54 protein-coding genes, 4 tRNA genes and 1 pseudogene (1 of these 59 cut by a window edge) are annotated in these 56,938 nt (G+C 60.4%); 35 read left to right on the top strand and 24 right to left on the bottom strand.

From position 1 onward, the window contains the following. Positions 1-1,066 carry the 3' portion of a TlpA family protein disulfide reductase gene (locus WB650_RS02995; RefSeq protein WP_422304614.1) on the top strand. 542 nt of this gene lie to the left of the window's left edge, so only the last 1,066 of its 1,608 coding nucleotides appear in the window; the start codon falls outside the window, past its left edge; it ends in the stop codon at positions 1,064-1,066. Continuing rightward, a complete protein-coding gene (locus WB650_RS02990; protein WP_422304612.1) occupies positions 1,063-1,584 on the top strand; it encodes a UGSC family (seleno)protein in 522 nt (173 codons plus the stop codon). Before WB650_RS02995 ends, WB650_RS02990 begins: the two co-directional genes overlap by 4 nt. A gap of 3 nt (positions 1,585-1,587) precedes the next feature. Here the strand turns inward: WB650_RS02990 and WB650_RS02985 are convergent, their stop codons facing one another. Next, positions 1,588-3,246 carry a kelch repeat-containing protein gene (locus tag WB650_RS02985; protein ID WP_422304610.1) on the bottom strand — a complete coding sequence of 553 codons (1,659 nt, stop codon included), beginning with the start codon at positions 3,244-3,246 and terminating at the stop codon, positions 1,588-1,590. Between the two features lie 297 nt (positions 3,247-3,543). Here WB650_RS02985 and WB650_RS02980 point away from each other — a divergent pair, with 297 nt between their 5' ends. The 11 genes and pseudogenes from WB650_RS02980 to WB650_RS02930 all read left to right on the top strand — a co-directional run. Next, entirely contained in the window at positions 3,544-4,857 is a 1,314-nt protein-coding gene (locus WB650_RS02980; RefSeq protein ID WP_422304608.1) for a NosD domain-containing protein, read from the top strand. Positions 4,858-5,019: 162 nt separating this feature from the next. Continuing rightward, positions 5,020-6,132 carry a lipopolysaccharide heptosyltransferase II gene (gene waaF, locus WB650_RS02975; RefSeq protein ID WP_422304606.1) on the top strand — a complete coding sequence of 371 codons (1,113 nt, stop codon included), beginning with the start codon at positions 5,020-5,022 and terminating at the stop codon, positions 6,130-6,132. Positions 6,133-6,178: 46 nt separating this feature from the next. Beyond that, on the top strand, positions 6,179-7,198 hold the full coding sequence (lpxD, locus tag WB650_RS02970) for a UDP-3-O-(3-hydroxymyristoyl)glucosamine N-acyltransferase (RefSeq protein WP_422304604.1): 1,020 nt from the start codon (positions 6,179-6,181) through the stop codon (positions 7,196-7,198). 20 nt (positions 7,199-7,218) lie between these two features. Next, positions 7,219-7,467, top strand: coding sequence for a hypothetical protein (locus WB650_RS02965; RefSeq protein ID WP_422304602.1), 249 nt, complete (start codon positions 7,219-7,221; stop codon positions 7,465-7,467). An 18-nt stretch (positions 7,468-7,485) separates the two neighbouring features. Beyond that, positions 7,486-8,409: a DNA-3-methyladenine glycosylase family protein gene (locus WB650_RS02960; protein ID WP_422304600.1), complete on the top strand. Its 924-nt coding sequence runs from the start codon at positions 7,486-7,488 to the stop codon at positions 8,407-8,409. 64 nt (positions 8,410-8,473) lie between these two features. Then, positions 8,474-8,821, top strand: coding sequence for a fluoride efflux transporter CrcB (crcB, locus tag WB650_RS02955; protein WP_422304641.1), 348 nt, complete (start codon positions 8,474-8,476; stop codon positions 8,819-8,821). A gap of 4 nt (positions 8,822-8,825) precedes the next feature. Then, positions 8,826-9,170, top strand: a complete 345-nt coding sequence (locus tag WB650_RS02950) for a DUF190 domain-containing protein (RefSeq protein ID WP_422304598.1) — start codon at positions 8,826-8,828, stop codon at positions 9,168-9,170. Positions 9,171-9,183: 13 nt separating this feature from the next. Beyond that, complete coding sequence (locus WB650_RS02945; RefSeq protein ID WP_422295727.1) at positions 9,184-9,585, top strand: RidA family protein; 402 nt, start codon at positions 9,184-9,186, stop codon at positions 9,583-9,585. Between the two features lie 176 nt (positions 9,586-9,761). Further along, on the top strand, positions 9,762-11,072 hold the full coding sequence (locus WB650_RS02940; protein ID WP_423959359.1) for an aspartate aminotransferase family protein: 1,311 nt from the start codon (positions 9,762-9,764) through the stop codon (positions 11,070-11,072). 237 nt (positions 11,073-11,309) lie between these two features. Beyond that, positions 11,310-12,968, top strand: a complete 1,659-nt coding sequence (locus tag WB650_RS02935) for a phospholipase C (RefSeq protein WP_422304594.1) — start codon at positions 11,310-11,312, stop codon at positions 12,966-12,968. Between the two features lie 252 nt (positions 12,969-13,220). Next, positions 13,221-13,478, top strand: a pseudogene (locus WB650_RS02930) (universal stress protein); the annotation flags it as partial. A gap of 76 nt (positions 13,479-13,554) precedes the next feature. Here WB650_RS02930 and mscL read toward each other — a convergent pair. Further along, entirely contained in the window at positions 13,555-13,992 is a 438-nt protein-coding gene (mscL, locus tag WB650_RS02925) for a large conductance mechanosensitive channel protein MscL (RefSeq protein WP_422304639.1), read from the bottom strand. A gap of 271 nt (positions 13,993-14,263) precedes the next feature. On the opposite strand from mscL, the gene WB650_RS02920 reads away from it, so the two are divergent. The 4 genes from WB650_RS02920 to WB650_RS02905 all read left to right on the top strand — a co-directional run bounded on the left by WB650_RS02920 (position 14,264) and on the right by WB650_RS02905 (position 17,210). Beyond that, complete coding sequence (locus WB650_RS02920) at positions 14,264-14,563, top strand: hypothetical protein (protein ID WP_422304592.1); 300 nt, start codon at positions 14,264-14,266, stop codon at positions 14,561-14,563. Between the two features lie 69 nt (positions 14,564-14,632). Further along, the gene (locus tag WB650_RS02915) at positions 14,633-15,754 is read left to right on the top strand and encodes a ferritin-like domain-containing protein (RefSeq protein WP_422304590.1); all 1,122 of its coding nucleotides are present in this window, start codon (positions 14,633-14,635) and stop codon (positions 15,752-15,754) included. Continuing rightward, positions 15,754-16,194 carry a hypothetical protein gene (locus WB650_RS02910; protein WP_422304589.1) on the top strand — a complete coding sequence of 147 codons (441 nt, stop codon included), beginning with the start codon at positions 15,754-15,756 and terminating at the stop codon, positions 16,192-16,194. The genes WB650_RS02915 and WB650_RS02910 overlap by 1 nt, the downstream gene beginning before the upstream one ends. Positions 16,195-16,256: 62 nt before the next feature. Beyond that, on the top strand, positions 16,257-17,210 hold the full coding sequence (locus tag WB650_RS02905) for a TIGR03560 family F420-dependent LLM class oxidoreductase (protein ID WP_423959357.1): 954 nt from the start codon (positions 16,257-16,259) through the stop codon (positions 17,208-17,210). A gap of 22 nt (positions 17,211-17,232) precedes the next feature. Here WB650_RS02905 and WB650_RS02900 read toward each other — a convergent pair whose 3' ends face one another. The 3 genes from WB650_RS02900 to chrA all read right to left on the bottom strand — a co-directional run bounded on the left by WB650_RS02900 (position 17,233) and on the right by chrA (position 19,853). Further along, complete coding sequence (locus tag WB650_RS02900) at positions 17,233-17,355, bottom strand: hypothetical protein (RefSeq protein WP_422304585.1); 123 nt, start codon at positions 17,353-17,355, stop codon at positions 17,233-17,235. Between the two features lie 87 nt (positions 17,356-17,442). After that, a complete protein-coding gene (locus tag WB650_RS02895; protein ID WP_422304583.1) occupies positions 17,443-18,360 on the bottom strand; it encodes a fatty acid desaturase in 918 nt (305 codons plus the stop codon). A gap of 296 nt (positions 18,361-18,656) precedes the next feature. Next, positions 18,657-19,853, bottom strand: coding sequence for a chromate efflux transporter (chrA, locus tag WB650_RS02890; RefSeq protein WP_422304637.1), 1,197 nt, complete (start codon positions 19,851-19,853; stop codon positions 18,657-18,659). 92 nt (positions 19,854-19,945) lie between these two features. Between chrA and WB650_RS02885 the strand changes: the two genes are divergently transcribed. Together WB650_RS02885 and WB650_RS02880 are read left to right on the top strand one after the other, a co-directional pair. Further along, positions 19,946-20,833 (top strand): alpha/beta fold hydrolase, encoded by an 888-nt coding sequence (locus WB650_RS02885; protein WP_423959355.1) that lies wholly within the window; start codon positions 19,946-19,948, stop codon positions 20,831-20,833. A 45-nt stretch (positions 20,834-20,878) separates the two neighbouring features. After that, positions 20,879-21,946, top strand: a complete 1,068-nt coding sequence (locus WB650_RS02880) for a DUF2157 domain-containing protein (protein ID WP_422304083.1) — start codon at positions 20,879-20,881, stop codon at positions 21,944-21,946. Positions 21,947-21,960: 14 nt separating this feature from the next. On the opposite strand, the gene WB650_RS02875 is transcribed toward WB650_RS02880, so the two are convergent. The 3 genes from WB650_RS02875 to WB650_RS02865 form a co-directional block, all read right to left on the bottom strand. Next, entirely contained in the window at positions 21,961-22,320 is a 360-nt protein-coding gene (locus tag WB650_RS02875; RefSeq protein ID WP_422304084.1) for a cupin domain-containing protein, read from the bottom strand. Between the two features lie 164 nt (positions 22,321-22,484). Then, positions 22,485-23,168 carry a helix-turn-helix transcriptional regulator gene (locus WB650_RS02870; protein WP_422304085.1) on the bottom strand — a complete coding sequence of 228 codons (684 nt, stop codon included), beginning with the start codon at positions 23,166-23,168 and terminating at the stop codon, positions 22,485-22,487. A gap of 281 nt (positions 23,169-23,449) precedes the next feature. After that, a complete protein-coding gene (locus WB650_RS02865) occupies positions 23,450-25,399 on the bottom strand; it encodes a hypothetical protein (RefSeq protein ID WP_422304086.1) in 1,950 nt (649 codons plus the stop codon). Between the two features lie 149 nt (positions 25,400-25,548). Here WB650_RS02865 and WB650_RS02860 point away from each other — a divergent pair, with 149 nt between their 5' ends. The 3 genes from WB650_RS02860 (at position 25,549) to WB650_RS02850 (ending at position 27,927) form a co-directional block, all read left to right on the top strand. Then, positions 25,549-25,950, top strand: a complete 402-nt coding sequence (locus WB650_RS02860) for a hypothetical protein (protein ID WP_422304087.1) — start codon at positions 25,549-25,551, stop codon at positions 25,948-25,950. Between the two features lie 199 nt (positions 25,951-26,149). Further along, entirely contained in the window at positions 26,150-26,377 is a 228-nt protein-coding gene (locus WB650_RS02855) for a hypothetical protein (protein ID WP_422304088.1), read from the top strand. A 311-nt stretch (positions 26,378-26,688) separates the two neighbouring features. Next, positions 26,689-27,927, top strand: coding sequence for an aldo/keto reductase (locus WB650_RS02850; protein WP_422304089.1), 1,239 nt, complete (start codon positions 26,689-26,691; stop codon positions 27,925-27,927). Here the strand turns inward: WB650_RS02850 and WB650_RS02845 are convergent, their stop codons facing one another. The 6 genes from WB650_RS02845 to WB650_RS02820 all read right to left on the bottom strand — a co-directional run bounded on the left by WB650_RS02845 (position 27,928) and on the right by WB650_RS02820 (position 29,297). Continuing rightward, a complete protein-coding gene (locus WB650_RS02845) occupies positions 27,928-28,440 on the bottom strand; it encodes a molybdopterin-dependent oxidoreductase (protein WP_422304090.1) in 513 nt (170 codons plus the stop codon). Positions 28,441-28,449: 9 nt separating this feature from the next. Beyond that, positions 28,450-28,656, bottom strand: a complete 207-nt coding sequence (locus WB650_RS02840; protein WP_422304091.1) for a TOBE domain-containing protein — start codon at positions 28,654-28,656, stop codon at positions 28,450-28,452. A 244-nt stretch (positions 28,657-28,900) separates the two neighbouring features. Continuing rightward, positions 28,901-28,976 (bottom strand) — tRNA-Lys (locus WB650_RS02835). Between the two features lie 32 nt (positions 28,977-29,008). Further along, positions 29,009-29,084: transfer RNA gene (locus WB650_RS02830), tRNA-His, on the bottom strand. A gap of 59 nt (positions 29,085-29,143) precedes the next feature. Beyond that, positions 29,144-29,220, bottom strand: a tRNA-Arg gene (locus tag WB650_RS02825). A gap of 3 nt (positions 29,221-29,223) precedes the next feature. Continuing rightward, positions 29,224-29,297 (bottom strand) — tRNA-Pro (locus WB650_RS02820). Between the two features lie 53 nt (positions 29,298-29,350). Between WB650_RS02820 and WB650_RS02815 the strand changes: the two genes are divergently transcribed. Next, the gene (locus WB650_RS02815; protein WP_423959351.1) at positions 29,351-29,689 is read left to right on the top strand and encodes a hypothetical protein; all 339 of its coding nucleotides are present in this window, start codon (positions 29,351-29,353) and stop codon (positions 29,687-29,689) included. Between the two features lie 431 nt (positions 29,690-30,120). Further along, positions 30,121-30,708 (top strand): hypothetical protein, encoded by a 588-nt coding sequence (locus WB650_RS02810; RefSeq protein ID WP_422305036.1) that lies wholly within the window; start codon positions 30,121-30,123, stop codon positions 30,706-30,708. A gap of 17 nt (positions 30,709-30,725) precedes the next feature. Here the strand turns inward: WB650_RS02810 and WB650_RS02805 are convergent, their stop codons facing one another. Continuing rightward, the gene (locus WB650_RS02805) at positions 30,726-32,543 is read right to left on the bottom strand and encodes an AI-2E family transporter (RefSeq protein ID WP_423959349.1); all 1,818 of its coding nucleotides are present in this window, start codon (positions 32,541-32,543) and stop codon (positions 30,726-30,728) included. A 604-nt stretch (positions 32,544-33,147) separates the two neighbouring features. Between WB650_RS02805 and WB650_RS02800 the strand changes: the two genes are divergently transcribed. Both WB650_RS02800 and ligD read left to right on the top strand, forming a co-directional pair. Further along, positions 33,148-34,029: a Ku protein gene (locus WB650_RS02800; protein ID WP_422303180.1), complete on the top strand. Its 882-nt coding sequence runs from the start codon at positions 33,148-33,150 to the stop codon at positions 34,027-34,029. Between the two features lie 309 nt (positions 34,030-34,338). Then, the gene (gene ligD / locus WB650_RS02795) at positions 34,339-36,999 is read left to right on the top strand and encodes a DNA ligase D (RefSeq protein ID WP_423959346.1); all 2,661 of its coding nucleotides are present in this window, start codon (positions 34,339-34,341) and stop codon (positions 36,997-36,999) included. Here ligD and WB650_RS02790 read toward each other — a convergent pair. Then, entirely contained in the window at positions 36,989-37,372 is a 384-nt protein-coding gene (locus tag WB650_RS02790) for a carboxymuconolactone decarboxylase family protein (protein ID WP_423959344.1), read from the bottom strand. The two genes, ligD and WB650_RS02790, sit on opposite strands and share 11 nt — an antisense overlap. Positions 37,373-37,402: 30 nt before the next feature. Continuing rightward, entirely contained in the window at positions 37,403-38,182 is a 780-nt protein-coding gene (locus WB650_RS02785) for an SDR family NAD(P)-dependent oxidoreductase (protein ID WP_423959343.1), read from the bottom strand. Positions 38,183-38,288: 106 nt separating this feature from the next. Here WB650_RS02785 and WB650_RS02780 point away from each other — a divergent pair, with 106 nt between their 5' ends. From WB650_RS02780 to WB650_RS02770, 3 genes are all read left to right on the top strand, one after another. After that, positions 38,289-39,080 (top strand): enoyl-CoA hydratase/isomerase, encoded by a 792-nt coding sequence (locus WB650_RS02780; protein ID WP_422303861.1) that lies wholly within the window; start codon positions 38,289-38,291, stop codon positions 39,078-39,080. Position 39,081: 1 nt separating this feature from the next. Continuing rightward, positions 39,082-40,110, top strand: a complete 1,029-nt coding sequence (locus WB650_RS02775) for an amidohydrolase family protein (RefSeq protein WP_422303860.1) — start codon at positions 39,082-39,084, stop codon at positions 40,108-40,110. Between the two features lie 114 nt (positions 40,111-40,224). Next, positions 40,225-40,416, top strand: a complete 192-nt coding sequence (locus WB650_RS02770) for a hypothetical protein (protein WP_422303859.1) — start codon at positions 40,225-40,227, stop codon at positions 40,414-40,416. Between the two features lie 22 nt (positions 40,417-40,438). Here the strand turns inward: WB650_RS02770 and WB650_RS02765 are convergent, their stop codons facing one another. Both WB650_RS02765 and WB650_RS02760 read right to left on the bottom strand, forming a co-directional pair. Next, a complete protein-coding gene (locus WB650_RS02765; protein WP_422303858.1) occupies positions 40,439-40,912 on the bottom strand; it encodes a FecR family protein in 474 nt (157 codons plus the stop codon). Positions 40,913-41,100: 188 nt separating this feature from the next. Beyond that, positions 41,101-42,072, bottom strand: coding sequence for an aldo/keto reductase (locus WB650_RS02760; protein WP_422303857.1), 972 nt, complete (start codon positions 42,070-42,072; stop codon positions 41,101-41,103). Between the two features lie 178 nt (positions 42,073-42,250). Between WB650_RS02760 and WB650_RS02755 the strand changes: the two genes are divergently transcribed. After that, complete coding sequence (locus WB650_RS02755; protein ID WP_422303856.1) at positions 42,251-44,314, top strand: pyrrolo-quinoline quinone; 2,064 nt, start codon at positions 42,251-42,253, stop codon at positions 44,312-44,314. Here WB650_RS02755 and WB650_RS02750 read toward each other — a convergent pair. Beyond that, positions 44,303-45,040 carry an alpha/beta hydrolase gene (locus WB650_RS02750; RefSeq protein WP_422303855.1) on the bottom strand — a complete coding sequence of 246 codons (738 nt, stop codon included), beginning with the start codon at positions 45,038-45,040 and terminating at the stop codon, positions 44,303-44,305. The two genes, WB650_RS02755 and WB650_RS02750, sit on opposite strands and share 12 nt — an antisense overlap. Positions 45,041-45,061: 21 nt before the next feature. On the opposite strand from WB650_RS02750, the gene WB650_RS02745 reads away from it, so the two are divergent. From WB650_RS02745 to WB650_RS02730, 4 genes are all read left to right on the top strand, one after another. Beyond that, positions 45,062-45,256, top strand: a complete 195-nt coding sequence (locus tag WB650_RS02745) for a hypothetical protein (protein WP_423959340.1) — start codon at positions 45,062-45,064, stop codon at positions 45,254-45,256. Between the two features lie 16 nt (positions 45,257-45,272). Further along, positions 45,273-49,859 (top strand): hypothetical protein, encoded by a 4,587-nt coding sequence (locus tag WB650_RS02740; protein WP_423959338.1) that lies wholly within the window; start codon positions 45,273-45,275, stop codon positions 49,857-49,859. A 160-nt stretch (positions 49,860-50,019) separates the two neighbouring features. Beyond that, positions 50,020-50,625 (top strand): glutathione S-transferase family protein, encoded by a 606-nt coding sequence (locus WB650_RS02735; RefSeq protein WP_422303853.1) that lies wholly within the window; start codon positions 50,020-50,022, stop codon positions 50,623-50,625. A 17-nt stretch (positions 50,626-50,642) separates the two neighbouring features. After that, a complete protein-coding gene (locus tag WB650_RS02730; protein ID WP_422303852.1) occupies positions 50,643-51,794 on the top strand; it encodes a CaiB/BaiF CoA transferase family protein in 1,152 nt (383 codons plus the stop codon). Positions 51,795-51,800: 6 nt separating this feature from the next. Here WB650_RS02730 and WB650_RS02725 read toward each other — a convergent pair whose 3' ends face one another. Beyond that, the gene (locus tag WB650_RS02725; protein ID WP_422303851.1) at positions 51,801-53,204 is read right to left on the bottom strand and encodes an LLM class flavin-dependent oxidoreductase; all 1,404 of its coding nucleotides are present in this window, start codon (positions 53,202-53,204) and stop codon (positions 51,801-51,803) included. 123 nt (positions 53,205-53,327) lie between these two features. Between WB650_RS02725 and WB650_RS02720 the strand changes: the two genes are divergently transcribed. Continuing rightward, a complete protein-coding gene (locus tag WB650_RS02720) occupies positions 53,328-54,257 on the top strand; it encodes an extracellular catalytic domain type 1 short-chain-length polyhydroxyalkanoate depolymerase (RefSeq protein WP_422303850.1) in 930 nt (309 codons plus the stop codon). 12 nt (positions 54,258-54,269) lie between these two features. Here WB650_RS02720 and WB650_RS02715 read toward each other — a convergent pair whose 3' ends face one another. From WB650_RS02715 to WB650_RS02705, 3 genes are read right to left on the bottom strand one after another with little or no spacing between them, the layout of a single operon-like run. Continuing rightward, on the bottom strand, positions 54,270-55,178 hold the full coding sequence (locus WB650_RS02715; protein WP_422303849.1) for an HpcH/HpaI aldolase/citrate lyase family protein: 909 nt from the start codon (positions 55,176-55,178) through the stop codon (positions 54,270-54,272). After that, a complete protein-coding gene (locus WB650_RS02710) occupies positions 55,175-56,371 on the bottom strand; it encodes a CaiB/BaiF CoA transferase family protein (protein ID WP_423959335.1) in 1,197 nt (398 codons plus the stop codon). Before WB650_RS02710 ends, WB650_RS02715 begins: the two co-directional genes overlap by 4 nt. Next, complete coding sequence (locus WB650_RS02705) at positions 56,368-56,853, bottom strand: MaoC family dehydratase (RefSeq protein WP_423959333.1); 486 nt, start codon at positions 56,851-56,853, stop codon at positions 56,368-56,370. Before WB650_RS02705 ends, WB650_RS02710 begins: the two co-directional genes overlap by 4 nt. Positions 56,854-56,938 lie beyond the last annotated feature (85 nt).

The raw sequence follows: 56,938 nt of genomic DNA, 5'->3' as shown, positions 1-56,938 counted from the left end.
TCGAATCGAGCTGGGCGACGCCGAAGACGTATTTGAATTCATGTTCGAGCGCGGGCTGACCGACGGTTTGCCGGTGGTGCCGCCGACGCCCGAGCGCGTGATGTGGATGCTGACGGGGACGGGTCGCGATCCGCGCGACGTGATCGCAGTCGTGCCGCCGAACCTCGCGCCGGTGACGGTCGAGAAGATTGCGGTCAACGCCGTGATGGCGGGATGCAAGCCCGAGTATCTGCCGGTCGTGATCGCGGCGCTCGAAGCGGTGTGCACCGACACGTTCAACATCCACGGCATCATGTCGACGACGTGGGGCGCGACGCCGGTGATCGTGGTCAACGGTCCGATTCGGCATCGGCTCGACATGAACATGGGCATGATGGCGCTTGGCTACGGCACCCGCTCCAACGCGACTATCGGGCGCGCGCTGAAACTCGTGCTGCGCAACGTCGGCGGAGCGAAACCCGGTGATATCGAGCGCTCGACGCTTGGCGCGATCGGCAAATTCACCACTTGCTTCGCCGAGTGGGAGGAGCGCAGTCCGTGGGAGCCGCTGCACGTCGAGCGCGGCTTCAATAAGGAAGAAAACGTCGTGACGGTGTTCGGGCTCGAAGCGGGATCGCGCCAGATTGCCGATCAGACTTCGCGAACGGCGCGCGCGTTGGCCGGCAGTCTCGGCATGGGGCTCGAAGCATGCTGGCATCCAAAGCAGCACAATGCCGGCGAGATTCTGCTGGTCGTTTCGCCGGAACATGCCGATACGCTTGCGCGCGAGAAATGGACCAAGGCGCAGGTGCGCGCGCGAATCCAGGAAGTGACCTCGCGGCCGACGCGCGAGCTGATCCGCGACGACGAGAGCGGCGAAGGAATTCCGTTGAGCGCGATCGGCACACCGCCGACAGAAGAGCAGCTTGCGAAGGCGATTGCGAAGTTTCGCCGGCTGGAGGATATCAATATTATCGTGGCTGGCGGGAATGCCGGGAAATTTTCTGCGGTGTTCGCCGGATGGGTCTCGGGTCCGATGGGATCGTCCAGCGTCAGCCGGCGGATCGAGGAGGCAACGAAAAAATGAAACAGGTCATTATCGATCCGACCGACGAGCGGGTTCCGATTCGAACCACGCTCGCTGCGCGCGCTGACTCGATTGTCGGGCGCATCGCGCTGCTCGATATCGCCAAGCCGCGCGGCAATGTGCTGATCGACCGGCTCGCCGAACATTTGCAGGACCGGCTGCCAGGTATCGAGATCAAGCGCTTTCGCAAACCGACTTTCACCAAGCCGGCGCCCGAGGACTTGCGCCGCCGGATCGCGCAGGAGAGCGACTTCGTTATCGAAGCGCTCGCCGATTGAGGGTCATGCACAACGTGCAGTGTGCACGACTCCGTATGGTTCGAGATCAATCAGAAGCCCGCGGTTGTGATCGCGTCGAACGAGTTCGTCGACGCAGCGCAGAAGCAGGCCGACGCGTTGGGGCTGCCGGAACTGCGCCGGGTTTTCGTGGCGCATCCGATTCAGGACGCGACCGACGAGCAGATGCGCGCGAAGGCCGATGCGATCGTCAACGACGTGATCGCGGCGCTGAAGAAATAGCTACTATCTGATTAGTGTCGAAGTCGATTCGGCGACGTCGGTGAGCAGCTTGCCGGTCGCGGAGAAGGTTCCGGCCGTCGTGTCGTAGAGGTCGGCGAAATTCGAGCGGCCTCCGGCGATCAGCGCGTCACCGTTATCGAGCACGGTCGCGGTCGCGCCGGCGTGGAGGTTCTGCATCGAGCCGGTGGCGGCAAAAGTAGCGTGGGTGGGATCGAAAAGCTCGGCGCTCTGCAAAAATTCCGTGTCGCTGCTCTGACCGCCTGCGATCAGCACTTTGCCGTTGGCCAGCAGGACTGCGGCCTGCAGCGTGCGGGCGGTGGTCATCGCGCCCACCGGCGAAAATGCCGCCGTCTCAGGATTGAAGGCTTCGGCGCTGTCATTCGCCGCGCTCGCGTCATCACCGCCCGCCACCAGCACGTTGCCGGCGAAAGACCCGGAAACAACACTCGGCGAAAGCCATGTGGCGCTGTGATTCTCGCGCGGAGTACTCATCCCTCCGGTCGGCGTGAATTGGCCCGTCGCAGGATCGTAGAGTTCCGCAGTGGCGACGTCACCGCCACTCTCGTCGCTGGTGCCGCCAGCGATCAGAACGTTTCCCGCCAGCGGACCGCTGGCAATCAGCGTGGCGGAATGTCGCGCGCGCGTCGCTTTCATCGCGCCGGTCGGGGTGAACTTGCCGGTGGAAGGATCGAACAGTTCCGCGTTCCGCAGAGTGGAACCGAGCGAGGCCGTCGCTGAGCTGCCTCCCGCGATCAATATTTTTCCATCGCCCGCGCAATTGCATCCTGAAATCAGCGTCGCGGTATGCTCGGCGCGTGCGGTATCCATCTTCGAATCGACCGCTGAAAATGTTCCACTGATTGGATCGTACAACTCAGCCGACGATAGCGCTCGGCCCGATGCGCCCACGCCGCCCGCGATCAGAATCTTGCCGCCGGGCAACACTGTTGCGGTATGATCTTCTCGCGCATCTTTCATCGATGACGCGGCTGCGAACGCGTTCTTCGAGGGATCGAAAAGCTCCGCGCTGGCGAGCGCAAACTGTCCGTTGCCCTGGCCGCCCGCCAGCAGCACGAAACCGGAATGCGGCGCAGCGTCAGGATGGGCTGGCGCGCCGCCGCCGGACGGGCTTGATGCGGGCGGAGAATTGATACCGCCGCTCGACGCGGCAGGAGAAGTCGGCAAGGACGATCCGGCCGGCGAAGTAAGCGGCGCCGAGATACCGCCGACTGCGCTCATCGCGATCGGCCCCGCTGGCTGCAAATTATTATCGGTGACAGGACCGGCGCTACCCTGATCGTTCCAGCCTCCTGACGACGGCGGCGGCTCAGGATTTTCGCGAGGCAAATCCGGAACCATCACGACTACGGTCGTGTCGCCGGGTTTTTCTTTCGACTTCGGCGGCCCGAACCCGATCTGCCGAGGCAGCGCAGGAGCTGCGGGAGGCGCATGGCGCTCGTGAGTTGGCGCGCTGGACTTTGCAAATCCTGATGAAGAGCCGGCGCCTTCGGAGTGCGCGGTTGCCGGCGCGACGAAACCGAAATGAGGACGGGGAGCAGGACCTCGGTCGAGTGCGATCAATGCGGCAACCGCGCTCGCGGCGATTATTCCGCCAGCAAGCAGTGCGTCGCGAATCAGCGGTCGGTCACTCAAACCAGCCATCGCAGCAATCCCCTCGCGCGCAATTCCCGGACGGGAATGGGCGGATAGTAGTACAAATCGCAGCGCCCGGACCAGTCCGAGACGGTTGAAAGCACAATATGAAGAGGTGACAGAAAACGTGTCGTAATGATCCAGAGAATTAATCTTCACGCCATGCGAAATATTTTTTTGCGAGGTCGAAGTACTATAAGACGTAAATCCATTCAATTTGACTTAGGCATCGACGAAATGGTACCAGCAGGAGACCACAGCCTGAACGACAAGTCGCAATCAGTATCACGCAAGCGAGGAAGTCCCGTGAAAAGCAAAATTGGCGGCGCGACAGTTCTCGGGTTGGCGTTGGCTTTTGCGATCTGCGTGGCGGTATCGGCAAACGCGGCCGGGACGGTTTTCGTGGGAGGCTGCGGCACGCCGTCTTTTTCCACGATTCAAGGCGGCGTAAACGGCGCGCCTGCCGGCTCGACGGTGGATGTTTGCCCAGGCACTTATCCGGAGCAGGTCTTTATCAATAAACGTCTGAGGCTCCAGGGAATTGCAGTTGGCTCTTCCAATCAAGCTATCGTCACGGCGCCTGCCGGTGGGGTCGTAGCAAACACTGTCAGCCTCACAACGGGCGAACTGATAGCGGCGCAAATCTGGGTGCACGATACTACAGGCGTTACGATCTCGAATCTCACTGTGGACGGCGCAAGTAACGGCATCAGCACATGCTCGCCGGATCTTGTCGGCGTCTACTACCAGGACGCCTCGGGAGTGGTGGATCATATCGTCGCGCGAAATCAGACTGCCGGCCTGACCAGTCCCCTCAATGGATGCCAGTGGGGGCTAGGCATCTTCGTGCAGAGCGGCGTCAGCACTATCACTGGCAAGGCGGGTACTTCGACGGTGACAGTTCGGGACAGCAGCGTGCACGACTTCCAGAAGAACGGCATCACTGGAAATGAAGTCGGCACGAGGATGAATTCGGTTCGCAACCAGGTGCGGGGTCAGGGCCCGACCACTGGAGCCGCCGAAAATGGCATCCAGATTGCCGATGGCGCCGATGGGGAAGCCGTGAACAATACGGTAATCGATACGATCTATTCGCCCTGCGTGTCGATTTCCGATTGTGCGACCATCGCGAACGGAATTCTTATCTTTGATTCAGAAGGCATCAGCATAACCAACAATCACATCGGCAACACGCAGGGTGGCGTCGCGATCATGGGCGACGGAGTCTCGTCCGCCGACGACCAGACCATCTCGGGCAACGTTCTGGATGGGACGCTGGTCTTTGACGGAATCGATGTGTGCGGCTCGAATGGCGGGACGATCAACAACAACACCGTCGCTGGCAGTGGGCAGTCGGCGATACATCTGGACAGCACCTGCACAACGATAGGCGGACCGGCCGGCGGCGGAGCGTCTCTAAGCAACAACACCCTCAACGAAGCGTGCGCCGGGATTCTCAACGGCACGGCCGGCAACACCATCGCGGCAAGCAACACGTTCTTCAACACAACCAACACCACACTGAGCGGAGACTCCTGCACCGTGTCCCAGGGAGACATAGCACGGCTCGCAGACGGAGCCGATCGCGCGAGCATCCGGCCAAGTCCCGCGCGGCCCTAGCGAGCGACCGCTACGATTTGATCAGCGATACACCTGCCGGCCTGCTTTCGATAGCGGCCGGCAGGTTTTCATTTGACGCCCCTCAGCGCATGAGTGTGCGGGTTTATTTGGCCGCGCTCGCATGATGAAATCTCTTGGCGGTATCTAAGACCTGCGGGAATCTTGATCCTGGAATCGGAAAATATTCGGCGTCCTGAGGCGCTCGAGCCGCTCGCATCGCCGGCTGTCGTCAAGCTCGATCCTCCACCCAGCCACATCCTGGTCAAAGAGGTTAACTGGCTGGGCGACGTTGTGATGAGTTTGCCGGCGCTGCGGGCGATTCGGCGAGCGTGGCCTCGCGCGCATCTCGCGGTTCTCATCAAGAAAGAGCTTGCGAGCTCTTTTGATGGCGCTCGATGGATAGACGAGGTGATTCCGTACTCGGTTGGGCGTGGTTTCTCGGGATTTTTCGATCGGCGCAGAATTGTCGGCGAGATCCGATCGCGACGATTTGATCTTGGCGTACTGTTTCCGAACAGCTTCGAGTCGGCGTTGTGGATCACGATGGCTGGAATACGGCGGCGCGCCGGATTCGTCGCCGATGCGCGCGGATCGATGCTTACTTTGAAGGCCGCGCCGCCGCCGGAAGCTGTGACTGGACATCAGGTGAACTATTGGCTCGCGATGGTGCGTGCGACGGGCGTCGCCGACGGTCGCGCGGATGATTTTGCGATCGACGTGCATGAACCGCATCGCGCGCGGATGCGTGAATGGACCGCGGCGAATCGCAACCGTCCTGGGCGTCCGATCTTTGCGATCGCTCCCGCTGCCGCATATGGGCCCGCCAAGGAATGGCCTGCGGAAAGCTATGGCGCGCTGATCGATTTGCTCGCGCGGCGCGAAGATGCCGAGGTCGTGCTGGTTGGCGCGCCGTCGGAACGCGCGAAGTGCGAGGAAGTCGCGGCGGCCAGCAAAGCGGGCGCGATCATCGCGGCCGGACATACCAATATCGGAGAGCTGATCGCGCTGCTGTCATTGTGCGACGGGTTCATCGGCAATGATTCGGGATGCATGCATATTGCGGGAGCGCTCGGAATTCCGACCGTGGCGATTTTCGGATCGACTAATCCGAATCGCACCGGGCCGATGGGGCCGAAGACGCGCGTGATTTACCGTAAGCTCGAATGCAGCCCGTGCCTGGCGCGCACCTGCCGCTTCGGACACTACAAATGCCTGACGCAAATCGAACCGGCGGAACTCGTCGACGCAATCGTCGCGATGCGCTCGCCGCATTGATCCGTAGACTGAAGATTCTCGTCCACATCAAACTCGGGGCATCAAGATGAAACTCAAGGAACTCGCATCGAAGCTGGGACTCGAACTGCGCGGTGACGGCGGCGTGGAGATTTTTGCGCCCGCGCCGATCGAAGCCGCCAGTCCCGGCATGATCGTTTTCGTGGCGGGCGCGAAGTACGCCTCCGCGCTGCAATCCAACGTATCCGCCGCAATCACGACGGCGGAGCTGGCGGCGGGGGCGAAGTGCGCGACACTTATCAGCGCAAATCCATACGCGGACTTCGCGCGCGTGCTCGAAATTTTTTTCCCGCCTTATAGACCGGCGCCGGGAATCGATCCGCGCGCCTCGATCGCGCCCGACGCCACGATTGGCGCGAACGCTTCGATCGGCGCCTCGGCGGTGATAGGTACGGGCGTATCGATCGGACGCGACGCGGTGATTCATCCGAACGTCACGATTTACCCCAACGTGCGCATCGGCGATCGCTTCACCGCGCACAGCGGCGTATCGGTTCGCGAAGGCAGCGTGATCGGAAATCACGTGACGCTTTTGAACGGTGCGGTAGTCGGCGCGGATGGATTCGGGTTCGTCGAAGAGAAAGGCGACTTGACCAAAATTCCACAAGTTGGGATCGTTGTAATAGAGGACGACGTGGAGATTGGCGCGAATTCTACGGTCGACCGCGCGATGATGGGCGCAACGGTGCTGCATCGCGGCGTCAAACTCGACGACCAGGTTCATATCGGGCACAACTGCGAAATAGGCGAGTACTCGCGCTTCTCGGGCCACACCGGAATCTCCGGCTCGACGCGAATCGGCAAATGGTGCCTGTTCGGCGGACAAGTCGGATGCGCCGACCACGTGACGATCGGCGATCGCGTGATGGTGGTCGCGAAGGCCGGAATCCACAACGACTTGAAGGACGACGCTATCGTCTCCGGCATCCCCGCCGTGGATGTGCGCAAGTTCCGCCGCTACGCGGTCGTGCTCACTCGCCTGCCTGAAATAATTCGGCGAGTGCGCGCGCTGGAGCATCGCGCCGGCATCGACAACCACGAAACCTGACGTCAGACGAGCTTGGTGATATGCACAAGACGCGACAAATACTGCTAACGATCGTGTTGGCGACTGGCGCGGCGTTCCTTTGTTCGGGATGCCTCGCGATGGCGATTCCCGGGCTCGCGTACTCGGGCTACAAGTACGAGCATGACAAGAATCAGCCCGCGGCCAGCACTTCGCCTTCGAGCACGCAGAGCGCGAAGGCCGCGACCGCAAAGAGCAGCAAGACCACGACCGCGCAACAGCAGAAAATTCCTGACAGCGAAATCGAATAGCGGATTCGGGCACCGCTGGTGGCCGAGCTGACGTTCACGCTTCGGCCGCGTCCGCCGTTCCGTCTCGACTTGACGGTGTGGGCGATTCGCCGGCGAGCGCATAACGTCGTCGACCGATTCGACGACGGCATCTGGCGTCGCGTTTTAATTGTCGGCAAGTCGCCGGTGGCAATAGCTGTCAGGCAGACACGCGGCGGTGAGCGCCCGGAAATCGAAGTGCGGATTTCGGCGTCGAGGCCGCAAGCGGTGAAGACGGAAGTTGCCGCGATCGTCACGAGGATGCTCGGGCTCGATTTAGATCTGTCGGACTTCTACCGGCTCGCGCGCGATGACGCGCATCTACGTGAGCTCGCCGATCGGTTGCGAGGAATGAAACCGGTGCGTTATGCCACTGTGTTCGAGACGTTTGCAAACGCGGTCGCATGCCAGCTGGTTTCGCTGAGCGCTGGAATGCACGTACTGAACCGGCTCACGGAAGCATTCGGGATAGTCGGCGGGGTCGATGACGAGCTGCGATCGTTCCCGCTCGCGGCGAAGATTGCGCGATCGAATCCTGACGCGCTGCGAGCATTGGGACTCAGCCGGCAGAAGGGGGAATACCTAATCGGTCTCGCGAAGCTGGCGATTGATCCGAAGGATCCCGATTTCGCATCGATCGGGCAACTCGATGACGACGACGCGATCGCGCGCCTTTCGAAGATTCGCGGCGTGGGTCGCTGGACGGCTGAATATGTGATGCTGCGCGGCTTCGGGCGCATCAACATTTTTCCCGGCGACGACGTTGGCGGCCGCAACAAACTGTTCGAGTGGCTCGGGATGGGCGACGCGCCGACTTACGACAGCGTCGTCAGGATGCTCGAGCGGTGGCATCCGTACGGCGGACTCATCTATCTTCACCTGATTGTGAATGCAGTCGCGGACACCGGCCACGTCGCGACTTGAAAGTGCGGGAGGATTGCGGGTGCTCGCGTATGTTCTGATTGCTATAGGCAGCGCGCTCGGCGGGATGGGACGCTACTTTGTTTCCGGCCTCATCACCACGCTCACCGGCGGTACGTTTCCATACGGCACCATGCTCGTGAATATCACCGGATGCCTGGTGATCGGATTTTTCGCGACGCTGACCGGACCCGACGGCCGTTTGCTGGTCGGCACGCCGGCGCGCCAGTTCGTGATGATCGGAATCTGCGGCGGCTACACGACGTTCTCGAGTTTCTCGCTCGAGACGCTCTACCTGATGCAGGCGGGCGAGTGGATGCCGGCCGTATTGAATGCCGCGGGTTCGGTTATCCTGTGCCTCCTGTCAGTATCGGTTGGGTATGTCGCAGCGGCGGCGCTCAACCGGGGAGTGTAGCGCTATGCAAATCCCACGCGATGCAGTGTTGCTGAGAATTTTTATTGGCGAGAGCGAGCGCTCGAACCACAAGCCGCTCTACGAAGCGATCGTGCTGAAAGCGCGCGAGCTTCAGCTTGGCGGCGCGACGGTGCTGCGTGGCCCGATGGGCTTCGGCAGATCGAGCCATCTGCATTCGGCAAAAATTCTGCGGCTGTCGGAGGACCTGCCGATGGTCATCGAAATCGTCGACGGCCAGGCGAAGATCGACGCGTTCCTGCCGGTGCTCGACAAGATGATGGGCTCCGGCCTGATCACGGTCGAGAAGGTGCAGGTACTACAATACGGCGACGGGAAAAACAAAACTTGAGAGGAGCAGCGACATGGAAAAAAAGTATATCAATCCGGATACGCTGATGACGCCGCGCGGTTTTACGCAGGTCGTGACGATCGCCGGAGCGTCGAAGCTGGTGTTCATTTCGGGGCAGGTTGCGGTCGACAAGGAAGGCAAGCTGGTGGGACCCGGCGACCTGAAGGCGCAGATTCGCCAGGCGGCCAGCAATCTGAAAGCCGCGCTGACCGCTGCAGGAGCCACCGCTGCCGACATCGTGAAGACCAATACCTACATCGTCAACTACAAGCAGGCTGACTATTCAGCGATGCGCGAGGCGCGCGCCGAACTGTTTCCTGAAGGCGAGCCGCCGGCCTCGACCATGGTGGGAGTGACGTCGCTCGCAATCGACGGGCTGATGGTCGAGATGGAAGCTATTGCGGCAGTGAAGTGAGCGAGCAGCTGTCCGGAGGCGAGAAGCAACCCCGGACAGCCACCATGTTATAATTTCTTACAATTTGATTCGTCCGCGCGGTCATAGTACACAGTAAGGTTCGTCGGCAGAGTTGCCGGCGGCCGGGACGCTGATTGGCCGCGGCGAGATGGCCGCAAATGATGGAGGAAATTATAATGGAAGCAGAAGCGCAACCGCTCGAGGCATCTCGCCGGGGAATGGGGACGATGGCCAGTATCGAGGAACAGTATCGCGCCGCGACTGAAAAGTCGGCGCAACTCGCCAAGCGCGCCGAGCGCGTAATGCCGGGCGGCGACACGCGCACGACCACCAACTACAAACCCTACCCGCTCACCATCAAGCGCGGCGAAGGGCCGTTTTTGTGGGACGTCGACGGCAACAGGTACATCGACCTGCTCGGCAACTACACCAGCCTGGTTCATGGCAACGCCTATCCGCCGATCGTCGAAGCCGCCACCAAAGCTGTCCGCGACGGCAGCTCGTGGCCGGCGCGTTCGGAGGCGCAGCTCGAGCTGGCGACGCTTTTGTGCGAACGCGTCGAGTCTGTAGAACGCATACGATTTTGCAATTCAGGGACTGAGGCTGGCATGCTCGCGGCGCACGTCGCGCGACGCCTCACCGGCCGCAAGCTTATCCTGATGGCGCGTTACGGCTATCACGGATCATACGACGATTTGGAAGTCGGGCTGGCCGGGACCGACGGCGAGCGCACGATGCTCGCGGATTTCGGCGAGGCCACGGCATTCGAGGCATTGCTGTCGGAGCGTGGCGCGGAAATCGCGGCGGTGTTCCTCGAGCCGGTGCTCGGCTCAGCGGGGGTCGTGGAGCCGCCCGCGGGATTTCTCGAGCGCGTGGCCGAAGCGACGCGTCGGGCAGGCGCAATGTTCGTGGTCGATGAAGTGATCACGCTGAGACTGGCCGAAGGCGGCGGGCAGCAGATTTTCGAAGTCAGGCCCGACCTGACGATGTTCGGAAAGATCATCGGCGGCGGATTCCCGGTCGGCGCGATCGGCGGCAGCGAAGACGTGATGTCGGCGTTCGACCCGCGTAATCGCGGATCGATTTTTCATTCGGGCACTTTCAACGGCAATCCTGTCACCTGCGCGGCGGGCGCCGTGTCGATCCGCGAACTGACCCAGGCGCGAATCGACAAAATGGCCAAGCAAGGTGAGCGGCTGGCGGCCGAGCTGGCGCGAGCTGCGCGTCAGGTGGAGTTGCCATTTTCTGTGCGTCAGTGCGGATCGCTGATGAACGTCTTTTTTCTCAAGGAGCCGCCGCCCGCAACGATCGCTCGCGAGGACGCGCGCGCAATCGCCAACTTCCATCTGGCGGCGCTTAACCAGGGGTTGTTTCTCGCGCCGCGCGGGATGATTGCGCTCTCGACCGTGATCACCGACGAAGTCCTGAGCGAGATTTGTGAGCGCGCCGCGAAGGCGATGGCCGACGTCGCGCAGGCCGGCGAATAGTCTTCTTCTTCAGCAGATAGCTTTTCATAATTGACGGGAACCCGCGTTGTCATCTGACGCGGGTTCCCGTTTTTCGTTTCGGTTTATCGTCGCGACTCCGAATCGAATCGCGCACGTCACACGAAATTGGTCGCGCAGCAAAAATTTCGTCATCACCCCGTCACCTTCGCTGGTTAGTGTGCGCCCCTTACGGTTCGAGTTAGTACGCAAACGACATTCCAGGGAGGAATACAAACTATGCGAGGAACCAAGCTACTCGCGCACGGCATCTGTGCGCTCGCGATGACTTCGATGTGCACGACGCCGGTAATGGCTGGTCCGGACAAGTCGGATGGGGCTGGCCGGGCGACTCCGATCCAGCACGTCGTCGTGATCTTTCAGGAAAACGTGTCTTTCGATCATTACTTCGCCAGTTATCCGAACGCTTCCGGCTTCGTCGCGCAACCGGGAACCCCAACCGTCAACGGACTGACAGGCGCGCTGCTGACTAACAACCCGAATGCGGGCAATACGAAGAATGTCCCCGCGATCAATCCATTCCTTCTCGATCGGAGCCAGGCGTCCACCTGCGACCAGGATCACAGCTACGGCGACGAGCAGGCAGCCTTCGACATGGGCCTGATGGACCTGTTCCCATTCAGCGTCGGCGTGGGAGAAAGCGCGTTCTGCCTCGACCAGTACTCGTACGGAATGGGCAACGCCATCGTCGAGGGGTATTTCGACGGTAACACCGTAACCGCTTTGTGGAATTACGCCCAGAACTATTCGCTGAACGACAACTTCTATGGGACGACTTTCGGCCCATCGACTCCCGGCGCGTTGAACGTGATCGCCGGCAACACCTATCCTGCGATGCTCACCGGGTCATCGACCAAGGTCGTGAACAAGACAGGCAACGTCGGGACCATCGCCGGCGATCTCGATCCGACTGGCGACGTATGTTCGAATCAGTCGACCAACATCACGATGGGTGGTAAGAGCATCGGCGACCTGCTGAACGAGGCTGGCTTGAGCTGGGGATCATTCATGGGCGGTTTCGATTTGACCGTCACCAATGCCAATGGAACGACGGGATGCCTGCGGTCGAGTCCGGCCACGGCTGCAAACGACACCACGCATTTCCCCCCGCAGCCGGGTGATATGAATTTTACCGAGGACTACATTCCGCATCACGCGTGGTTCCAGTACTTCGCTTCGACTGCCAACCCGACTCACGCGCGTCCGAATGTACCGCCTAGCGAGTACGGCACTGCGGCGGACACTTCGGCCAACCATGAGTACGACACCCACGACTTCTTTGACGCGCTCAACGCGAACAATCTGCCCGCGGTAAGCTACCTCAAAGCACCGGCGAACATGGACGGCCATGCCGGCTACTCCGATCCTCTGCTTGAGCAGCAGTTCGTGGTCGACGTAATCAACGCGATCCAGAAATCCGGCTTCTGGAACAGCACTGCGATTGTGATCACTTGGGACGATTCCGACGGCTGGTACGATCATCAGATCGGGCCAATCATCAACTCGTCGGCAGTACTGCAGCCGACCGACGCCAAGGACAGCGACCAGCTCAACGGACCTGGCAAATGCGGCAATGGCACTCCGCTCGACAACATCGAGGGCCGATGCGGTTACGGACCGCGAATCCCAATGCTCGTGGTCTCGCCGTACTCGAAGTCGAACTTCGTCGATCACACGCTGACGGACCAGAGCTCGATCGTGCGCTTCATCGAAGACAACTGGGGCCTGCCCAGAATCGGCAACGGTTCGTCCGATGCGCAGTCGGGGTCGATCGAGAACATGTTCGATTTCTCGCATCGTTATTTCGTCGGCGATCGCACTCTCTTCCTCGACCCGATGACGGGAGAGCCGTTCTTTAATCATCATCACGGTTTCTAGCTTCCGCGCCCATCGACACCGGGCGCGCGTCCAATGCGACGCGCGCCTGGCCGAATCCTCTGTCTCCGACATTGCCCGATAAGCCAGATCACATTCCCACAACGCAACCCTGATGTGTCCGTAAGCTGCGCGGCGTATATCTGCCCTTTCGCAAAGCCATAAAGAATGTGAGAGGGAGAACGCCGTGGCAGCGACCATCGAACGCACAATTCCGGTTAGTGGTGCGATCAACGAGAAACTCGCGAGAAAGAGCGCCAGGAGAGTCTCGATCGCGACAAGCTGACCGCCATCGCGAAGCAACATCTGGCGGACGTGAAATATGAGATTCTCGACGAAATGGGCGAGCCCGGGAACGTTATCCCCGACATCGCAGCCAAGCTGCCCGCCGATTTGATCGTGATGGTCACGCACGGACGCCGCGGCCTCGCGCGCCTCATAGAAGGCAGCATCGCCGAGAAAGTATTACGCAACGCGCCGTGCCCGGTCCTCGCGGTTCGTCAAGACCAATAGGACGCTGGCCGGAGAGGAACTCCCAATAATCCGGTTCCCCTTCCCGAGCGGGAAGGGGGAACCGAAAAGATGGGGATTACGCGGCCTTCAATTCCGATGTGCAATGGGGGCATCGGATCGCCGCGACAGGAATCGCAGTCGCGCAGTATGGGCAGTCCTTCGTGCTGGGCGGTGCGGGCTTGTCCGCGCCCGTCAAGTGATTAATCCATTTGACTAGCAGAAAGACCGCAAACGCGATTATCACGAAATCGACGATTGTATTAAGGAACAATCCTATGTTCAGCGTCGGTGCACCCGCGGCCTTGGCCGCCGCGATAGTCGGGTAGTGCTTCGACGACAGATTGATGAACAGGTTCGAGAAATCGACGGCGCCGAGCGCGAGGCCTATCGGCGGCATCAGGATGTCGCTGGTGAACGACGTTACAATTTTCCCGAACGCGGCGCCGACTACGAAGCCGACCGCCAGATCAATCACGTTGCCCTTGATCGCGAACTGCTTGAACTCTGAAAGTATCGACACGATGCGTCCTCCGTTGTTTGAGTAGTTGGTGAGGAGCCTCGCATACAAAAGCATTCAGACGCCTCGATGTAAAACGGCCGACAGGCAGCGCCGTAGGCACGCAGATTGACCTTGCAGAAACCCTTCTGATAGGCCCTCTGACAATGAAGGCACGATGGGTGCTCGCGATCGCCCTGACCGCATCTATCGCTCAAGGTGCACAAGCCGGGGACTCCACTCCTGACTCTGCGGCTACCCCGTCACAAAGGGGTGAAGTTCCATACCCTTGGCCTACCGATCTCAGGCCGGATGGAACCGGGCGGAAGCGGCCATCGCTGCGAACGCATGGGTACTAAATGTTCCGCACGTGAAGGGGATGATGCCGAAATGGATCATGGATGAGAACGTACCGCGCGATGAGGCTATCCAGAAAGGAATTGGCGTGACAGGAGTCCGCGTGTGGGTCGACGAACCGGAGAACGTGCGCGAGGTCGAAGGCCAAGTGCCGTCGCAGTTGAGCGGTGTCCCGGTCGTCGTCGAAGCGAACCCCACAGATGGAAGATTGTTGCCGGCTACTGGCGAATGATGCTCGATTGACTTTGTAGAAACGCATCTGGTAGCCGATCTATTAAACGCACGTTCAGGAGGCCAGCCGATGGGATCAGTTCATATCAAGGATGAAGAGCGGGTCGGTTCGGAAGCCAAGTTCAAACTCGAACCTTCGGTCTATCTGCAGAAGCTGTACGAGTCCGGCACTCCTGACCTCGGCTGGATGAACCAGATGGGCGAATGGGGCGTGCGCGCCAAGCCCGGCAACCTCGGCCTGCGCCTCAAGGACATTGAGATCGGCAGCTACGGAATCATCCCCGAGCATGGCGGAGCGCATCGCTCGATGGCGCCGCGAGGTGCCGTGATTCCCGAAGACGTGCCGTCGCTCGGATTCACGATCAACGAGAAAGCCGAGTGCTGGGCCGACAACGTGAGCGAGCTGTACGAAGAAGCGGTCGCGCGCCAGTGGAGCTCCGCGCGCGATATCCCGTGGACCGAACTCAAGCCGCTGCCCGACGATCTCGAGCGCGCGATGTGCCAGCTATGCACGTTCCTGACCGAGGTGGAATTCATCGCGGCCGACGCCCCGACGCGATGGATGGGGCAGATGAATCACGACTTCTTCGAAGTGAAGATGTTCCTCGCGACTCAGGCGATGGACGAGGCGCGTCACATGGACGTGTTTCGAAAGCGCGCGCTCGCCAACGGCGGCGGCCTCGGCAAGGCCAGCCCGATCAGCGAGCTTTCATTGAAGCGAATCTTCGACTGCCCGAGCTTCTCCGCGCAGACCGGCCGCCTGCAATTGCTAGGCGAGGGCTTCGTGCTGACGATGTTCCGCCAGGGCGAGTTCCTCGCGCCGAGCCGCGTCGATCAGGAAATCTTCCGCCGATGCATGCAGGACGAATCGCGTCACGTCGGCTTCGGCACGATGCATCTGCGCGCGCAGCTCAAGGCGAATCCCGCGGTGGCGGAAGAACTGCACGAACAGCTCGACGACGCCGAACGGATTTTGCTCGAAACGTTCAGCGTGCCGGAAGCGGTCGAGCCGATGGCAATCCTGATGGGCGGCGGCGTCGATCATTTCGACAAAGGCATGGAGCTGCAGGGGCAGTTGTGGCGCCGAATCGTGCACGAGTACCTGCAGCGATGCGACTCGGCCGGACTCGACCGCCGTCCCCGATGCATCTTGCCGACGGATTTCAACAAGCTGTTCGAAGCGGCGGCCTGATGGCGTCGTTTCCCGATTCAGAGTGGTTTCTCACCATCGGCAAGCTCATGAATGCCGAGGGTGAGCTTTTCAGGCGGCTCGGCTATGCAGAGACACGCTTCGCGGTCCGCGTGGTGCCGAACAACACCGGCAATGGCGGCGATAGAATCGTTGGGCTGGTGATCGACGGCTACCAGTTGACCGAAGCCACCCCGGTCGCGGATCTGAATCAGTACGATCCTGATTTCGTCATCTGCGGCAAGCGCGAGATTTGGGATCGAATGCTGGGCGAGATCGCTGAGCACGGCCGTCCGCAGCTTCGGCATACATTGAGCTCGCTTGCGCTGGTGGGCGAGGAGCTATGGCTCGAATCGACCGACCAGTTGCGCGAGGATAAGTTCTACCGCTTCAATCAGACGCTGCAGGAACTGCTGAATCTCGCCTCGAAAGTACCTGCGTAAATAGTTCGAAATGTTTTCGCCGCCGCGCCGAAAAATCGGCGGCTCGAACGAAGGAAGATCGTATGGACAAGCATCCGATTCGGTTTGGAGTTCAGACCGGGCAGCAGAATATCGAGTGGGAGCAGTTGCGCAGCTTTTGGGGGAAGGTGGACGGATGGGGGTACGACTCGCTGTGGGTGTTCGACCATTTCTATCCGATCTTTGTGCCAGACCCGGCGGGGCCGTGCCTCGAAGGCTGGACGCTCTTGAGCGCACTCAGTCAGAACACCAAGCGCGCGCGAATCGGCGCGCTAGTCAACGGCAATACGTATCGGCATCCGTCGCTCACGGCGAAGATGGCGGCGACGCTCGACGTCATGAGCGGCGGGCGGCTGAATCTCGGACTCGGTGCGGGATGGTTCGAGGCAGAGCATCGCAGCCTCGGCTTCGACTTCAAGACGGTCGGCGGACGCCTGCAGGCGCTCGACGAGTCGTGCCAGATAATCAAGGGGATGTTGACGCAGGAGAAAACCACGCTGAAGGGCAAGCATTACAACGTGATCGACGCGGTCTGTAATCCGAAGCCGATCCAGAAAAGTCTGCCGCTGATGATCGGCGGCCATGGCGAGAAGGTGCTGCTCAAGATAGTCGCGAAGTATGCCGACATGTGGAATATGGGCAATGCGGACGCCGCGGAAATGAAACGGCTCATCGGAGTGATCGAGCGTCACGGCGATACGGTCGGCCGCAACACCGACGAGATCGAAAAAACCCTGATGCTCGCGCTTTGCTACAAGGCGCCGAAGCAGCGCGAGGAAACGCTTTCATCGATCGTCGGGATGATGACGCAGACTACGCCGCAGTTAGCGCGCGAGAGAATGATCATCGGGAGCAAGCAGGAATGCCTCGACAAGATCGAAGCCTACACTAATGCGGGCGTCACGCATTTCATTTTTATGTACAACCCCATGCTGACCGCCGAAGAGGACATCCAAGCCTTCGCCGAGGACATCCTCCCCCAGTTCAATTCGCGGTGAATAAGGGCGGACGCGCCAGAATCTAACGGGTCGTTACGTACGAGGTCGTGACGTGGGGCATGCCGGCGTTCGCTGCGGCAACTACAGTTCCAATCATTATTGCTGCTGACAGAATCGCGGCAAAGACAAAGCCGGCGGTTTTCATGTGCGTTCCTCTTATAAGAGTATACGCACGAAATCACCGACCGTTTCGCAAAAGAAAGCCTTGCAAACAGGCCTCTTCTGGTTACGCTCAGGCGGCTTTGACTATAATTTCGTCCGCGTCGGGCCGATTCCCGGTGCCGCGGCCGTGCGGCATGCCGTGGCGAACGTCGGTGGCGAGTCCGAGCTTCTCGAGCGCCAGGATCAGCATGTAGCCGGCGTCGGGCTGGCGCCAGCTCCATCCGAGACGCGCAGAACCGGGACGGGCGTGATGGTTGCGATGCCAGTTCTCGCCCTGGAACAGATGCATCACCGCGAGCCATTTCACGTTGCGGCTCGAATCCTGGCCAACTTTGATGCCGGGTTCGGTGTGGCAAACGCTGTTGACGAAACATTGCGCATGCAGTCCGAAGCACAGGCGAATCGCACCGAGCCAGAAAAATGCGGCCGGGCTGAAATACAATCCGCCGAGATATGAGAGCGTCAGAATCGGCGCCTGGAACCATCGCCATGCGCGATACGAGACGCCGTCGAGATCGGGGCAATAGCGATCGATGGGCGGCTCGCCCGCCTGCCACAGCCATCGCAGATGCGCCCACCAGAATCCGCCCCAAATTGGGCTCGAAATATCTTCCGGGGTATCAGCCTTGGCGTGATGCAGACGATGGCCGGCGGCCCATGTGGTCGGCGCGCCGGAGCCGTTGAACATCGCGAAGAAAATCAAAACTCCGCGCGCCCACGGATTAAGCGTGAGCGATCGATGCGCGATCGCGCGATGGTATCCGACAGTAGTGCCCAATCCGCCCAGGAACACGAGCGCGACAGCGCCGAAAAATATGTGCCATCCGGGGAGCGGATAAAGGACGAGGCCGATAGCGGCGGTAATATGAATGAGGCAGACCCAGAACAGTATCGAAATGTCGCGGCCCGCGGCGTGCCACCAAGGCTTGTTCCACGGTTCGGTCTTTAAGGTTTCTGTCGTGCTCACCGTCGTGAAAGCTGATGCCATTCTTTTCTCCAGCAGACGTATTTCGGTCACACCACCGCCCGCGCCTGTTTGGCTGCACGGATGATGATGCCTTGGCCGCCGGGCATGCGTGCGTGCAATTCCTGGCTGCCAACAGCATCAGCACATTTTCACTTTTCGCAGGGATGCCTTCGATTCTAAGGCGGGGAGCGGAATGTGCTTGCCGTCGCGAGCTATGACATTACAGGATACTGACAACGTGCGCTACATCCGATTGCATTCACACGTCTACGCGCGTGGTTGATAGCTTCACAAATGTTCTCCTCGGAACATCGAAATTAGCGCCACAGCGTCATCACGAGCCCGATCATACCGCCGCCAAGCACCAGCCACGCGGAATTGACGCGATATCGAATCAGGACGACCGCACTGGATATCGCGAGCAGCAATGTTGTGAAATCGATCACCGCGGCGCGCGCGAGGAACAACGTCACTGCCGCCATCAACGACCACGCGCCGACGTTGACGCCGTCGAGAAACGCGCCGGCAAGAGGTGATCGGCGCAGATGAGGAATCAGCGGCCCGCTGATCGACACGAAGAAAAACGACGGCAGAAAAATTCCGAGTGTCGCGACCACGGCGCCGCGAAATCCACCGAGGAGGTAGCCGATGAAAGTGGCGGTCGTGAACACGGGGCCCGGCGTGATTTGGCCGACGGCGACGGCGTCGAGCAGTTGCGCCTCGGTGAGCCATCGCAGTCGATCGACCAGGTCGGTGCGCAGGAACGCCAGCAATACATAGCCGCTGCCGAAGAGCACCGCGCCGACTTTCAGAAAAAATAAAAATAAGGTGGTGAGACTGAATGGGACCGCGACGGCGGCCGCAGCAAGTGCGACGCCTTTCGTGGCCGCTGCGCGCGCGGCGACGGGAATTGCGGCCAGCGTCGCGCGAGCGGCGGCGCGATCTTCGACGGCACGAATCGCAAGCATCACGATTCCGCCGCCGAGCAGCACGATCATGTCGTTGACGTCGAGGAGCGAGGCGATCAGCGTGACGATCGCGAGCACCGCGAGCAGTCGCGATTTGATTGCGGTGCGGCCGAGTCCCCACAGGGCCTGCAGCACGACTGCGATAATCACCGGCTTGATGCCGTAGAGCAGACCGACCGCCTGCGGCATAGTGCCGAACCGAACGTACGTCCACGCGATCGCGAGAACGATCGCGGCGGCAGGAAGGATGAAGCATGCGCCCGCGACGACCAGTCCCGCGAATCCCGCGCGCAATTGCCCGATGTGAATCGCCATCTCGGTCGAGTTGGGGCCGGGAATCAGGTTGCAGACGCCGAGCATGTCGAGAAAGCGATCGTGCGTCATCCATCGCCGGCGGCGAACGACCTCGTCCTCCATCATCGCGATATGCGCGGCCGGACCGCCCATCGCGAGCGTGCCGAGTCGAAGAAACAGCACGGCGAGTTCGCGGAGCGCCTCGCGTCGCGGGGGCGGACTCTCGGTGTTGTGAGAAATCGATTGGTCCATGCGACTGCGAATCAGATGATCATGAATCGCGAACGCATGCCAGCCGGTCCGCTTTGTCATTGAGCAAGGCGTGCGATAAGAATCCAACCACTATGCCATCACAACCAACGCATCGTGTCGTACGCGCGTCGAACATGAATTTCACCGTACTCGAGATGGGCGACTCAAAAAGTCCGCTGGTGCTGTGCCTGCACGGCTTTCCGGATACTGCGCATTCGTTCCGCCATCAGATGCCCGCGCTGGCGGCGGCGGGATACCATTGCGTCGCGCCGTTCATGCGCGGCTACTCGCCGACCGAGCCCGCACCCGACGGGCGCTACGAATCGGCGGCGTTGTCGGAGGACGCGCTCGCGCTGATCACGGCGCTCGGCTACAAGGACGCGATCGTGTTCGGCCACGATTGGGGCGCAGTCGCGGCATACGGCGCCGCGGCCGCATCGCCGGAGCGAGTCACCAAGCTGGTGACGGCGGCAGTCGGGTACGGCTCCGGTTTTTTCGAGGCGCTGGTCACCAACTACGCGCAGCAGCGGCGCTCCTGGTACATGTTCTTTTTCCAGACGAAGATTGCTGAAGCGGCTGTGAGTCTCAACGACTTCGCGTTCCTGGAAAAGATGTGGGCCGACTGGTCGCCGGGCTGGAAGTGGACTCCCGAAGATATGGAGGCGCTCAAGCGATCGTTCCGCGCCAAGGGCACACTCGAAGCTGCGCTCGGCTACTATCGCGCCACGCTCGGCCCGGTGCTCAGCATGCCAGTCGATCTGAAAATGCTGGCGCCCGCGATGAACGTCCCGATCAACGTGCCCGCGCTGATGTTCCACGGTCGCGACGACGGATGCATCGGCGCAGAAACGCTCGCGGGAATGGAGAAGCTGTTCACGAAGGGATTGAAGATCGAGCTGGTGCCGAACGCTGGCCATTTCGTGCATCAGGAGCGCCCTGAGTACGTCAATGAGCTGATGCTGAAGTTCCTGAAGTCGTAAGCACCGCGCCAATGAGGGTGTCTGAAAAAGGGGGAATGTGATGCCATGCCGAAGGGGACGAAAGCCGCCACTATTAGAGTTTCGCGAGAGGATTTGGAATCGGCAGTCGCGCACCGCCTGTTAAACGCCGAGCAAGCAGAATCTCTCTGGCAAGAACTGGCTATAAGCGACGCGCGGCGTCCTAAGTTTGATCTAACAAATCTCATCTACTACTTCGGTGCGATGGTCATCATCGTCGGGATGACCTTCATGGTTCCGAAGGCGTGGGAGAGGTTTGGTGGGGCCGGACTGTTTCTAATCGCACTGGTGTACGGCGCCGCTTTCTCCGTGGCGGGTAAAATTCTCTGGTTCGATAGAGACCTCAAAATCCCGGGCGGGCTCCTTGTCACGGCTGCAGTCTGCATGGCGCCGCTTGCGATTTACGGAATCGAGCGCCAGACCGGAATCTGGCCGCAAGGCGATCCTGGCGCATACGCCGACTTTTATCCTTGGATCCGAGGAAGCTGGATCGCGATGGAGCTTGGCACGGTGACGGCGGGTCTGGTTGCTCTTCGATACGTTCGCTTCCCCTTCATCACTGCACCGATCGCATTCGCGCTCTGGTTCATGTCGATGGACCTGACTCCGCTGCTGACCGGCCAGAAAAGCGAGTTCACCTGGGAACAGCGCGCTTTGGTATCACTGGTGTTTGGCGCGGCGATGTTGCTTGCTTCCTTCGCGATCGATCGCAAGACCGAGGACGACTATTCGTTCTGGGGGTATCTGTTCGGAAATCTGGCGTTCTGGGGCGGGTTCGTCGATCAACTCAACACTCAATTTGACTGGTCGATATTTTGCCTTTTGAGTCTCAGCGCGCTGTTGCTATCGGTGCTGCTGCAGCGTCGCGTGTTCGCGGTGTTCGGAGCCGTCGGCGTCTTTTCCTATCTCGTTCACTTGACCGAGACCATCTTTGCGGATTCCGTGATGTTTCCCTTCGTGCTGACGGCGATTGGACTGCTGGTCGTGTTTCTCGGTGTGCAATATCAGCGGCATATAGATGCGGTCGAAAATGCGGTTCTCTCGGTCGCTCCCGCCTGGATTAAAAAAATCATGCCCGCCCGCCAAACGCAGTAGCGTCCGTGTCGGCTTCATCGATCGACGATGTATCCGCGGAACATTGCCTGGGCGTTCATTGCGGGGCGGTATTCTGAAATCGAGCGCGAGCCGCGATGGTCGTCGTTCCACACGGCGTGCGGCGTGCCGGGCGGGATGACCATCACACTCCCCCGCTCGAGGACGTACTCGCGTCCCGCCACTCTGCATCGCACGGTCCCCTCGACAACTTCCAGCCGCTCCTCCTGATGCGTGTGTATGTGATCCCGCGGCGCGGGCGACACGACGCGCGCGATGTATTCGCATCGGAAGAGTTCGCCGGCAGTCTCCTCGGCGGATTTAAGGACGATCACTCGATCTTGTGTTGCGGGACGATCCGAAACCTGCGTCGCCATGATCTTTCTCCTTCGCCGAATGCCGCGTAAGGGAAGAATTTAACATCTCGTCGCGATTGAGCCGCGCGTGGCTGCTGACAGCCCTATGTCAGGACGATCCCGCGGAAGTCCCGCAGCCGACGAGATCCTGACAGCATGGCGTCAGGAGAGTTGCTCGAAGATGGTCAGGACTTGCTGAGCAGATGGCGGAACAGGTCTTCCGCCGACTTGCCGGCCTCTTGTGCGAAAGCCTCGCCCAGGAACTCGACATCGCTCATGCGGTCGACGCGAAAGAAGCGGAAGTCGTCGCGCAGTTCGCACCATGAAGCGGCGGTCCAGAACGGCGGATAGAACCAGAGGCTCAGCGGGCGGACCTTGCGGCGGGTCTCCGCGCCCTTCTCGTCGCAGTAGCGGAAGCGAACTTTGCGGCAATCGCGAATTGAGGCGCGCAAGCGTCCGAGATCGAACGAGACCGGCACCCGGCGCACGTCCTTCGGCGCCCATAGCGATCGATCGTCCAGCATCCGATGCAGATGCGACGGCAATACGTTCTCGATCTTCGACAATGCCGCATCGGCGGCGCGACCGAGCTCGGGGTCGCTCCAGTTCTGCACCATGCGAGCGCCGAACACGAGCGCCTCGAGCTCGTTCTCGCTGAACATCAGAGGCGGCAGATCGTATCCCTTGCGCAGCGAATAGCCGATGCCGGGCGCGCCCTCGATTGGGACCTTGCTTGCGATCAAGTCGTGGATGTCGCGGTAGATTGTTCGCTCGCTGGTATTGAATTGCTCCGCGAGCGAACCGGCGGTGACTACGCGGCGTCGGCGCAGGCGCTGGATGATCTCGAAGAGGCGATCGGCGCGACGCATAATAGTTGAGCTTCTCTCACTGTCGTGCGCGAACAGCAACCCCAGTCTTCCGCCCGATGCCGATGCTGAATCCTAACCTCTCCTTCTCCGAGGAGAGGTCGGCGCGTGCCGACTGAAAGGAGGTGAGCGTCGGGAGAGGTGCAACTTTGGCCGTCGCAGCTATGCGTAGTTGTGCTGCTGTCGGGCAGCAGACAAGTATCACTGGATTCCGGTTAGACGAGTCGGCACTGGTGGCACGTCCAGCGTTGCACCTCTCCCGGCGACACTACGCTTCGCGCAGCTTACGCCGACCTCTCCTCGGACAAGGAGAGGTTAGGATCGACGACGGACGGCGGAGTGCGTATTAACCCATAAGCCGTCACCGCGAAGAGCACAGCGAGATTGATCGACGCAGCGATGATCAGCGCTGCATTCGGATGATCTGGAAAATACGACGAGGTGTCGGTGAGATGCTTTATATAGATGAGGTTGAACAGAAACGTTGCGCTGACGATCGCATAGATCGTCGTGAGAAATTCGCTCTCCAATGCGATCGGAATCAGGAACACCAGCGGATAGTAGAGGTATCGCTCATGCATCCGCGGGGCGAACATGAAGAAGCCAAACAGCGCGATGAAAATCGCGAGCATCGCGGCGCGAGCCGAGCGCGCGCGCCAAATCAGGTACGACACGATCAGGTAGACGGCGCACGTCAGCGCGAGGCCGAACGCGCTGTACGAAATACCGTCGAAAACTTTGTCGGTGTCGGGCGTGCCCATCCCACCGATCAATCCCATGAAGTTGAACGCGCCGACGGAGGCTTCGCTGAAGCGTGTGCCGAGGTCCTTGTACACGTTGAATATCCAGTCCCACGAATGGCCGAGTTGATACGGCAGGACTCCAATCGCGACCGTGCCGAGGATCGCGCCAGCGCACCACGCGCATTCGACCAAGCCGGCGTTGAACAACGTCCACAATGCGAGCGGCGGTGTGAACGCGAGCGCTTGCGGCTTGGCAAGGATCGCGATCGCGGCCACACTCCATCCGAGGCGATAGCGTCCGGTGAGAATCAGGATCGCGGCGATGATCATCGGCAGCGCGACGACTGAATCGCTCTGGCCCCACACTACAGTGTCGAAAATGAGGGCCGGGTTGAGCGCGAACAGCATCATTATAATGAGGGTGCGCATGCTGCGTCCGTCGCGCCAGGCGGCGAAGTACAGCGTGAGGCCGATCAAGAGATCGGCAATCAGCGGCGGCGTCTCGACGATTACGCGAAAGCCGTTCGCGGTCGGCTCGATCAACTTGCCCAGCCATCCCGAGAGCCACAGCAGATAGACCGAGCCGGGCGGATAAGCGTCAACCGGCAGGCCGGGATCATAAATTTTCGACGGACCCAGCGCGACGGCCAGCAAAGCGCGATTGGTCTTCGCCCAGATGTCCCAGTAGAAACCGGTGAAGTGAAACAGCGCGGCGAGCTTGGCGGCGGTAATCGCGAGCATCAGGCCGGCCGCGAGCATCCACGAGCTATTCCCCGCCGCGCGCGCTGGTCGCGATATTTCGGCGAGCGCCCACCCCAGCAATCCCAGCAGGACCAGGCCGCAAATGATGCCCACGACACGAATCGCGATTCGTTCGTCCGGCCGATGTAGCTGGTCCTTGTAGAGGTTGCGGATTGCGCCAAGATCGAATCTGACCGCGCCCGGGGGTGGCTTGCTCGCGACTTCGACAACTTTGATATTGCGAAATGAAGCGCGGCCCGTATCCGGATAGCCCGAAACGCCCAATTGGCAGAGCAACTCGGTGGTATCGCCCCACCTATCTTCGATAAGGAAAAACGAAAGCGTCTGCCAATCTGTCGTGCCTTGCAGATGATTCGAGATGAGCTGGATGCCGTCGAAAGTGCTGATCGCGATATTCGCGCCGCCCTCGTGCGGCATCGCACCCTCGACGCGCGCCTCTGCGGTGACGTGGTAAATCCCAGGCCGCAGCATCAGCGCCTGATGCCAGCTCGAGAACGTCCGGGTCTGATTCGCGATTCCAAGCACGCCGCCGGCGGCCGGGTTGTAGGTCCATGAAAACCTGGTCAACTTCTTGTCGGAGGATAGCGCGTACCAATCGGCCGGCGCGCCGTCGAAGCCGGCGGCGAGGTCGCCGTTGCTGGCGAGATTAGTTTGGGCAAAGGCGCAAAGCGGCTCACAAAGCCATAGTGCGCACATTACGAGCGCCGCAACCGCAATGAATCGCCGCATTAGTTAAAAGGAATCCGATGCCGTGACGGGTACCAATCCATGCGCATCCAATCAATTGTCGATATCTGGATGCAAGACCTGATGCGTTTGCGCCACGGGCCGACTAGGATGTGCCGCAAACCGGATCGAACCCAGGGGAGGGATTTTCGATGGCAGCGAAATCACGCGGCGCCGCTCTCACGATCTTCGCGCTACTGTTCGGCCTTCTCGCGATTTCGAACTTCTCGAAGCCATTCTCGCACGACCCCGGCATCGGCTTCGTCTTCATGGGCGTCAGGCTGCACGGCACCGGCAACGCTATCATGGGACCGCTGTTCGGATTCCTGCTGCTGGTCTACGCCTACGGCATTTGGACCATGCGCCGTTACGCGTTGCCGGTCGCGTACATCTACACCGCGTGGGTGATCGTGAACGGGGTGCTGTTCAGCATGAAGAATCGCTCCGAGCCGCATCCCTCCGTCGCCTTTTCGATCGCGGCAACTGCGATTGGGATTGGCGTTCCGCTCGCGACCGCGATCATTCTCACTCGCCGTCAAGCCGACCTCTCCTGATCGACGATCAATCCACGATGCCAAAAAAAATCGCGTGGCACGGCTCTGACGATTCTCGCGATACTGCTTGCGCTGATGGTGATTTCAGATTTCCACAAGCCCTTCGCGCGTCATCCCGGGGAAGGCTTCGTATTCTTCGGCGCGACTTTCGGGCGCCGCTAACAAGATCGTCGCGCCGATTTTCGGGATCATCCTCGCCGTGTACGTGTACGGAATTCTCGCGATGCGCAAGTTCGCGCTGCCGCTCGGAATTTTTTACGCCGCGTACGTGATCGTCAACATGCCGCTGTTCATCTTGAGGTATCACGGCACCGCGGTGATGCAGGAGCATTCGTGGGCGTACCTGGTGCCCTACCCTTTCGTCGCGATAGGAGTGTCGTCGGGCGCGGCCTGGCTGCTGTATCGTCGCAGGGCCGACCTCCGGTGAAAACTCTGCGTTCGGTTCCCCTTCCCGCTCGGGAAAGGGTTAGGGATTAGGTTTCGCGGATCCAGAGCGACCGTCGGCAGAAGCGGAATCCTGAATCGCGCGCAAAAAATGCGCGCCGAAATCGGACCCTCACCTTCGATCCTCTCCCATTCCGAGAGGGGGAGATGCTTCGGCCAGTTATGCAAAATGCTATTCCTCTTGCGAGAATAGCGTTTCGTCGCGCAATTCGGGCATAGAGTCTGGCCGCATCCTGGCGGTAGAATTGGTCGTGGCCGCGACCGCCCCGAACCGCGGCTCCGCGAGGTGCTCAGATGAAACGATCGAACGATGGATCGATCATTGGACGACGCGAGTTCCTGAAAGCAGGCGTGCTGGCCGGCGTTGGAGTATCGATCCTGCCGCTGGCGCGCGCCGCGAACGCATCCCTGGAGACTGCGCCGCAGGTCCGCCGCTACTCGGCGCTCGGCCGCACCGGTCTCAAGATTTCCGACATCTCATTCGGCGGGAGCAGGTTGGTCTCCGGCGAGGAAGACCTGGTCCGTCACGCATTCGATTGCGGCGTCAACTACTTCGATTCGGCCGACAGTTACACCGACGGCGAATCCGAAACCACTATCGGCAACGCACTCAAGGGCAAGCGCGACAAGGTCTATCTGACCTCGAAGCAGATGGCGCAGGCCGACGACAAGCGCGATGCGATGATGCAGACGCTCGAGGGCAGCTTGCGGCGGCTTCAGACCGACCACGTCGACGTGTACTTCAATCATGCGGTCAACGATCCGGCGCGGCTCAAGAATCCCGAGTGGCACGAATTCACCGCGCAGGCGCGAAAGCAGGGAAAGATTCGTTTCGTCGGCATGTCGGGTCACGCCGGCAATCTCGCCGACTGCCTGAATTACGCGATCGACAACGGCCAGGTCGACGTAATCCTGTGCGCGCACAATTTCGGACAGGACCCGCGCTTCTTCCAGCGCTTCACGCGGAGCTTCGATTTCGTCGCACGACAGCCGGAGTTGCCGCGCATCATGGCAAAAGCCAAACAGCATGGCGTCGGCGTAGTCGTGATGAAAACCCTGATGGGCGCGCGCTTGAACGATATGCGTCCCTACGAATCCGGCGGCGCAACATTCTCGCAGGCGGCGTTTCGATGGGTGCTGTCGAATCAGAACGTGGACGCACTGATCGTCACGATGACGAGCCGTCAGATGATCGACGAATACCTCGGTGCGTCAGGCGCGCGCACGACCGCGGCGGCGGACCTGCCGCTGTTGAATCGCTACGCAACTATCAACGGTGACTCGCAGTGCCGGCCCGCGTGCAACGAGTGCGCGAACGCATGCCCTTACGGAGTTCCGATCGCCGACGTGATGCGCACGCGGATGTACGCTCGCGACTACGGCGATATGCGCTTTGCGCGGAGCGAATACGCGATGCTCGCGTCGAACGCCGCGGCGTGCCTCACTTGCGAAGCGAAGCCGTGCGCCGGAGCATGTCCGCACGGAATCGCGACCGACGTACTGCTCGCGCCGACGCATCGCATGCTCGTATAGTTACTTCACTCTCATCGCTTCGATGGCAGTGACTCCGCGAATCCATCGCGCGTGACGCTTGTCGCCCGGCACGATGAACCGCAGCGGGCCTTCACGACTGTCGAGCGGCTTGCCGTCGCGTCGGTCGGCCAGCAGGATAACCCGGTCGCTGAAGGCGGGATCGAATTCCGTCAATGTGAAAAGCACCCGGTAGCCGTCGGGAGCGCGGGCGACAAGGCCCACCGCCAGGTTCGGTCCTTTCAATTCTTTCCCCAGCGGCGCGCCGGCTTTCTTCAGTATCTCGGCGACCGGCACTCCGCCGTACTCAACTTGCGCGCCCTTGTCGTCGGTCACACGGATTTTATCCCTGGGAAAAGCCGCAATATCAGCGACGCTGAGCTCGAGATGATCGGGCATTTCGCCGCTGACGCGGAGGGCTACCGCTGGCGACGCCTGCGCAAACGCATTCGCCGGAGCGCATAAGAGCAAAACCAGCAGAGAGACTTTCAGCGGCCAGGAATTTTTGCGCACCATTCGAGATCGCTAGACCTTCTGAATCATGACCTCGGTGGCTTTGATCACCGCGGTCACCTTGTCGCCTTTCTTCAGGCCCATTTCTTCAGCGCTCCGCTTGGTGATAACCGATTCGACGATATTGTCGCCTACCTTGAGCGTGATGAGCGCGGTGACCGTCCCGAGAATGACTTCTGTGATTTCACCTTTCAGATGATTGCGCGCGCTGAGTGCCATAGAATTTTCTCCTTGCTCATTTTCAAATCGGACGCCGCACGTCAGAACGGAATTCGCGCGGTCAGGATGAGGAGTTGAATAAAACGATTTTCATAATAGTGACTGGTATGCCATGTTAAGAGCGAAATGACAAGTATCATGGCGTCTATTGACAAGGCGCCGGCAGTTCTGCAGATCTGCGTCGGATCGGTGGAGACTTCGCTGACGCTGAGAGTGAAAAAGCCCCTGAACAATTACCGGATTTTGGTGGGCCGTTCCGGGCTCGAACCGGAGACCCGCTGATTAAGAGTCAGCTGCTCTACCAACTGAGCTAACGGCCCACCGTCGAAATACGTTTACGTAGCAGGATGTTTGGGGTGAGTGAAGGGATTTGAACCCTCGACCGCCGGAGCCACAATCCGATGCTCTGCCAACTGAGCTACACTCACCACCCGATCACTAAATCCATTCAGCGCCTCGCGCCCGGCGCGTTCTGAAAAGGCCTCCGTGGCGCGCCAGAAGGGATTCGAACCCCTGACCCACGGCTTAGAAGGCCGTTGCTCTTTCCACCTGAGCTACTGGCGCGTATCGGGGCGAGCCGATTTGAACGGCCGACCCCCTGCTCCCAAGGCAGGTGCGCTACCAAGCTGCGCTACGCCCCGAGCCTTTAGGAAGTAACACACGCACCATCGCCTCTCAACCGACCATCGCCCGCATGTCGTTTTTCTTCGACGAAAAACCTGCGACTACGCGCCCGCCACTCGATCATCAAAACTTACGTGTCTCGATTTTCGATCGCTATCTGTCGGGGATATCCGCCGTGTGTGATCTCGACCTGACCCCATTGCTCGGCCAACCCCACCGCGCCTGCTCCCGCCGCAGTCTCCTCGGCAATCCGCAGGCTGCGTCTGGAGTAATCCCTGAGCACTCCAAGATCAATTTGGCGGCACCGTCGCAACTTGCAAAAGTGGTCTATCTCACGGAAAAATGGCCCAAATCGAGACTTCCGGCGACTACCCGTCGCAGAAAGAGAAAAAAATCGATCATGGCCTGATGGATTTGTCGCGGTTTTTTCCGGGCACAAGCTTTGCTTTCACTATAAGTGCGCTGACAATCTCCTCCCCCGAGACCCAGCGCCTGTCCCCAAGCAAAGGCCGGGCTACTTGATCCGTCGGCTCCCCACCGCGGTCCCCACTCGTAGCCCGGCCGTTCTTTTTTCTCGAGACCAAGCTGACACCGCAACCCGCGCGATTCTTCACGTCGACGACGTTGCAGCATCCGCACGGTTAATGCGCAATAATCTCCCCGGCGCATTTGCGTCGCGATTTCTGCTAGGATGTTCCCGAACCGGACTTCGTTGTCGATACGCCTGATAGTCCGGACGGGGGATTTATCGTTCGCCTGAGGCACGGGCAACAGATTTGCCGATCGCTGGTCGTTGCATTTGCGGCGGCCGCGGTCTCCGTCGGCACAAGCGGATGCTGGATGGCGGCGGCACAGTTCGCGCCGCTCGCTGCCAACGCGGCGGAGTATGTCGGCGGCACAGCGCTCGAGCTGACTTCGGGTATCGGCGCAAGAGAAACCGCGGAATCCACGGAAGCAAAAAAAGAGGCCGCCGCGCGCGAGAGTGCGATGAACAGTGGCGACGCCTGCAATCAGCTCGAAGTCGAAGTTCCTGACGTTATCGAGTTGCGCAGGAGCGCGGCCGGCGCTCCCGAATATCGCGAGCTTCAGATAAGCGACACGCTCGCCGAGCGACAGTGGCTGCCGCTGGCCGACAGCGAGACGACACCGGACGGTTGGCGGCCGGCGGTTAATTTTCTTCAGATGAACTTCACGCCGCCGCTGGGCGCGGTCGTCCCCGAATCGTCGAGCAGCTTCCTGGCCTACACGCCCTCGAAAGTAATCACGGCGGCCGACGGCGATCGGCTTACTGCTATGTCTTCAAATTTCGGCAAACCGATCGGAACGTTTACCTGGCACGGAAACTACTACCACTACGTGGTAACCAGCACGCTGCCATGCTATCCGCCGCCGCCCGAGCGGATTGCCCAGGATGCCCGCCGCAACTGAATCGGTCGTGAAGAGCGTCAGCCGTTCCCGCGCGCGTAGCTTCGCGGGAGTATCGTTGCGAAGCGATTTCGGGACTTCGCGCGCTGCAGAATGAAACTGCGAACTGCGCGGCGCGCTTCATTGCTGCTTGCGCAGATTTGAGAACTGCCCGCCTCGATCAACTCCTCTGAATGCTCACTCGCGGCCGGTCCGGTCGCTACGATCGGCACGCGAGTCGGGATCGCCCGGATCGCCTTCACCAGTTCAACCGCAGCGGGGGCGCATTCCTCGGCCACGCATGAAACGAAAACGAAGTCGGGCGTGAATCGTTTAACCAGGTCGCAAATCTCGCCCGGTGATTTGTTCTCACCGGAAAAGCTCGCAACCACGCCGTCCTTGCGCAGCATCTCGAGCAGCATCAGCAAGCTCAGGAAGTGCCCGTCGCCGGGCGCCATCGCTCCCAGCACTCTCACGCTCGGAGAAATCCGCGCGTTGGCGAACCGGTTGGCGAGCTCGCCGATCAGTTGATGGGTCGTATCGAAAATCAGCCGCTCGTTCTCTTCGCTGATATGATTTTCCGCGCGCTCCTGACGTGCGAGCTCCAGTGCGGGAGCAATCACGTCGCCGTAGGTTCGGTCGAGCCCGTTCTCATCGCAATAGCGGGTCGCGATCTGCCTGGCTCCCTCCGGATTGAGCTCGAGTAGCGCCCGGTAGAAATCGTGATAGTCGTCGAGCGCACGATCGGCGCCGAGCAGAATCGAGAGAAATCCCAGCGCCGGAATATAGTCGCCCGCGACTTTCAGGCATGCGGTCATCGGGGTCGAGAGCAGCAGTCCCGGTATCCCCCAGAGCCACGACCAGTACATCGCCGATACCAGCAGCGCCACTGGAGAGACATCGATTCCGTGGCCGATGATAAACGGCTCGGCAATCTGCGCCGCAACCTGGTCGAGCAGTATGAAGCCGCCAAGTATCTCGAGCGCCTTGCTCCATCCGGGGAACATCGCGAAGGCAACCAGCGCAGGCAGAAACGCCGAGCTGACCGCGCCCACGTACGGAATGAATCGCAACAGGAATGCGACCATGCCCCACAGCGCCGGGTCCGGCAGACCGAGATACCAGGCCAGCATTCCCGTGGCGATGCCGTACACCAGATTGATCAGCGAAAATAGAAACAGGTAGCGGCCCACTGTATCGCTGGCGGTTTCAAGCGCCTGCGCCGCGACTGGAATTCTGGCCCGTGCCGCGAGCCGCACAAATCGATCGCGCAAATCTTTTCTGCTGTAGAGCAGAAAAAACAGCAGCACGATTATCAGCAGCGTATTGACGATCGCGTCGACGATCGGCGCGACCGGCTTCAAACTCGAGCTGAGCGTGGAAGCAGCCGGCATCGCCATCACGGGCTGAAGTTTGCGGGGCGCGGGATTCGCGCTTTCCACCCGGCGCTGGACGTCGGTGACCGCTTCCTTGACGTGCTGCAGCCATGGCGGCGTGTTCTTCTCCAGCGCCGCTATCTTGTTGCCGATATTGTCTGAGTACTCGGAGACCTGGTCGGCGACTCCGGTCAATTGAATCGTCAGGAAATACCCCAGCGCCGCGATGAAGCCTATGACCAGCAGTACAACTATTGCGGCGCTGATGAAGCGGCCGCAGTAGGGTTCGAGACGACTCGCGACCCCGCTGAAGACCACGCTCATTATCGATGCGATCGCGAGCGGCAGCAGGACCGGGCTGGCGAAATAGAATGCCGCGGTGCTGACGATCAGCGCGCAGACAGGTACGGCCACCCAAAGCAGCGCGAATTCATCGTCGCGTTCCTGGTAGCTCTCCGTCGTTTCCTTTTCGCTTTCAGCCACAGAATCCACTCAGGCGCAAAATGAATTTCGAGCCCTACCTTTACTGCAATACCTATTCCAATCAGTAACTGTGCCGATTGCATGGACTGGACGCTCGGCGCGTTGCAGACTCCGGGGTTTGTGGAAATTTTTTCCGAATTATAGAAAGTGCAAAAAACTCAATGCCGTAAAATCGATCGAACGAAGCGATGCGCGCGACGTTTTTTCATTCTCGATTTCCGGCACGTCGATTGCTCACTAAGCCCCAATAGCTCGGAGGGTGCGTCGGAGCCGCTAACATACATCACCCACTCAACCCGTTCCTCCCCGCGGCTTCGGCGCGACCCTCCGATTTTGAAATGACCGATTCATTTCATCCAAACCGAAAAACGATTCGACTGGATTCGAGGGCCCGAAAAGCCTCGTTTTATCGATACATTTTCCTCGGCCCGGGTGACTCGATCGAATTTTAACGATAATCTTCAAGTAGCATATTTCGCTGCCCTACTGGATTTCGCTCGCCGCGAAATATAAGAAGGCAGGTCCGGGGAAAGCTCATCGCCAGGCGCCCCCGGGGAACGGATCGCGATAAGATTCGCGCTGAGAGCGCGCGGAGGTTTCAACCATGCCGGCTCGTTCGATATCTACTGCCAGTCTGACCTTCGGACTCGTCTCGATTCCAGTGCGATTGTTCCCGGCCACGAGTTCCAAATCCGTCAGCTTCCATCTGCTGCACGCGAAAGACATGAGCCGCATTCAGCAGAAGATCTATTGCCCCAAGGAAGACAAGATCGTCGACCGAAGCGAGCTGGTCCGCGGTTACGAGGTCGAGAAGGATCGCTACGTCACCTTCACCGACGAGGAACTCAAGAAGCTCGAGGCGCAGGCCGATCGCGCTGTCGAAATAACCGAGTTCATTCCAGCTGCGGAAGTCGACCCCGTCTATTTCGAAAATTCCTATCTGCTCGGATGCGAGCCGACGTCCGCCAAAGCCTATCATCTGCTCGAGGAAGCGATGACCAAGGCAGACAAAGTCGGCGTCGCGAAATTTACGATGCGCGGAAAAGAGCGCGTCGTGCTCATACGGCCGTACGAAGGCGGCCTGATGATGCATACGATGTACTACAACGATGAAATCCGATCGTTCGGTGAAATCGATCACGGCGCCAACGCGTCGGTCAAGGAATCGGAACTGGGACTTGCTCAGCGGCTCCTCGATGATCTGACGCAGAAGAAATTCAAGCCCGACGAATTCAAAGATAGTTATCGCGAGCGCGTGATCGAGGCCGCCGAGCAGAAGATGGCGGGCCACGAGTTGACCGAGCCCGCACCCGAAGCACGCCAGGGCAAGGTGATCGACCTGATGAGCGCGCTGAAAGAATCGCTCAAGAAACGCGGCGTCTCGGTGAACGAAGATCGCGAAGAGGCCCCGGCCACCGCCGAACCCGAGGAGCGCAAAGTAGCCCACGGCTCCCGAAGACCCCCCCGCAAACGAAGCGCCCGCTAGGACGCCCCTCCTTCTCTCCGGTCCCCTTCCCGCCCAGGAAGGGGTTAGGGGTTAGGGGCTCGATAATCGACAACCCACCCTGCACACATTCGAGGGTGAACCATTCAGCCGGACTGCCCTGCGTTTCGCATGCTAAGTATAAGACATGGACGCCCATCAGGATGCCCGCCTCTCACGCTCGCCCCAAATCGCGCGATGCCAGCTTGCGCAAAAAACAATTTCTGACGGAACGAAGCTACCCGTGGTAGTAGATCCATCGCCGACCCATTACAGATGGTATAAATCGCCATCCATCCCCATCAACCAACCATGCCGCTGACCAAGTACCGGCGCAAACGGAACGCCGAAAACACTCCCGAACCCTTCGGAGGCGAGGTTCCAAACCCGACCCCCACCACCGGCGGCACTTTCGTCGTACAGAAGCACGCCGCGCGTCGCCTCCACTACGATTTTCGACTCGAGATGGACGGCGTTCTGCGCTCCTGGGCGGTTCCTAGAGGTCCCTCGATGAATCCCGCCGACAAGCATCTCGCGGTCGCGGTCGAGGACCATCCGCTGGAATACGGCGATTTCGAAGGCGTCATTCCGCCGGGAAATTACGGCGCGGGCTCCGTCATCGTGTGGGACCGCGGCGTCTATGAGGTCATCGATCCGCCCGGCGACGCCGCCGACGCGGTCCGCAACGGAAAAATCGACCTCAACCTGCATGGCTTTAAACTAAACGGCGCGTTCACGCTCGTGCATACCCGCGGCCGGCGCAACGGCGATCCCAAGGACGAGAAGAATTGGCTGCTGATCAAAAAGCGCGACCAATTCGCCACCACTGAAAATGTTTTCGAGGCGCATCCGCGCTCCGTTCTTTCCGGATTAACCATCGAAGAGCTCGCCGACGCGCCGGCCGCCGAGCGCAAGCTCGCCGACAATCTCGCGCGCAAGCATCTCCCGGAACTTGGCGCCAAGCTGAAGTACTCGGACTTCCCACTGACCCTCGCCAAGACAGTTGAAGAACCTTTCGACAACGACAAGTGGCTATTCGAAATAAAGTACGACGGCGTACGCGTACTGGCTATTCGCGAAGGCGAGAATACTCATTTGTACGCGCGCAAGGGCACCGATATTACTAATCGGTATCCCGAGGTGGTGCTCGCGCTGAATTCGATCGCACTCGACAGGTTCGTTCTCGACGGCGAGATCGTCGCTCCCGACGATCGCGGACGCCCGAGCTTCCAGCTCCTGCAGCGAAGAATGCACGTCAACGATGCGCGCTCGATCGCCCGCTTGAGCCTCGCCGTCCCCGTCAACTACCATGTCTTCGATTTGCTCGGCTTCGATCGTTTCGACACGCGCACGCTCCCTCTGGAAGAGCGCAAGCGCCTTCTCGGCGAGTTGATCCACAGTGACGGCCCGGTGCGCTATTGCGATCACGTGATCGGTCGCGGCAAGGATTTCTACGCCGCGATATCGGAGCACGATCTGGAAGGTATCGTCGCCAAATTGCGCGACTCACCCTATCGCGGCACCCGCACCGGCGATTGGCTTAAGATCAAACGTCCGCTGACCAAACATTTCGTGATCGGCGGCTACAGCGACCCCGACGGAACTCGAACTCATTTCGGCGCGTTGCTGCTCGGTCAATATGAATCTGACGGCGCGCTGCGTTACACCGACAAGGCCGGCTCGGGCTTCAGTCAGGAAAAGTTGCGTAAGATTCATGCGATGCTCGCAGAACGCGCGCAAGCGGAATCCCCATTTCGCAAAGCAAACCCTGGGGAACCCTTTCCTGAAAAAACCGCGCATTTCGTGCGGCCGGAGCTGGTCTGCAAGGTTCGGTTCACCGAATGGACCGATAGCGGCGGCCTCCGCCAACCGACCTTCGAGGGCCTGGCGGACGACGTCGATCCGCACGACTGCATCTACGACGGACCGGGCGCCCTGGCTCCGCAATCGGATAGGGTTGATGACGATCTTACTGAAAAAAATGGAAGCGCCGGCGTGAAGGTACCCAAGGGCCGCAGCAAAGTTGCGACGTCAGCGCCGCAGGCCGCAGCGCCGAAAGCCACTGTCACCAATCCCGAAAAAGTCTTCTGGCCGAAGGACGGCTACACCAAAGGCGACCTGGTTACATACTATCGCGCGATTTCGAAATGGATGCTGCCGTACCTGAAAGATCGGCCGGTGATGCTGACGCGATGGCCCGACGGCATCGAAGGCAAAATGTTCTACCAGAAGGACGCGCCCGCATTCGCACCGCCCTGGATTCGCACCGAGAAGATCTATTCCGAGGATTCACAGCGCGAGATTTCATACTTCATCCTCGACAGCGAAGAAGCGCTCGCCTACGTCGCCAACCTCGCGGCGATCACGATTCACATGTGGTCGTCGCGGATCCAGCATCTCGAACGTCCCGACTGGCTGTTGTTCGACATCGACCCCAAGGGCAGCACGACGATGCATGCAGTCGAGGTCGCGCGTGAAGTAGCTAATGTCCTGCGCGAGATCGGCCTCGAACCGGTTCTCAAAACATCAGGCCAGATGGGCCTTCACGTAGTAGTCGGCCTGGCGCCGAAATATACTTACGATCAAGCCAAGATGTTCTCGGAGTTAGTAGCGCAAGTAGTAGTCAACCGAATACCTAAAGTCGCGACGATCAACCGCAATCCAAATACGCGCAAAGGCCGCGTGTATATCGATTACCTGCAGCTGGGCCACGGCAAGACTATCGCCGCGACATTCTCAGTCCGCCCGGTTCCACACGCCCCGGTCTCCGCACCGATGACCTGGAAGGAACTGAAGCCCTCGCTGGATCCGACGATCTACAACATCGAAACCATGCCGGCTCGAATGGCCCGCATGAAGCGCGACCCCTTCCTCGACGCAATCGAAGAACACGCCACCCTCGAGGACGCCTTACCCCATCTCGAAGCGCTACTAAGCCGCTCCCAGAGCCGCCCCGCGACAATTACTCGTTAGCTTTATGAGGCGCGGTCACTTCATTGAACGCGCGAATAGCTTCCACAGCGGTCGGTACGCCGCTGTACTGCGAGACGTGCACAATCAACTCCTTGATTTCTTCGGGCGGGATGCCGAGGTTCAATGCTCCGCGCATGTGGAGTCGCAGCTCCGGTCCGCGCCCCAGCGCCATCAGCGCGGTCATTGTGAGGAGGGAGCGCAACTTGATCGGAAGGCCGGGACGACTCCAGATCGTGCCGAACAATTGTTCGTTGAGAAAGGTGGCGAACCCCTCGTCGAAGTTTCGGAGGAACTGGTCGCCGTCCTGTGCGGCCTTCTCGCCAAACAATTTCGTCCGCACTTCCATTCCTTTCTTCGCTGAATCGTCAGACATGAGAACACCTCCACGGTAATGGATAGACGGTTATGCGTTGCGGATCATCAGACCGCCGTCAACCGGAATGATCGCGCCGGTGATGTACGAAGCGGCCGGAAGGCAAAGGCTGAACGTCATATGAGCGACTTCTTCCGGGAAGCCATATCGCTTCAGCGCGGTGCGACGCTTGGCGAAAATCGTCTTGTGCTCCTCCGGAATCGCGTCGGTCAGCGCTGTGCGAATCGGTCCAGGGCAGATGCAGTTTACTGTGATTCCCTCCGGCCCGAGATCGACCGCCAACGCGCGCGTGAGTCCTATCACTCCGGTCTTGGCCACCGCGTAGGGACTGTCGCCGGGAGTCGCGCCGAGGCCTTCGGTCGATGCGATGTTGACGATGCGCGCCGCGTCGGATTTGCGCAGATGCACCAGCGCAGCGCGGACCATCCGCTGTTGCGCGGTCAGCAAGCCAGCGATGGTGCGGTCCCAGATGAGGTCGTAATCGTCGTTGCCGAGCGGAGAGAAGCCGCCGAAGCCGGCGTTGTTGATCAGGATGTCGAGTCGGCCGAAGTGCGCGGCGACCTCCCCGACGACGCGCTTGATCTCGGCGTGGTCGGACACGTCGAGCCGCCATCCGCGCGCGGTCCCGCCTGCTTTGGCAATCTCCTCGACGACTCGTCCGACTCCCGCTTCATTGATATCGGTGACTGCGACCAGCGCGCCCTCCTGTGCAAACAGATGAGCGGTCGCACGACCCATCCCGCTGGCGGCGCCGGTGACGATCACCGCACGACCCTTCACCGATCGATCGAGTTTTTTCACTGGCTCCATTTCAACTCTCCATCTCGAATCAACACGTTCCGATTGTCGAGCTATCACACCCGATGTTAGTTGGGATAGTGAAGCATAGGGACTCAAACACCCAGCGGAGAGAACCATGGAATTCGAACGCGTGAAACTCGACATCGACGGCCCGGTCGGAATCGTAACCCTCAACCATCCTGAAGTCATGAACGCCGTCTCAGCCGAGATGCTCGGCGGGCTGATGAAGGCGCTTGACCAGATCGAGGATCCGAAAAACGGCGTGCGATGCATGCTGATGACGGGTGCGGGGCGCGGCTTCTGCGCCGGCGCAAACTTGCAGCCGAGCGGCGGCGGTCCAAGCGGATCGCGCGACGCCGGCTCGGTGCTCGAGACTCAATACCATCCGTTTCTACGACGCCTCCGCGAGCTTCCGATTCCATTCGTCACGGCGGTGAACGGTGCGGCGGCTGGCGTCGGAATGAGCTTTGCGCTGATGGGCGACCTGGTGCTGTGCGGCCGCTCAGCCTATTTCCTGCAAGCCTTTCGGCGCATCGGTTTGATTCCCGACGGCGGCTCGACCTGGATTCTGCCACGATTGATCGGAAAGGCGCGCGCGATGGAACTCTCGCTGCTCGGCGAGAAGCTGCCCGCCGAGAAAGCGCTCGAATGGGGCCTCATCAATCGAGTCTTCGATGATGCGGATCTGATTGGCAAGGGGAAGGAGTTTGCGCGCGACCTCGCGAGCGGCCCGACCATCGCGCTCGGCCTGATTCGGCGGCTCTATTGGGAGAGCACCGACAACACATACGAAGAGCAGCTGAATCTCGAGCGTCAGATGCAGCGCAAGGCCGGCAATTCGGCAGACTTCGGCGAAGGCGTGCGCGCGTTCCTCGAGAAACGTCCCGCGAAGTTCAAAGGTGAATGATATGGCGAACACCGAACAGGAACGCGAAGCATGGCTGGCGAAAGTAAGTGAGGCTCCTCTCGAGCCCGACCTGCCGATCGTCGATCCGCATCATCACCTGTGGGACCATCCGGGCAGTCGCTATATGCTCGACGAGATTTTGCGCGACACCAACACCGGGCATCGCGTGCTCGCGACGGTCTTTGTCGAATGCATGTCTATGTATCGCGCGGAGGGCCCGGAATCGATGCGCCCGGTGGGCGAGACCGAGTTCGTCAACGGCATCGCGGCGCAAAGCGCCAGCGGACAGTACGGCGATACTCGAGTCGCGGCGGGAATCGTCAGCTTCGCGGACTTGACGCTGGGAGGCGCAGTCGTACCTGTGCTCGAGGCGCATATCGCGGCGGCTCCCGCACGCTTCCGTGGAATCCGACACGCAGGCGGTTTCGACGCGAGTTCCGACGTGCGGAATTCGCACACCAACCCGCCGGCCGACCTATATGATTCGACGAAGTTTCGCGAAGGCTTTGCCAGGTTGAGCGAGTTGGGTCTCAGTTTCGAGGCGTGGCAGTACCATCCTCAAATGCCGATGGTGACCGCGCTCGCGAAAGCATTCCCGGATACGAAGATCATCCTTAATCATTTTGGCGGACCGCTGGGAATCGGACCCTACGAAGGCCGGCGCGCGGAAATCTTCGCCGAATGGAAGAAGAACATCGCGGAGCTCGCGCGATGCCCCAACGTGGTGGTCAAACTCGGGGGAATCAACATGCCGGTGAACGGTTTCGGCTGGCATCGCAAGCCGTCACCGCCGACCTCGGATGAGCTCGCATCGGCGACGCGCGACTACTACCTGCATACGATCGATAAGTTCGGGCCGCGACGATGCATGTTCGAGAGCAACTTCCCGGTGGACCGCGTTTCATGCTTATACGCCGTGCTGTGGAACACGTTCAAGAAGATCGCGGCGGGTTTCACAAAGGACGAAAAGGCGCAGCTATTCCATCGCACAGCCGCCGAGGTTTATCGCCTGAAATTGGCGAATTCTTGATTTGAGGCCCGAGAACCCGAAAAACGACGGTTCCTTACGATTGAACAATTCGTGACGCCGATTGTCACGCCTTGCTTGTGACGGCACAGGCCTAGCAAACGAGGGAGATGACCAATGGCGACGACATTCATCCGCTACCGCACGACCGGAATTCGTTCCGTCGGTCTAATCGATCACGCGAAGGATTCGGAAATACCGGGATGGGAAGTCGCGCTGAACCGCCTGACCGGCGAACTGGTCACCGCGTTTTTCATCGCGATGGCGGTCATGTGGGTCGTGACCATGGTCGCCGGCATCTTTGCGTAGCCGCTTGGCTAGTCATCCCGCTTCAGTGCGGGCCCTCGTAACTTATTTTGAAATCGGTTCCGCGCACCGCTCCGACCGCGTTGGGCGTATGAACCTCGAAGGTCGTCGAGCTGCCGCGCATCGCGCCGTTGATCACTGCATGAAGCTCGCCGCCCAGCAGACCAACCTGTCTCGGCGCACCGACGCCATTGACTAGCATACTGTCGTCGATTGTGAGGATCCCATTCTCCCCCAGGTGCAGTGAGCTATTGTCGATCAGCCCGATCATAACCGAACTGCCCGCCTGCGTGGTGATCCGGTCGTGGAGCTGAATCGGCATTTGTTTGGCCGCCGCCAGATTCGAACCGCCGCGCAGGACGTTCGCGGTGCCGCTGACCTCGGTGATCGTGCCGACCGTGTCCTGTGCGTAGGCTGCGGGTTCTGCCACCATCAGCGCCGTCGCTAGTGCAAGAAGCGCTGCGAGGCCCACAAAAGTTGATCGGCTTTGCTTCTGCATGGGTTCAAGTCCTCTTCGGTCCCCGGTCCTCGATCGGCTCCTCTCCAACATACCTTATTGGTCACGTTAGATGCTAGTGATGAGTAATAACGTTAAATGTTGCTTAAATATGTCCGTAGTTGCCTTAGGAGTGGCTAAAATACCTCAAAGTTGAGTGATAGACGTAGGTGTCGGTCCGAGTCGGCAACTCAGACGTTGACGGTGCTCATGTCGTGATAGCGTCCTCCGGCGGCGAAGCCCTTGGGCGCGACTTCCTCGATGCGCGCGAGATCGCTCTTCGAGAGTTGAATCTTAGCCGCGGCTACGTTCTCCTCGAGATAAGTACGGCGCTTGGTGCCGGGGATCGGGACCATGTCGCGGCCCTGCGCGAGCACCCATGCGAGCGCGAGCTGACTCGGCGTGATTCCCTTCTCGCGCGCGATTTCCTGCAGCCGATCGACGACCTTCTGATTCCGCTGCATGTTGTCGTCGTCGAAACGCGGCGAGACTTTGCGCCGCATGTCGTCGGCCGGCAAGTCGCGAAGCTTGCCACTGAGGAAGCCGCGGCCGAGTGGGCTGAACGGCACGAATCCAATGCCGAGCTCGCGCAGCGTCGGAATCACCTCGTCTTCATAGTCGCGCGTCCAGATCGAGTATTCCGACTGCAGCGCGCTTATCGGATGGGTCGCGTGGGCGCGGCGAATCGTTTTTGCGCCGGCCTCCGACAAGCCGAGGTACCGGACTTTTCCCTGGCGCACCAGCTCGGCCATCGCGCCCACAGTCTCTTCGATCGGCACGTTCTTGTCGACGCGATGCTGGTAGTAGAGATCGATGTAATCGACGCCGAGGCGCTTCAACGACGCGTCGCACGCTGAGCGCACATATTCAGGACGGCCGTTAATCGAGCGCTTGCCGTCGGACGCGACCTGGTTGCCGAACTTGGTCGCGATGAACACGCGGTCGCGATATTTCTTGAGCGCCTTGCCGACCAGCTCTTCGTTATGCCCGACTCCGTAAACATCTGCGGTGTCGAAAAAGTTTATCCCGAGCTCGACTGCGCGCTCGATGGTTGCGACGGACTCCTTGTCGTCGCGCGGGCCATAGAACTGCGACATCCCCATGCATCCGAGGCCCAGCTCCGACACTTCGAGACCCTGCCTGCCAAGTTTTCGCTTTTCCATAATTGATGTCCTCGTCTTCATATTGAATAGCCGAATCGACGCGCCGATCGAAAGCGCTATTTTCGGCGCTATCAGTAACGCGGGCGGCGGACGAATCCGTTAATTGCTTTCGCGATAAAATTCGAGTCGCCGCCACCGATACTGCTACAGTTTTCGTGACTGGCTGTCGGGAGGATTCGTGACAAGCATTGGGGGTGGATTACGGTTCGCGTTCCCATTTGCTGCGCACGCGGCGACCGCGTCGTTGGTTGCCGCTCTCGTTATTTTGTTCGCGGCGGGCGCGCATGCCCAAGTCGGCGTCGGCGATGCTACGGTGAGCGAGCTCGCGGTATCGAAGAGCAGCCTGTCGTTCAGCAGAATCGATCTATCGAGCAACACTCTAACCCAGACAAAGTCCTTCACCATCACGGACCGCGGCGGTCTTGCGCTTTCAGTGACCGTCGCGCCGCCAACCGGGAGCCCGTTTTTCACGATAACTTCCGGGCAGGGGACGACCCTGATTCAGCCGCACGCGGTAGAGACCATCAAGGTAGGGTTCGCGCCCACTACCAAGGGAAGTTTCTCCGCGAGCATCGCAATCAGCAGCAACGCGACCTCGGGCGCATCGTCGGCAAAGGTCAAACTCTCAGGATCGGCCAAGGGATCGTTGGGCCCGACTCCAACGGTTAGCCCATCGGCTGCTGCGACACCGACGGCCAGCGCAACCGCACCTGCCACCCCGACGGCCACTGCAACGGCGACATCCGCGGTCCCGACTGACGTGCTGACCTATCACAATGACATCGAGCGGACCGGGCAAAATCTCACAGAGCAGACGCTGACCCCCAGCAACGTCAAGACTTCGTTTGGCCAGCTGTTCCAGGATTCGGTTGACGGATTGGTCGACGCGCAGCCGCTCATCAAGACGCAGGTCGCTATCCCGGGCAAGGGGACACATAACGTGCTCTATGTCGTCACCGAGAATGACTCTGTTTACGCCTTCGACGCCGACGCCAGCGGCCCCCCGCTTTGGCAAGTCTCAGTGCTCGGGACCGGAGAAGCTGCCTCGGATAATCGAGCATGCAGTCAGGTAACGCCGGAAATAGGTATCACATCTACGCCTGTGATCGATCCGAGCGCGGGCCCAAACGGCACCATTTACCTGGTCGCGATGTCCAAGAATACGACGTCGGGCGCCTACTTCCAGCGTATCCACGCGCTCGATATCACTACCGGTGCCGAAGAATTCAGCGGACCGGTCACGGTCTCAGCGACATTTGCTCCGGGCCCCGCTTTCGATCCGAAGCAGTACAAGGAGCGGGCGGGTTTGCTTCTGCTCAATGGCCAGTTGATCACGGCCTGGGCGTCGCATTGCGATATCCAGCCCTACAACGGCTGGATCATGGCTTACAACCAGAACACGTTGGCACAGACTTCGGTTATCGATGTCACTCCTAAGGGCAGCGAAGGCGCGATCTGGCAGTCTGGCGGAGGAATCGCGGCCGACAGCCTCGGCTTCATCTACGTTCTGGACGGGAACGGGACTTGGGATACAACTGTCAAAGCCAACGGCTTCCCCACCAAGGGAGACTTTGGAAACGGCTTCCTGAAACTGTCCAACTCGAGCGGATTGCAAGTCTCCGATTTCTTCGAGCCTTTCAACACGGTCCCTGAGTCGGCCGGCGACACGGACTTAGGCTCAGGCGGAGCGATGGTATTGCCCGACATGACCGACTCGACCAACACGACCAGGCATCTTGCGGTCGGCGCGGGCAAGGATGGCACCATCTACCTCGTCGATCGCGACAACATGGGCAAGTGGAACTCCGCCAATAACAACAACGCTTACCAAACTCTCGCCGGCGCATTGGACAATGGCGAATGGTCGGCGCCGGCGTACTTCAACTTCACTCTTTACTATGGCGGAGTCAGCGAACCGCTGCAGGCGTTCGCGTTTTCGCAGGCCAGGCTCGGCGCGATGCCAACGTCAGTTAGCAGCGAAACCTACGGCTACCCGGGATCGACGCCGAGCATTTCGGCCAACGGCTCGAGCAATGCAATGGTGTGGGCTGTGCAGAATGAAGGATCTCTGGGAGTCTTGCGCGCCTACGACGCGACCAATCTCGCCACCGAATTGTACAATAGCGGCATAGCGCCCGGCGACAATTTTAGCGACAACAAGTTCGTCACGCCGACGATCGCGAATGGCAAAGTTTACGTCGGCACCCCTAGCAGCGTGGCAGTGTTCGGATTAAAGCCCTGACGCTTGCGGCCCGTATGCGTTGCCCGGGTTGTCAGCGAAAAAGCGAAGCATCAGCGCTTGCAGCTCGGGGCCGTACGGGCCGAACAGAATCGCGGTGCCATGCGCGCGCCCGGGGTAAACTTGCATCGACTTCGGCGCTACCGCCAGGCGATACAGGATTTCAGGCTGCCCTGCGACCAGCGGATCGTCGGCCGAAGTTACGAAGAGTATCGGCGCGCGAACGTGAGGGATTGAATCGGTGACCACCAGTCCGCCGAAGCTGGTCGGGGTGGAAATGCAGATGATTCCCGCCACGTCCTCTCGTGCAGCAACCAGGATCGCGGCCTCGGCACCGAGACTCGCGCCTGCTATGAAGATTCGCGATACGCGCGGGCGCATGAACTGGTAGGCCGCGAGCAGATCGGTGCCGGCGAACTCCGTGCCCGATCTTCCCTCCGATTCCTTAAATCCGCGGAAGTCGAAGGTCAGCGCCTGGTAGCCGTGCCCCGCGAGCACCTGCGCGAAGTCGGTCCAGTCGGACTGATCGGCGGGATACATGTGCGCTAGGATCACGCCGGTCGATCCTGTCCCATACAGATGCCCACGAAGCAGCACGCCGTCGGAGGTGGTGAACGATACGTGCTGGCCGCCGAGGTCGCGCGGCTTTCGCGTCGGATTCGGCGCAAAGCATCCCGCGGCGAATGCGACAAGCGCAGTTATCGCGAGTAGGCGACTTCTAACGCTCAACAGATGACGATTTTTTAACTTATGTATCAAAAATTTACTCTTAGTGCGCTGGTAATAAACTTTACTCTTCTGTATCGTGGCGCAATTCTCACTCCGGAGTACTTCCCGAATGTTGGGGAAACCACACTTTTTATCGAAGTGGTTGCGATTACCTTCGCTTCTATTTGTTTTCCTTATCAGCACACTACTGGTGACTTCATTACCAGCTTCGACTGACATTAGTGCGGATCGAGTGCTGGGGCAGGCTGTCTTTACGCTCAATACCGCAAATTTCGTCGATGGCGCCGGATTCAACTTCAGCGATGGCAGCATCGGGAATATCACGGAAGCTGACGGTGTCGCGGTCGATACGAGTTCGACGCCTAATCACCTATATATCGCCGACAGTCTTAATAGCCGCGTACTGGGATGGAACAACGCCGATTCGTTTGCCAACGGGCAGCCTGCCGACCTGGTGATCGGACAACCGGACATGTTTCACAGCTACTGCAACGGCACGGGAAGTTTTACGCTGACCAGCGCTAGTGACTTGTGCGACCCCACGGGAGTCGCGGTCGATTCCAGCGGCGACCTGTACATCGCGGACTTCGAAAACAGTCGCGTCGTCGAATACAACGCCCCATACATGGCATACGCCGGACTTGGGGATACCTGCACCGCGACGACTCCGTGCCAGAACCAGTTGTCGGCTAACCTGGTATTCGGCCAGGTCGACGGCTCCGGCAATCCGGTCTTCACGACCACCAGTTGCAACGGGACTCATGGAGAGGGGGCCGTCACCTCCAACGAAGAGCTGTGCTCTCCGGAGGGAGTCAGCGTTGATCCGACGACGCACGATCTCTACGTGGCCGACTCACTCAACAATCGCGTAGTGGTGTATCTGGATCCTCTGGCAGGTGGCGGGATGCAGGGCACATCGGGCCATCCGGGCGATACAACGGCGGACTATGTGTTCGGGCAGGATGGCAACTTCACGACGACGTCCTGCAATGTCGGCGGCAGCGCTTCAGCGACCAACCTCTGCACGCTGCAGGATTTCGGCACCAGCGGCGGCGGTGTGGGTGTCGATGCTGAGGGCAACGTGTATATCGCGGACGCCGGCAACAACCGCGTGCTGCAATTCAACGCGCCGTTCACCGCAGGCGTGACTCCAGTCAACACTTCGTTTTCGGCTAACGGCGTCTTTGGTCAAACCACCTTCACGAGCAACACAGTTCCAGGCTCTCCGACTGCCAAAACGCTGGCCGTGCCGGTCGATGTCAAGCTCGATACCAGCGGCAACCTCTACATCGTCGACGTAGAAAACAGCCGAGTGCTCGAGTTCAACACGCCGGCGGCTTCGAGCATCGATCCAGCGGCCAACGCAGTCGTCGGAATGTCAAACTTCACGAGCAATTCCTGTGGTGCAACCTCGGCGAAGTGCATGAGCGAGGCCACCGGAGTCGGGATCGATTCGTCAGGCAACGTGTTCGCCGCCGACCTGGGAAACAATCGAGTGCTCAAGTTTAGCGCTCCTCTCGCGGCGACCGGTGACTCCGCCTCGGCCGTGCTCGGTCAAGCGGTATTCGACACTTCCACTTACAACCTGGTCGACGGCAAGGGATTCAACCTGCCGTGGCAGGTCACGGTCGATCAACATTCAACCCCGAACCACATCTACGTTGCCGATGGCACCGGCAATGAACTCTCCCAGAATCGCGTGCTCGCGTGGTACGACGCGAAAACTTTCACGAACGGACAACCCGCAGACCTGGTATTCGGACAGCCCGATTTTTATCACACCGCGAGTAACAACGGCGTCAACGGCCCGGGGGTTCCCGGTCCCGACACTCTCGAAATTCCGGCCGGGATGACGGTCGATACCTCGAGCAACTTGTATATCGTCGATAGCGGCAACAACCGCGTGCTCGAATACGACAATCCATTTCAGGGATTCGTGCCCGGTACCGGACCGAGACTCACTCCGCCCGGCACACCGTCAGGCTCGGCGGGCGACACTATCGCCGACGTCGTGTTCGGCACCTGCGGCAGCTTCACCGAGAACGACTGCTCCGGGACAGACTACGCCGATATGCTCAGTGGTCCCGAGGCGGTCGCATTCGATCCGAAAAACGGTGCTCTTTACGTGTCATTGAGCGATCCGGAGGCGGTGTTCGAATACAACTCGCCGCTGACGAGTCAAACCGCAAACCAGGTATTCGGCACCTGCGGCGGCGGCTTTCAATCGAATAGCTGCAGCACTACCAGCGACGCGACCTTGAATGCACCGACCGGCCTCGCCGTAGATGCGATGGGCAACCTGTATGTGGCAGACGCCGGATCAGGCGGCACTATCACGCGACTCCTGATGTATCTCGATCCGCTCGGCTCCTCGATGGGATGCACCCCGGCCGGCGACGGCTCCGGATGTCCCGGCGACACTATTGCTGACAAGGCCTTCGGCACCTGCACCGCTTCGCCCGGCAGCTTCACCGCCAATAATTGCTCCGGCACGGGGCCCACCGCACAGAGCCTCGACTATGGGCTCGGCGGATTCAACAACGTAGCGGTCGACGCGAACGAAAATCTTTACGCGATGGATCCGGTCAACAGCCGCGCCATCGTTTTCCCCAATGCAGGATCGCTCTCGGGCAGTCTTACTGCGATTGCGGTTTTCGGACAGGGCGGAAGTTTCATGGGCGACAGTCCTGATTACGACGGGATCATGGCCGACAGTCTGGGCGCGCCTGTCCCGTTCGGCGGTATCCGGGTGCCCGTCGGAATCGCGGTGGACGGTTCGTGCAATGCCTATATCGCCGACACCGGCAACAACCGCGTGCTAGGGTATGACCAACCGGTGGCTCCATGCTCGATGGGTCCGACCCCGACTCCGACCGCGACATCAACGGCAGCAACCCCGACCCCGACCGCTACGGCAACAGCGACGGCGACCTCCACTGCCACCACTACCGCGACGGCAACCAGGACTGCGACGCCCACGGCAACATCGACTGCGACGTCAACTGCGACGGCCACCTCAACTGCGACAGCGACTAAAACCGCGACCTCGACTGCGACGGTGACAGCCACCGCATCGCCGACGGCAACGGCGACGGCAACGGTCACCGCAACGCCAACTGCAACAGCGACTTCGACAGCTACGCCGACCGCCACTGCGACTTCAACTAAAACCGCGACGGCGACTGCGACTGCCACGTCGACCGCGACCTCAACCGCCACCGCGACTCTGACTGCAACTCCAACCGCCACTGCAACAGTGACTACAACGCCGACGGGCACTGCGACCGCAACTCAGACCGCAACTGCCACAGCGACGGCGACGGTCACCGCAACCCCAACGGCGACGGCCACCGTAACTGCAACGCCAACCGCGACTGCAACTTCAACTAAAACGGCGACCGCAACGGCCACGTCGACCGCGACCTCAACAGCGACTCAAACAGCAACCCCGACGGCAACTGCCACGAAAACTGCCACTGCAACCGCAACAGCCACTTCCACCGCGACACCAACGGCCACGACCACTGTGACTGCGACGCCGACCGCCACATCGACCGCGACCTCAACTGCCACCGCGACTCTGACTGCAACGTCAACCGCGACTGCAACTTCAACTAAAACCGCGACGGCGACGGCAACGGCCACGTCGACCGCGACCTCAACAGCGACTCAGACAGCAACCCCAACCGCCACCGCAACGGCTACCGCAACCCCGACGGCAACTGCCACGAAAACTGCCACTGCAACCGCAACAGCCACTTCCACCGCGACACCAACGGCCACGACCACCGTGACTGCGACGCCGACCGCCTCGTCGACCGCGACGGCAACGCCAACCACCACGGCTACCGCGACTCCGACAGCGACCGCCACTGCGACGCCAACATCGACTACAACCTCAACGCCAACGGCCACCGCGACGGCGACCTCCTCCCCGACGGCCACGGCGACCGCGACTCGAAGTGTGACGTCCACACCGACGGCAACATCGACTCAGACTGCGACATCAACTGCAACGCCGACTGCCACCGTCACCTCGACGGCGACGCGAACCGCAACTGCGACTGCGACGGCAACATCGACGCCGACTACAACATCGACGCCGACGGCCACCGCAACTTCAACGGCGACTCGGACTGCAACTGCAACTTCAACGACTACCTCAACTCCGACTGCCACGCCGACAACGACGGCAACCTCGACTCAGACTGCGACGGCTACGGCAACGCCGACCGCCACTGCGACAGCGACTCGAACCGCAACCGCAACGGCCACAGTCACCTCGACACCGACCGCCAGTGCAACGGCAACATCCACTCGGACCGTAACGGCAACGGCAACACCAACCGCCACTACGACTCGAACCGCGACCGCGACAGCGTCCTCCACTGCCAGTCCGACCGCGACATCCACTCGGACCGCAACTGTAACCGCGACGCCTACTGCCTCTGCGACAGCGACTCGGACCGCGACGGCGACCCCGACTCCTGCGGGTCAGATCGCGGTGTCGCCGCATACATTGCACTTCGATGCGGCTCCGGGCGCGACCGCGACCGCGAGCATCACCATCAGGGACAACGGGTCCGGCGCTTTGCAGGTCAATGTCGGCGCGCCGCAGCATGACCCACCGTTCTCAATCCTAAGCAACGGCGGAGCGACCACGATTCCGCCCCACTCGAGCGAGATCGTGATCGTCCAATACGCGCCGACCACAAAAGGAACGACCAACGATCAGATTTCGATCACGAGCGATGATCCGAAGCAGAAGAAGCCGATCATCGTGAGGCTGAAGGGCAAGTCAAAAGCGCCCAAGCATTGAGCTGCGCCCTTTCCTAACTGAGTCGGACGGACGATCGTCCGTTGTCCCGTCGCGCGTGAGCGCCCGCCTTCCTCCCAAGATCATGCGCAGGGGTGATTCCTGCCGCTTGTCAGGATCCCGATCGGTGGTAGTAAGATGCGAGCATCGGAGGGACTGAAAAATGGCAAAACTACACGGAACTTCACGGTCGCGCAGCGCACGGTCCTTGTGGGCTCTTGAAGAGCTCGGGGTGAACTATGAACACAATCCGATGCCGACGACTGAGGCCAAATCGGCCGCGCATCTCAAGCTCAATCCCAACGGTCACGTGCCGGTGCTCGAAGACGACGGCGTCACGGTCTGGGAATCGATGGCGATCAATCTCTACCTGGCCGACAAATACGGCAAGGGTTCGCTGTGGCCGTCCGATCCCGCGGGGCGCGCCGACGTTTACAAGTGGAGCTTCTTCGCGATGACTGAAGTCGAGCCGCACCTGATCACGCTTCTGCGCAACCGCGTGATGAAAGCGCCCGATCAGCGCGATGAGAAGGCCGCGCTGGCCGCAATCGAAGCCTTGAAGGCGCCGATGAATGCGCTCGAGGAATCGCTCAAAGGCAAGGAATATCTGCTCGGCAAGAATTTTACGATCGCGGATCTCAACGTCGCGGCGGTGATGAGCTGGATACCGATGATGAAGCTCGATTTGTCGGCGTGGCCAAACGTATCGGCATGGTTGCAGAAGTGTCTCGGCCGCGAAGCGAACAAAAAAGTCCGCGGGCTTAAGTAATCGCAGAGGTAAGAATCATGGGAGTGTTGTCAGGTTATCGCGTCATCGAGCTGGCCGGAATTGGGCCCGGACCAATGTGCGCGATGTTGCTCTCGGACATGGGCGCCGACGTGTTGCGAATCGATCGTGTGGCCGACGCTGGTTTGGGCATCGCGATGGATCAGAAATACAGCCTGCTCAATCGCGGCCGGCGTTCGGTCGCGTTCGATCTGAAAAAGCCCGAAGCAATCGAGGCCGTCCTGAAGCTGGTCGAAAAGGCTGACGCGTTGATCGAGGGCTTCCGTCCCGGCGTGACCGAGCGGCTCGGCCTCGGCCCCGACCATTGTCTCAAGCGCAACCCGCGGCTCATCTATGGACGCATGACCGGATGGGGTCAGGAAGGTCCGCTCGCGCATGCCGCCGGTCACGACATCAACTACATCGCGCTGTCGGGCGCGCTGCATAGTTTCGGTCGCAAGGGCGACGCTCCGGTTCCTCCCTTAAATCTTGTCGGCGATTTTGGCGGTGGCGCGCTCTACTTGGCTCTGGGAGTGGTCGCGGGCCTGCTCGAGGCGCAGAAGTCCGGTAAGGGCCAAGTCGTCGACGCCGCGATGGTCGACGGCGCCGCGTCATTGATGACTGCGATTTACGGCATGCACGGTTCCGGATTTTGGAATAACGAACGAGGCGACAACATCCTCGACACGGGCGCTCACTACTACGAAGTTTACGAAACCAAAGACGGCAAGTACGTTTCGATCGGATCGATCGAAGGAAAGTTCTATGCCGAGCTGCTCGAGAAGTCAGGGTTGAAGGGTCAGGAATTGCCGCATCAACAGGATCGTCAAAAGTGGCCCGCGATGAAGGAGCGGCTGAAAACGATTTTCCGCAGCAAGACGCGCGACGAATGGTGCAAGATCATGGAGGGCAGCGATATTTGCTTCGCGCCCGTGCTCAACATGGATGAAGCGCCAAAGCATCCGCACAACAAGCATCGCGGAACTTTTATCGAGGAGGGCGGCGTGACGCAGCCGGGGCCGGCGCCGAGATTCTCGCGCACGCCGAGCAAGATTCAGCGCCCGCCGGCCAAGCCCGGCGAGCATACCGAGGAAGCATTGCGCGACTGGGGCTTCGCGAACTCCGATTTGGAGACGCTGCGCAAATCCGGCGCGATCCCGAAGCCGGCGTGACGGCTTCTACTTAGCGCCCTCGCCGTTCGGTCCGCGCTGCCCGACGATTCCCTGCTGGAGGCGCTCCTGCAGATTCTGCGGCCGCGGGATGCCGATCGCTGAGTCGCCCTCGAGCTTGTCGAGCATCTCTCTGCCGCCGACCTGCTCGATGAGCCGCTTCGGGAGCGCCTCGATCAGGTAGTCCTCCGGCATCTTCGGCGCATCGTAGCGCTTGCGCTTCATCACCATCTCAATGATCGGTTCGAGCTCCTTCATCTTCTTCGCGCGAATAGCGCCGTCGCGCTCCGCGAACTCGGGCAGTACTTCTTTGCCGAACAACTCGATCGATTCCATGATGTGCTCGTGGCGGTTCTTCCCCGCCTGCATCACGAAGATCATCTGATCGACGCCGGCGTTCTCGAAGCGCCGAAAATACTCGCGCAACTGATCCGGCGTGCCGACTGCGCCGCGCAGACCCTGCTGATCGCCTTTATCGTTGTCGAGCCGGGCGCTCAGCCGGCGCTGACGCATCGCAATCGCGACGTCGGGCGAGTAACCGCGCTCGGCGCGCTTGTTGGTGAATTCCTCCCACACGTTTGAGACCCCAGGCTTGTGGTCGCCGAAGACGTAGTAGTGGCCGAGCGAGTAGCCAAAGAAGTTGCCGCCCTCGAGCCCGCGCAGGATAGCCTCGCGCTCGCTCTGATGGCACATCATCGGAGTGACGCACGAAATCTCGGGATTGATCGCGTTGCCAATCGGAACACACTTCTCGGCGAGCGTCTTGCGATAGTCGCCGACCCAATGCACCGCTTCTTCCGGGTCGATGAACGAGAATGTCAGGGCGCCGATGCCGCATTCCGCGGCCAGCAGGATCGTCTCGCGGCGTGAGCATGCGACCCACACGGGAGGATGCGGTTTCTGCACCGGCTTGGGAACCACGTTGCGCGGCGGCATCTTGACGTACTTGCCGTCGACGCCGCCGAACGGGACCTCAGTCATGCAGCGCAGCGCGGTCTCGAGTCCTTCGCGCCACATCTCGCGTTTCAGCGCAGGCGCGAGATTGAAGCCGCCGAGCTCCGCAAGCGATCCCGACTCGCCCGAGCCGAACTCGACCCGCCCTTTCGAGACCAGGTCGAGCATCGCGATTCGCTCGGCGATACGCGCGGGATGATTGTAGCCGGGCGCGGTCAGCACGATTCCGTGGCCGAGCCTCATCTTGGTGGTGCGCTGACTCGCCGCTGCGAGAAACACCTCGGGCGCGCTCGAGTGCGAGTACTCTTCCAGAAAGTGATGCTCCACTTCCCAGACGTTGGTGAAGCCGAGCTTGTCCGCCAACTCGATCTGATCGAGCGCGTCCTGGATTAGTTGCAGCTCGCTCTTTTCCTCCCACGGGCGTGGGAGTTGATGTTCATAGAAGAGTCCAAATCTCATAAAGTCCTTCGCGCGGGCCTCGATTTACGTTCAACTGGGACTAACCTAACAGATGTTAGCCGGTCGGCGAATATTCTGGCAAGTCTGGCGCAGGGAAGTCCCGCTGAACTATAGAATCCGAGCATGCGCAAATTTGCTCGAATGCTTCCGCGCGTCGCGATACTCGCTGCGATCTTTTTGGTCGCCGCTATCCTGTCGCCGCATCCGGCTGTCGCTGGCGATGCTATCTCGCACAACATCGACGTGAACGGAGTGAGCCGCACCTACCTGCTCTACGTGCCTCCGGGGCAGAACGGAAAACGGCTGCCGGCGTTCATCATGATGCACGGGGGCGGCAGCACTGGCGCCCAGCATGAGCACTACTCGAACTTCGATGCGTTCGCGCAAGCGCACGGCCTGGTCGTCATGTACCCGAACGGAATCGACAAGCATTGGAACGACGGCCGCGTGATCGGGCATGAGTCGACGTCCGACGACATCGCGTTCATGAAAGCGATGCTGGCGGAGGTCACCGCGCAAGACCTGATCGATCCCAAGCGCGTCTACGCGGCTGGAATTTCCAACGGCGGCTTCATGGCGCAACACATGGCGTGCGTGATGCCCGACGCGCTGGCCGGCATTGCGGTGGTGGCGGCGTCGCAGCCGGTCGATGGGGCGTGCCCGTCGGCGCGTCCGATGCCCGTCATTTTTTTTCACGGCACGGCAGACAAACTGGTTCCGTTCAACGGCGGACCGATCGCTCCACAATTCGGAAACCGCGGTTCCGCGATGAGCAATGCGCAGGCGGTCGCGATCTGGCAGAAGCGCAACGGATGCGGCGCGGCGCAAAAAACGCAGTTGCCCGCGAAGAGCGATCAGTTGGTGGTAACCGTCGAGACCTACTCCTGTCCGCCCGGGCGCGGGCTCGAGAACGTCATCGTGCAGGACGGCGGACACACCTGGCCGGGCGCTCATCAGGGCTGGCTGGCCACGAAGTTCCTTGGACCGGTCACCGGCAACATCAACGCCGACGACACAATGTGGAACTTCTTCCAGTCGCAAACTCCGAAGTGAGCAATCATCGGCTCAAGCGCGACCGGTGAGGCGGGCGCGCTCGAGCACGCCTTCGAAAATCCGCACTGCCACGGCGTCAACGAGCATCCCACCCGCTCCTGCAGCGCCCGCGCCGTCGCGGGTCGCGGCCTGGTAGGCCTCGGACATTTTGCGCGCATTTTCGATTTCGTGCGGCGTCGGCGCGAACACGTCATTGGCAATTTCGATCTGGCTCGGATGTATCGCCCATTTGCCGACCGCGCCGAGCGTCGCTGCCCACGTCGCCTCGCGCCGATAGCCGTCAGGATCCTTGAAGTTGCCGAACGGACCGTCTATCGCGTCGATACCGTTGGTGCGGCACGCCGTGATCATCCGCACGCGCGCATGATGCCACATGTCGCCGGGATACCGCAGCGCCGGATCGCTCGCGACGCCAAAGCGCATACCCTGGCTGGCTGAGAGATCTCCAAATCCTAAAATAAGCGCCTCGAGCCGCGGCGACGACGCGGCAATTTCCTCGACGTGCGCGAGCGCCGCACTTTCTTCGATCAGCGCCTCAAGACCAATCTTTTTCTTTAGATTGAGCTTGGTCTCAAGCTGCGTCAGCAGAGTGTCGAAGAACCAGACGTCGCGCGGCGCCTTGGGCTTCGGCACGATAATGACGTCAAGCTTGTCGCCCGCGCCCTCGACCACTTCGATCACATCGTCATGCGCCCAGTGCGTATCGGCACCGTTGACGCGCACGGCGCGAACCTTGGTGCCCCAATCGAGATTGCGGAGCGCGTCGACGGCGTTCTTGCGCGCGGCTTCCTTTTGCGCCGGCGCGACCGCATCTTCAAGATCGAGAAAAACCATGTCGGCCGCGGTCGCCATCGCCTTCTCGATCATCTTTGGACTCGAAGCCGGTGTCGAAAGTTCAGAACGTCTTAGTCGAAGCGTCATGATTGCTCCTTGCGCGCAATTGTAATTCCAGCGTCAGCCAACACCTGATCGGTATGCTCGCCGAGCCGCGGCGCGCGCGCGTAAATTCCCGACGGTGTGCCGGTCAGCTTGATCGGACATCCCGCAATGACGAGTGGCGGATTGTTGCCCGGCTGCTCGACCTCGACCAGCATCCCGCGCGCCTTCGGATGCGGATCTTCAAAAATATCTTTGGCGGTGTTGACCGGGCCAACCGGCACCTTGCCGCCGATCGCATCCACGATTTCGCGGGTGCTATGCGCCGTCGTCCATTCGGTGAGAATGCCGCGCACCAACTCGGCATTGGCGACGCGCCGATTGACGTTGCGCGTCCGATCGTCGGTCACCAGTTCGGGCCGGCCGATTGCCTCGCAAAGAATCTTCCAATGATTCTCACCAGGCGCTGCGATGGCGACGGCGCCGTCGCGCGTCGGAAAAATATCGAACGGACACAGCACCGCGGTGCCGTTGCCGGTGGGCTCTCTGACAATGCCGCTCGCGTAGTTGTAAACGATCATCTCACACAGCGCGAGAATCGCATCGTACATCGCCACGTCGAGAAATTGTCCCTGCCCGGTCCGTCGCGCCGCATGAATCGCCGACACAACTCCGAGCGCAGCGAGCGTGCCGGGATAAATGTCACCGACGCCCGGCCCAGCTTTGAAGCCGCCACTCCCATTCGGACCCGTGACCGCGACCAACCCGCCCATGCTCTGTGCGACGATGTCGAACGCGGGCCAATCCGAATAAGGACTCGCGCCGGTGCGCGGATCACCGAACCCGCGAATCGCCGCATAGATCAGCGCAGGATTAATTTCGCGGAGACGCTCGTAACCGACGCCCGCGCGATCCATCACGCCGGTCTTCGCGTTCTCGACGATCGCATCCGCGGTTTTCACCAGCTTGAACAGCGTCTCGCGGCCCGCGTCAGTCTTGAGGTCGAGCACGATGCTGCGCTTGTTGCGATTGACGCTCGCGAAGTATCCGCCGTAGTCGCAGCCGTCGCGATCCGCGGGATGCGGTCCCATGCTCCGGCTCATATCGCCCGTGGGCGGCTCGACTTTGATTACGTCGGCGCCGAGGTCGGCCAGCAGCATCGTGCAGTAAGGACCCGCCAGCGCTTGCGTCAGATCGAGCACGCGAACATCCGACAGCGGTCCCGTGCGCCCGCTCATCGATTGCCCCAATGTGAGCGGCGCTTGATCAACACAGTGCGCTCGCCTTCGAAGACGATGGTGCCATCCTGCTTGGTGCCCCAATGCTTGAAGCGCACGATGCCGGCGTCGTCGCGATCGGCGTCGCGCTTTTCGAGCACTTCGCTGTACGCATACAACGTGTCGCCGTGAAAAACCGGCGAGGTGAACCTGATACCAGTGAGGCCGAGTTCGGCGAGCGCATTTTCGCCGGTATCCTGCGTCGCCAGCCCGATGCATACCGATCCGGTCACGAGCCCGAAGACGAGGCGCTGGCCGAATTGCGTCGACCGCATGCGATGCTCGTTGTAGTGGCCATCGGCGGTGTTCAGCACTAGCTTCGTGAGCATCTGATTTTCGATCTCGCCGATGGTAGTCCCGCGCGCGTGACGTATCTTCGCGCCGACTTCGAAATCTTCGAAGTAGTTGCCGGCGCCCGTCAGCTTCGAGATCGATGTACTCACTTTCTCACCTTGGGCAGCAGGCGATCGGAGATAATCCGCAGTTGAATTTCGGAAGTGCCCTCGAAAATTTTCGTCAACCTTGCGT

Source organism: Binatus sp. (SeqCode), assembly GCF_049584895.1.
Lineage (GTDB): Bacteria > Desulfobacterota > Binatia > Binatales > Binataceae > Binatus.
Note: the sequence above shows the minus strand (reverse complement) of the source record. Positions and strands in the feature narration are given on the sequence as shown.

What these genes read in the sequence shown, in the direction of transcription:
- WB650_RS02985 (WP_422304610.1), bottom strand. Translation starts at nt 3,246, where the DNA reads ATGGCTGGTTTGAGTGACCGACCGCTGATTCGCGACGCACTGCTTGCT.
- lpxD (WP_422304604.1), top strand. Translation starts at nt 6,179, where the DNA reads ATGAAACTCAAGGAACTCGCATCGAAGCTGGGACTCGAACTGCGCGGT.
- WB650_RS02965 (WP_422304602.1), top strand. Translation starts at nt 7,219, where the DNA reads ATGCACAAGACGCGACAAATACTGCTAACGATCGTGTTGGCGACTGGC.
- crcB (WP_422304641.1), top strand. Translation starts at nt 8,474, where the DNA reads ATGGGACGCTACTTTGTTTCCGGCCTCATCACCACGCTCACCGGCGGT.
- WB650_RS02950 (WP_422304598.1), top strand. Translation starts at nt 8,826, where the DNA reads ATGCAAATCCCACGCGATGCAGTGTTGCTGAGAATTTTTATTGGCGAG.
- WB650_RS02945 (WP_422295727.1), top strand. Translation starts at nt 9,184, where the DNA reads ATGGAAAAAAAGTATATCAATCCGGATACGCTGATGACGCCGCGCGGT.
- WB650_RS02940 (WP_423959359.1), top strand. Translation starts at nt 9,762, where the DNA reads ATGGAAGCAGAAGCGCAACCGCTCGAGGCATCTCGCCGGGGAATGGGG.
- WB650_RS02935 (WP_422304594.1), top strand. Translation starts at nt 11,310, where the DNA reads ATGCGAGGAACCAAGCTACTCGCGCACGGCATCTGTGCGCTCGCGATG.
- WB650_RS02915 (WP_422304590.1), top strand. Translation starts at nt 14,633, where the DNA reads ATGGGATCAGTTCATATCAAGGATGAAGAGCGGGTCGGTTCGGAAGCC.
- WB650_RS02910 (WP_422304589.1), top strand. Translation starts at nt 15,754, where the DNA reads ATGGCGTCGTTTCCCGATTCAGAGTGGTTTCTCACCATCGGCAAGCTC.
- WB650_RS02905 (WP_423959357.1), top strand. Translation starts at nt 16,257, where the DNA reads ATGGACAAGCATCCGATTCGGTTTGGAGTTCAGACCGGGCAGCAGAAT.
- WB650_RS02900 (WP_422304585.1), bottom strand. Translation starts at nt 17,355, where the DNA reads ATGAAAACCGCCGGCTTTGTCTTTGCCGCGATTCTGTCAGCAGCAATA.
- WB650_RS02895 (WP_422304583.1), bottom strand. Translation starts at nt 18,360, where the DNA reads ATGGCATCAGCTTTCACGACGGTGAGCACGACAGAAACCTTAAAGACC.
- chrA (WP_422304637.1), bottom strand. Translation starts at nt 19,853, where the DNA reads ATGGACCAATCGATTTCTCACAACACCGAGAGTCCGCCCCCGCGACGC.
- WB650_RS02885 (WP_423959355.1), top strand. Translation starts at nt 19,946, where the DNA reads ATGCCATCACAACCAACGCATCGTGTCGTACGCGCGTCGAACATGAAT.
- WB650_RS02880 (WP_422304083.1), top strand. Translation starts at nt 20,879, where the DNA reads ATGCCGAAGGGGACGAAAGCCGCCACTATTAGAGTTTCGCGAGAGGAT.
- WB650_RS02875 (WP_422304084.1), bottom strand. Translation starts at nt 22,320, where the DNA reads ATGGCGACGCAGGTTTCGGATCGTCCCGCAACACAAGATCGAGTGATC.
- WB650_RS02870 (WP_422304085.1), bottom strand. Translation starts at nt 23,168, where the DNA reads ATGCGTCGCGCCGATCGCCTCTTCGAGATCATCCAGCGCCTGCGCCGA.
- WB650_RS02865 (WP_422304086.1), bottom strand. Translation starts at nt 25,399, where the DNA reads ATGCGGCGATTCATTGCGGTTGCGGCGCTCGTAATGTGCGCACTATGG.
- WB650_RS02860 (WP_422304087.1), top strand. Translation starts at nt 25,549, where the DNA reads ATGGCAGCGAAATCACGCGGCGCCGCTCTCACGATCTTCGCGCTACTG.
- WB650_RS02850 (WP_422304089.1), top strand. Translation starts at nt 26,689, where the DNA reads ATGAAACGATCGAACGATGGATCGATCATTGGACGACGCGAGTTCCTG.
- WB650_RS02845 (WP_422304090.1), bottom strand. Translation starts at nt 28,440, where the DNA reads ATGGTGCGCAAAAATTCCTGGCCGCTGAAAGTCTCTCTGCTGGTTTTG.
- WB650_RS02840 (WP_422304091.1), bottom strand. Translation starts at nt 28,656, where the DNA reads ATGGCACTCAGCGCGCGCAATCATCTGAAAGGTGAAATCACAGAAGTC.
- WB650_RS02815 (WP_423959351.1), top strand. Translation starts at nt 29,351, where the DNA reads ATGTCGTTTTTCTTCGACGAAAAACCTGCGACTACGCGCCCGCCACTC.
- WB650_RS02810 (WP_422305036.1), top strand. Translation starts at nt 30,121, where the DNA reads ATGGCGGCGGCACAGTTCGCGCCGCTCGCTGCCAACGCGGCGGAGTAT.
- WB650_RS02800 (WP_422303180.1), top strand. Translation starts at nt 33,148, where the DNA reads ATGCCGGCTCGTTCGATATCTACTGCCAGTCTGACCTTCGGACTCGTC.
- ligD (WP_423959346.1), top strand. Translation starts at nt 34,339, where the DNA reads ATGCCGCTGACCAAGTACCGGCGCAAACGGAACGCCGAAAACACTCCC.
- WB650_RS02790 (WP_423959344.1), bottom strand. Translation starts at nt 37,372, where the DNA reads ATGTCTGACGATTCAGCGAAGAAAGGAATGGAAGTGCGGACGAAATTG.
- WB650_RS02785 (WP_423959343.1), bottom strand. Translation starts at nt 38,182, where the DNA reads ATGGAGCCAGTGAAAAAACTCGATCGATCGGTGAAGGGTCGTGCGGTG.
- WB650_RS02780 (WP_422303861.1), top strand. Translation starts at nt 38,289, where the DNA reads ATGGAATTCGAACGCGTGAAACTCGACATCGACGGCCCGGTCGGAATC.
- WB650_RS02775 (WP_422303860.1), top strand. Translation starts at nt 39,082, where the DNA reads ATGGCGAACACCGAACAGGAACGCGAAGCATGGCTGGCGAAAGTAAGT.
- WB650_RS02770 (WP_422303859.1), top strand. Translation starts at nt 40,225, where the DNA reads ATGGCGACGACATTCATCCGCTACCGCACGACCGGAATTCGTTCCGTC.
- WB650_RS02765 (WP_422303858.1), bottom strand. Translation starts at nt 40,912, where the DNA reads ATGCAGAAGCAAAGCCGATCAACTTTTGTGGGCCTCGCAGCGCTTCTT.
- WB650_RS02760 (WP_422303857.1), bottom strand. Translation starts at nt 42,072, where the DNA reads ATGGAAAAGCGAAAACTTGGCAGGCAGGGTCTCGAAGTGTCGGAGCTG.
- WB650_RS02745 (WP_423959340.1), top strand. Translation starts at nt 45,062, where the DNA reads ATGTATCAAAAATTTACTCTTAGTGCGCTGGTAATAAACTTTACTCTT.
- WB650_RS02735 (WP_422303853.1), top strand. Translation starts at nt 50,020, where the DNA reads ATGGCAAAACTACACGGAACTTCACGGTCGCGCAGCGCACGGTCCTTG.
- WB650_RS02730 (WP_422303852.1), top strand. Translation starts at nt 50,643, where the DNA reads ATGGGAGTGTTGTCAGGTTATCGCGTCATCGAGCTGGCCGGAATTGGG.
- WB650_RS02725 (WP_422303851.1), bottom strand. Translation starts at nt 53,204, where the DNA reads ATGAGATTTGGACTCTTCTATGAACATCAACTCCCACGCCCGTGGGAG.
- WB650_RS02720 (WP_422303850.1), top strand. Translation starts at nt 53,328, where the DNA reads ATGCGCAAATTTGCTCGAATGCTTCCGCGCGTCGCGATACTCGCTGCG.
- WB650_RS02715 (WP_422303849.1), bottom strand. Translation starts at nt 55,178, where the DNA reads ATGACGCTTCGACTAAGACGTTCTGAACTTTCGACACCGGCTTCGAGT.
- WB650_RS02710 (WP_423959335.1), bottom strand. Translation starts at nt 56,371, where the DNA reads ATGAGCGGGCGCACGGGACCGCTGTCGGATGTTCGCGTGCTCGATCTG.